The organism is Streptomyces sp. NPDC019531, assembly GCF_044903305.1.
GTDB lineage: Bacteria > Actinomycetota > Actinomycetes > Streptomycetales > Streptomycetaceae > Streptomyces.
On sequence record NZ_JBJDQL010000007.1, the window covers coordinates 168,287 to 225,957 of the forward strand.

At 70.2% G+C, this 57,671-nt stretch carries 48 protein-coding genes, 1 tRNA gene and 2 pseudogenes (2 of these 51 running past the window's edge); 20 read left to right on the forward strand and 31 right to left on the reverse strand.

Annotation, left to right across the window (positions count from 1 at the left end; translation table 11 throughout):
• The 6 genes from ACI2L1_RS11795 to ACI2L1_RS11820 form a co-directional block, all read left to right on the forward strand.
• A protein-coding gene (locus tag ACI2L1_RS11795) for a condensation domain-containing protein (RefSeq protein ID WP_404739156.1) crosses the window boundary here: on the forward strand, positions 1–102 show its 3' end. The gene continues 1,308 nt to the left of window position 1, outside the view; 102 of the gene's 1,410 nt are visible here — the last part of the coding sequence; its start codon lies beyond the left edge, outside the window; the stop codon is at positions 100–102.
• Between the two features lie 26 nt (positions 103–128).
• Positions 129–914 carry a sugar phosphate isomerase/epimerase family protein gene (locus tag ACI2L1_RS11800; protein ID WP_404739157.1) on the forward strand — a complete coding sequence of 262 codons (786 nt, stop codon included), beginning with the start codon at positions 129–131 and terminating at the stop codon, positions 912–914.
• Between the two features lie 144 nt (positions 915–1,058).
• Positions 1,059–2,306, forward strand: a complete 1,248-nt coding sequence (locus tag ACI2L1_RS11805) for an aspartate aminotransferase family protein (protein WP_404739158.1) — start codon at positions 1,059–1,061, stop codon at positions 2,304–2,306.
• Positions 2,299–3,717: a beta-ketoacyl synthase N-terminal-like domain-containing protein gene (locus ACI2L1_RS11810; protein WP_404739159.1), complete on the forward strand. Its 1,419-nt coding sequence runs from the start codon at positions 2,299–2,301 to the stop codon at positions 3,715–3,717. Before ACI2L1_RS11805 ends, ACI2L1_RS11810 begins: the two co-directional genes overlap by 8 nt.
• Positions 3,714–4,475, forward strand: coding sequence for a hypothetical protein (locus ACI2L1_RS11815; RefSeq protein ID WP_404739160.1), 762 nt, complete (start codon positions 3,714–3,716; stop codon positions 4,473–4,475). Before ACI2L1_RS11810 ends, ACI2L1_RS11815 begins: the two co-directional genes overlap by 4 nt.
• Complete coding sequence (locus ACI2L1_RS11820; RefSeq protein WP_404739161.1) at positions 4,472–5,794, forward strand: class I adenylate-forming enzyme family protein; 1,323 nt, start codon at positions 4,472–4,474, stop codon at positions 5,792–5,794. The genes ACI2L1_RS11815 and ACI2L1_RS11820 overlap by 4 nt, the downstream gene beginning before the upstream one ends.
• A 64-nt stretch (positions 5,795–5,858) precedes the next feature.
• On the opposite strand, the gene ACI2L1_RS11825 is transcribed toward ACI2L1_RS11820, so the two are convergent.
• From ACI2L1_RS11825 to ACI2L1_RS11840, 4 genes are read right to left on the reverse strand one after another with little or no spacing between them, the layout of a single operon-like run.
• Positions 5,859–7,124 carry a glycosyltransferase gene (locus ACI2L1_RS11825; RefSeq protein ID WP_404739162.1) on the reverse strand — a complete coding sequence of 422 codons (1,266 nt, stop codon included), beginning with the start codon at positions 7,122–7,124 and terminating at the stop codon, positions 5,859–5,861.
• 58 nt (positions 7,125–7,182) lie between these two features.
• Entirely contained in the window at positions 7,183–8,334 is a 1,152-nt protein-coding gene (locus ACI2L1_RS11830) for a hypothetical protein (protein ID WP_404739163.1), read from the reverse strand.
• A 2-nt stretch (positions 8,335–8,336) separates the two neighbouring features.
• Positions 8,337–9,134, reverse strand: coding sequence for an HAD family hydrolase (locus ACI2L1_RS11835; protein WP_404739164.1), 798 nt, complete (start codon positions 9,132–9,134; stop codon positions 8,337–8,339).
• Positions 9,131–10,099 carry an NAD-dependent epimerase/dehydratase family protein gene (locus ACI2L1_RS11840; protein ID WP_404739165.1) on the reverse strand — a complete coding sequence of 323 codons (969 nt, stop codon included), beginning with the start codon at positions 10,097–10,099 and terminating at the stop codon, positions 9,131–9,133. The genes ACI2L1_RS11835 and ACI2L1_RS11840 overlap by 4 nt, the downstream gene beginning before the upstream one ends.
• 328 nt (positions 10,100–10,427) lie before the next feature.
• Here ACI2L1_RS11840 and ACI2L1_RS11845 point away from each other — a divergent pair, with 328 nt between their 5' ends.
• Positions 10,428–11,252, forward strand: a complete 825-nt coding sequence (locus ACI2L1_RS11845) for a thioesterase II family protein (RefSeq protein ID WP_404739166.1) — start codon at positions 10,428–10,430, stop codon at positions 11,250–11,252.
• A 416-nt stretch (positions 11,253–11,668) separates the two neighbouring features.
• Here ACI2L1_RS11845 and ACI2L1_RS11850 read toward each other — a convergent pair whose 3' ends face one another.
• The 7 genes from ACI2L1_RS11850 to ACI2L1_RS11880 form a co-directional block, all read right to left on the reverse strand.
• Positions 11,669–13,483, reverse strand: a complete 1,815-nt coding sequence (locus ACI2L1_RS11850; RefSeq protein WP_404739167.1) for a DUF2272 domain-containing protein — start codon at positions 13,481–13,483, stop codon at positions 11,669–11,671.
• A gap of 34 nt (positions 13,484–13,517) precedes the next feature.
• Positions 13,518–14,414, reverse strand: a complete 897-nt coding sequence (locus ACI2L1_RS11855) for a hypothetical protein (RefSeq protein ID WP_404739168.1) — start codon at positions 14,412–14,414, stop codon at positions 13,518–13,520.
• 65 nt (positions 14,415–14,479) lie between these two features.
• Complete coding sequence (locus ACI2L1_RS11860) at positions 14,480–14,791, reverse strand: hypothetical protein (RefSeq protein WP_404739169.1); 312 nt, start codon at positions 14,789–14,791, stop codon at positions 14,480–14,482.
• A 10-nt stretch (positions 14,792–14,801) separates the two neighbouring features.
• A complete protein-coding gene (locus ACI2L1_RS11865; RefSeq protein ID WP_404739170.1) occupies positions 14,802–15,086 on the reverse strand; it encodes a hypothetical protein in 285 nt (94 codons plus the stop codon).
• Between the two features lie 377 nt (positions 15,087–15,463).
• The gene (locus ACI2L1_RS11870; protein ID WP_404739171.1) at positions 15,464–16,723 is read right to left on the reverse strand and encodes a hypothetical protein; all 1,260 of its coding nucleotides are present in this window, start codon (positions 16,721–16,723) and stop codon (positions 15,464–15,466) included.
• A complete protein-coding gene (locus tag ACI2L1_RS11875; protein WP_404739172.1) occupies positions 16,716–19,037 on the reverse strand; it encodes a hypothetical protein in 2,322 nt (773 codons plus the stop codon). Before ACI2L1_RS11875 ends, ACI2L1_RS11870 begins: the two co-directional genes overlap by 8 nt.
• A 68-nt stretch (positions 19,038–19,105) precedes the next feature.
• Positions 19,106–19,315, reverse strand: coding sequence for a hypothetical protein (locus tag ACI2L1_RS11880; protein WP_404739173.1), 210 nt, complete (start codon positions 19,313–19,315; stop codon positions 19,106–19,108).
• Positions 19,316–19,479: 164 nt separating this feature from the next.
• Between ACI2L1_RS11880 and ACI2L1_RS11885 the strand changes: the two genes are divergently transcribed.
• A complete protein-coding gene (locus ACI2L1_RS11885; protein WP_404739174.1) occupies positions 19,480–20,220 on the forward strand; it encodes a BTAD domain-containing putative transcriptional regulator in 741 nt (246 codons plus the stop codon).
• 193 nt (positions 20,221–20,413) lie between these two features.
• Positions 20,414–22,816, forward strand: coding sequence for a hypothetical protein (locus ACI2L1_RS11890; protein WP_404739175.1), 2,403 nt, complete (start codon positions 20,414–20,416; stop codon positions 22,814–22,816).
• Positions 22,817–23,017: 201 nt separating this feature from the next.
• On the opposite strand, the gene ACI2L1_RS11895 is transcribed toward ACI2L1_RS11890, so the two are convergent.
• The 13 genes from ACI2L1_RS11895 to bldG all read right to left on the reverse strand — a co-directional run bounded on the left by ACI2L1_RS11895 (position 23,018) and on the right by bldG (position 44,087).
• Entirely contained in the window at positions 23,018–24,469 is a 1,452-nt protein-coding gene (locus ACI2L1_RS11895; RefSeq protein ID WP_404739272.1) for an ATP-binding protein, read from the reverse strand.
• 654 nt (positions 24,470–25,123) lie between these two features.
• Positions 25,124–25,197 (reverse strand) — tRNA-Thr (locus tag ACI2L1_RS11900).
• Between the two features lie 107 nt (positions 25,198–25,304).
• Positions 25,305–26,918 carry an alpha/beta hydrolase gene (locus ACI2L1_RS11905; protein ID WP_404739176.1) on the reverse strand — a complete coding sequence of 538 codons (1,614 nt, stop codon included), beginning with the start codon at positions 26,916–26,918 and terminating at the stop codon, positions 25,305–25,307.
• A gap of 97 nt (positions 26,919–27,015) precedes the next feature.
• A complete protein-coding gene (locus tag ACI2L1_RS11910; protein ID WP_404739177.1) occupies positions 27,016–28,221 on the reverse strand; it encodes a DNA polymerase III subunit delta' in 1,206 nt (401 codons plus the stop codon).
• A gap of 197 nt (positions 28,222–28,418) precedes the next feature.
• Positions 28,419–31,610 (reverse strand): dTMP kinase, encoded by a 3,192-nt coding sequence (tmk, locus tag ACI2L1_RS11915; protein ID WP_404739178.1) that lies wholly within the window; start codon positions 31,608–31,610, stop codon positions 28,419–28,421.
• Positions 31,611–31,733: 123 nt separating this feature from the next.
• Entirely contained in the window at positions 31,734–34,592 is a 2,859-nt protein-coding gene (gene topA, locus ACI2L1_RS11920; RefSeq protein WP_404739179.1) for a type I DNA topoisomerase, read from the reverse strand.
• 260 nt (positions 34,593–34,852) lie between these two features.
• The gene (locus ACI2L1_RS11925) at positions 34,853–35,050 is read right to left on the reverse strand and encodes a hypothetical protein (RefSeq protein WP_404739180.1); all 198 of its coding nucleotides are present in this window, start codon (positions 35,048–35,050) and stop codon (positions 34,853–34,855) included.
• Positions 35,051–35,320: 270 nt separating this feature from the next.
• Positions 35,321–37,714 (reverse strand): protein kinase, encoded by a 2,394-nt coding sequence (locus tag ACI2L1_RS11930; RefSeq protein ID WP_404739181.1) that lies wholly within the window; start codon positions 37,712–37,714, stop codon positions 35,321–35,323.
• Between the two features lie 184 nt (positions 37,715–37,898).
• Complete coding sequence (locus tag ACI2L1_RS11935) at positions 37,899–39,425, reverse strand: methyltransferase (RefSeq protein WP_404739182.1); 1,527 nt, start codon at positions 39,423–39,425, stop codon at positions 37,899–37,901.
• Positions 39,426–39,679: 254 nt separating this feature from the next.
• Positions 39,680–40,285, reverse strand: a complete 606-nt coding sequence (locus ACI2L1_RS11940) for a small secreted protein (protein WP_404739183.1) — start codon at positions 40,283–40,285, stop codon at positions 39,680–39,682.
• Between the two features lie 208 nt (positions 40,286–40,493).
• Complete coding sequence (locus ACI2L1_RS11945; protein WP_404739184.1) at positions 40,494–42,902, reverse strand: sodium-translocating pyrophosphatase; 2,409 nt, start codon at positions 42,900–42,902, stop codon at positions 40,494–40,496.
• 287 nt (positions 42,903–43,189) lie between these two features.
• The gene (locus tag ACI2L1_RS11950) at positions 43,190–43,627 is read right to left on the reverse strand and encodes an ATP-binding protein (RefSeq protein WP_404739185.1); all 438 of its coding nucleotides are present in this window, start codon (positions 43,625–43,627) and stop codon (positions 43,190–43,192) included.
• Positions 43,628–43,745: 118 nt separating this feature from the next.
• Positions 43,746–44,087 carry an anti-sigma factor antagonist BldG gene (bldG, locus tag ACI2L1_RS11955; protein ID WP_404739186.1) on the reverse strand — a complete coding sequence of 114 codons (342 nt, stop codon included), beginning with the start codon at positions 44,085–44,087 and terminating at the stop codon, positions 43,746–43,748.
• Positions 44,088–44,167: 80 nt separating this feature from the next.
• Between bldG and ACI2L1_RS11960 the strand changes: the two genes are divergently transcribed.
• Entirely contained in the window at positions 44,168–46,747 is a 2,580-nt protein-coding gene (locus ACI2L1_RS11960; RefSeq protein WP_404739187.1) for a DEAD/DEAH box helicase, read from the forward strand.
• Between the two features lie 40 nt (positions 46,748–46,787).
• Here ACI2L1_RS11960 and ACI2L1_RS11965 read toward each other — a convergent pair.
• The 6 genes and pseudogenes from ACI2L1_RS11965 to ACI2L1_RS11990 form a co-directional block, all read right to left on the reverse strand.
• Positions 46,788–47,279 (reverse strand): annotated as a pseudogene (locus ACI2L1_RS11965) (Rv3654c family TadE-like protein); the annotation flags it as partial.
• Positions 47,276–47,641, reverse strand: a complete 366-nt coding sequence (locus ACI2L1_RS11970) for a TadE family type IV pilus minor pilin (RefSeq protein ID WP_404739188.1) — start codon at positions 47,639–47,641, stop codon at positions 47,276–47,278. The pseudogene ACI2L1_RS11965 and the gene ACI2L1_RS11970, both read right to left, overlap by 4 nt.
• A complete protein-coding gene (locus ACI2L1_RS11975; protein WP_404739189.1) occupies positions 47,628–47,849 on the reverse strand; it encodes a DUF4244 domain-containing protein in 222 nt (73 codons plus the stop codon). The genes ACI2L1_RS11970 and ACI2L1_RS11975 overlap by 14 nt, the downstream gene beginning before the upstream one ends.
• 86 nt (positions 47,850–47,935) lie before the next feature.
• Positions 47,936–48,724 (reverse strand): type II secretion system F family protein, encoded by a 789-nt coding sequence (locus ACI2L1_RS11980; protein WP_404739190.1) that lies wholly within the window; start codon positions 48,722–48,724, stop codon positions 47,936–47,938.
• Positions 48,721–49,713, reverse strand: a complete 993-nt coding sequence (locus ACI2L1_RS11985; protein ID WP_404739191.1) for a type II secretion system F family protein — start codon at positions 49,711–49,713, stop codon at positions 48,721–48,723. Before ACI2L1_RS11985 ends, ACI2L1_RS11980 begins: the two co-directional genes overlap by 4 nt.
• A 94-nt stretch (positions 49,714–49,807) precedes the next feature.
• Positions 49,808–50,413 (reverse strand): annotated as a pseudogene (locus ACI2L1_RS11990) (ATPase, T2SS/T4P/T4SS family); the annotation flags it as partial.
• 103 nt (positions 50,414–50,516) lie between these two features.
• Here ACI2L1_RS11990 and ACI2L1_RS11995 point away from each other — a divergent pair.
• Positions 50,517–51,977, forward strand: coding sequence for a recombinase family protein (locus tag ACI2L1_RS11995; protein ID WP_404739192.1), 1,461 nt, complete (start codon positions 50,517–50,519; stop codon positions 51,975–51,977).
• Here ACI2L1_RS11995 and ACI2L1_RS12000 read toward each other — a convergent pair.
• On the reverse strand, positions 51,974–52,696 hold the full coding sequence (locus ACI2L1_RS12000) for a hypothetical protein (RefSeq protein WP_404739193.1): 723 nt from the start codon (positions 52,694–52,696) through the stop codon (positions 51,974–51,976). The two genes, ACI2L1_RS11995 and ACI2L1_RS12000, sit on opposite strands and share 4 nt — an antisense overlap.
• 101 nt (positions 52,697–52,797) lie before the next feature.
• Here ACI2L1_RS12000 and ACI2L1_RS12005 point away from each other — a divergent pair, with 101 nt between their 5' ends.
• The 9 genes from ACI2L1_RS12005 to ACI2L1_RS12045 all read left to right on the forward strand — a co-directional run.
• Complete coding sequence (locus tag ACI2L1_RS12005; protein WP_404739194.1) at positions 52,798–53,139, forward strand: helix-turn-helix domain-containing protein; 342 nt, start codon at positions 52,798–52,800, stop codon at positions 53,137–53,139.
• A gap of 17 nt (positions 53,140–53,156) precedes the next feature.
• Positions 53,157–53,384, forward strand: a complete 228-nt coding sequence (locus ACI2L1_RS12010) for a hypothetical protein (RefSeq protein WP_404739195.1) — start codon at positions 53,157–53,159, stop codon at positions 53,382–53,384.
• Complete coding sequence (locus tag ACI2L1_RS12015) at positions 53,381–53,575, forward strand: hypothetical protein (RefSeq protein WP_404739196.1); 195 nt, start codon at positions 53,381–53,383, stop codon at positions 53,573–53,575. The genes ACI2L1_RS12010 and ACI2L1_RS12015 overlap by 4 nt, the downstream gene beginning before the upstream one ends.
• On the forward strand, positions 53,572–53,802 hold the full coding sequence (locus tag ACI2L1_RS12020) for a hypothetical protein (RefSeq protein WP_404739197.1): 231 nt from the start codon (positions 53,572–53,574) through the stop codon (positions 53,800–53,802). The genes ACI2L1_RS12015 and ACI2L1_RS12020 overlap by 4 nt, the downstream gene beginning before the upstream one ends.
• Positions 53,799–54,221 carry a hypothetical protein gene (locus ACI2L1_RS12025; protein ID WP_404739198.1) on the forward strand — a complete coding sequence of 141 codons (423 nt, stop codon included), beginning with the start codon at positions 53,799–53,801 and terminating at the stop codon, positions 54,219–54,221. The genes ACI2L1_RS12020 and ACI2L1_RS12025 overlap by 4 nt, the downstream gene beginning before the upstream one ends.
• Positions 54,218–54,556: a hypothetical protein gene (locus tag ACI2L1_RS12030; protein ID WP_404739199.1), complete on the forward strand. Its 339-nt coding sequence runs from the start codon at positions 54,218–54,220 to the stop codon at positions 54,554–54,556. Before ACI2L1_RS12025 ends, ACI2L1_RS12030 begins: the two co-directional genes overlap by 4 nt.
• Positions 54,553–54,996, forward strand: coding sequence for a hypothetical protein (locus ACI2L1_RS12035; protein ID WP_404739200.1), 444 nt, complete (start codon positions 54,553–54,555; stop codon positions 54,994–54,996). Before ACI2L1_RS12030 ends, ACI2L1_RS12035 begins: the two co-directional genes overlap by 4 nt.
• Before the next feature lie 94 nt (positions 54,997–55,090).
• Entirely contained in the window at positions 55,091–55,393 is a 303-nt protein-coding gene (locus ACI2L1_RS12040; RefSeq protein ID WP_404739201.1) for a hypothetical protein, read from the forward strand.
• Positions 55,390–57,671, forward strand: the 5' portion of a protein-coding gene (locus ACI2L1_RS12045) for a DUF3987 domain-containing protein (protein WP_404739202.1). The gene runs 289 nt beyond the window's last position; only the first 2,282 of its 2,571 coding nucleotides appear in the window; it begins with the start codon at positions 55,390–55,392; its stop codon lies beyond the right edge, outside the window. The genes ACI2L1_RS12040 and ACI2L1_RS12045 overlap by 4 nt, the downstream gene beginning before the upstream one ends.

Below are 57,671 nucleotides of genomic sequence, written 5' to 3' on the forward strand. Positions count from 1 at the left end.
ATGCTCCGCGGCATGGAATCGCTCCTGATCTGCGGAAGCCGACGCGAACTCGCACCCGCCGACATCGCCAAAATCGTTATGAATGCCGAGGCGGCAGGGTGAGGGAAACCTCGACCGTACTCAGTGCCATGACCCTCCGTGCCGCCGACTTCAAGGACCGGATCCGGGCCGCGGCCGACTCCGGTTTCGACGGCATAGGTCTGCGTATCAACGACTACCGCACGGCCAGGGCTCAGGGCTGGTCCGATGCGGGGATGAGAAGCCTTGTAGCCGACCACGGAATCCGGGTCATGGAAGTGGAGCTGCTTCGTTCCTGGTGGACAAAGCAGAGCACCGAATCGGCCGAGGAGGAGAATGAGGCATTCCACATCGCCCGCGTCTTCGGCACCCGGTGCGTCAACGCCGGATTGCCGGACGGCACAGCGCAGACCGACCTCATCAGGGAATATGCACGGATCTGCCGACGAGCCGAAGACTCCGGTCTGCTGGTGCCGCTCGAATTCATGCCGTACGGCGCGATCACCTCGCTCTCGCAGGCGAACCGCATTGTCGAAGAGGCCGGTCGGCCCAATGGCGGATTGCTGATCGACACCTGGCACTGTCACCGCACGGGTGTCGGTGCCCTTGAACTGGCGCAGTTGCCGCCCGACCGGGTCATCTCCGTGCAGATCTGTGACGCGCAGCCCGTCGCGCACTCCGATCTGCGCCATGAGGCCCGCCATCTGCGGCGTGTCCCCGGTGAAGGGGTGGCCGGCATCGTCGAGGCGCTCAGGGCGCTCAGGGGGCAGACCCGGCTATCGGGAGCCGCCGTGGAGGTAATGTCCGATGCTTTGGACCGCGCATCACCCGGCGCTGCCGCTCGGCTGACATATGACGCCACGCAGAGAGTTCTGAAAGAAAGCGAATGGGACTGACTCTCGCCTTTCAGACACTGGCAACAAACTGTCAGGACCACGCGGCTCTCGGTGTGCCCGCCCGAAGCTGGTGCTCCACTGAATCACCGGAAAACTCTGGGGATCCCCGCCTTCTGAGCCATGACCATCAATGGAGATCAGCCGATGAAATACATTCCGCATCCGCCGCTCCAACTGAGCGGTTCCAGGGAACTGCTGGGCCGTGCGGCCCAGGTGGACGCCACCCTGGCGTACTCCGGATACGTCCTGCAGCGGGACCGGCTCGTCGACGGCGAGTACCCGATGTTCGCGGAGCGCGCTTCCGGAGCCCATGTGTGGGACGTCGACGGCAACAAATACCTCGACTTCATCCTCGCCTACGGCACCATCATTCTCGGCCATGCCGACCCAGTGGTCTCCGAGGCGGTCACCAAGGAGATACGGGACGGCTTCGCGATCACCCTGCGCAAGCGCGTACAGGTGGAGCTGGCCGAGCTGCTGACCTCGGTCATCCCGGGCGGCGAGCGGGTGTTCCTCCTCAAGAGCGGTTCCGACGCGACCAGCGCGGCGGTACGAGTGAGCCGGGCGCACACCGGCCGGGAGCGGGTCATCCGCTGGGGCTACAACGGCTGGCACGACTGGTGCGCCAACCGCCCCGGCGGTGTTCCCGCGGCGGCGCAGGAGGTCGTCAGCACTTTCCGGTACAACGATCTGGCCAGTCTGGAAGCAGAGTTTGCCCGGTATCCGGGCCAGGTCGCCTGTCTGCTGATGATGCCGTTCGAGGTGGATCCGCCGGCGCCCGGGTTCCTCCAGGCTGCCGCCGAACTCGCGCACCGGAACGGGGCGTTGTTCGTGCTCGACGAGATGCGCTCCGGTTTCCGCATGTGCCTGGGCGGCGCCCAGGAAAAGTACGGTGTCTCAGCCGACCTGGTCACCTTCAGCAAGGCGATGGCGAACGGCTACCCGATCTCTGCCCTTGTAGGCACCGAGCGGATGATGCGTTCCGTTGGCGAGGTCCACATCGGCTCCACCTTCCATGTGAACGGCGCCGAGATGGCCGCCGCCATCGCCACCATCACCCAGCTGCGCGATTCCGCACTCCTCAAGCGCATCGAGTCGCTGGGCGAGCAGTTCCAGCAGGGGCTGCGTGCCCAGGTCGCGGGTTCGACGCTGGACGCGGAGGTCGCGGGAGTGCCGCAGATGCCGTTCCTGCGCTTCACCGAGGGCGACGAGGAGGTGCGACAGCGTATCCAAGACCTGTTCTACACCGAGACGGTACGGCGCGGAGTGCTGCTGCACCCCAACCACCACTGGTACATCTGCGGCGCGATGACCCAGCAGGACATAGAGACTGCCCTTGAGGCCACCGCGGCCGGGTTCCGGGCGGCAGAGGCCGCCGTCAACCATGACTGAGCCGAAAGCGCTGGTTCGGGCAGCGCTCGCCACCCGCACCGGACCGGAACCCGTCGAGCGGCTTGCCGACGACGAGCCGCTGCGCAGCTTGGGACTCGACTCGGTCGCCTTGATCGCGATCACCGCCGAACTCCAGCAGAGCACGGGCGTGGTGATCGACGACGAGGTGCTGTTCGCCCCTGACGTCTCGATCACCACGCTGGCCGAGGTGATCGGCACCGCATCGGCCCTGGACCCGGACTCGTCCGCCGTCGGCGCCACCACCAGGGCCGTGGAGGTCGCCGGCCTGGGCGTCGTAGCCCCTACCGGCCACGGCGTCGGCGAGCTGTGGGAGTCACTGCTCAACGAGCGGGCCCATCGGGTGCCCGCGCCCTATCAGCCGCAACGCGGTCACCTGGTGGGAGCCATCCCCGGCGCCGGTGACAAGGAGATCAGCGATCCCGACCGGCTGTTCGCCCTGCTGTACGCGGCAGCCGAAGAAGCCCTTGGCGAAGCGCGGTTGCACAACCGCGACCGCGTCCACCTGGTGGTGGGCACCACCGACACCGGCGGCAACGCCCTGTCCCATGCCCTGGACGCGGCCCGGGACGAAGACGTCGGCCCCCCGTCCGGCTCGCCCTTCGTCGGTACCATCGCCCGGCGCGCCGCCGCCTCGCTCGGTCTGGGTGGCACCGCCACGGTCATCGGCAGCGCGTCCGCGGCAGGGGCCGTGGCACTGGGCCATGCCCTGGATCTGCTGCGTGCCGAAGAGGCGGACGAGGTCCTGGTCGTCGGGGTTGACACGGTCTCCAAAACCGCCTTCCACGGCCTGGCAGCGCTGCGCACCCTGAGCCCACGCGGCTGCCGCCCCTTCAGCTCCGCCCGGGGCGGCATCGCCGTGTCCGAGGCCGCCGCCGCCATTCTGCTGCGGCGCCCCGGCACGGGACCAGTCGGCCGGCCCCTCGGCCGGCTCATCGGATACGGAGCCAGCAGCCATACGACACACCTGGCCGCTCCGGAGGCAGCGGGCATCGAACTGGCGGTGCTGCGCGCCGTCGCGGACTCGGGTATCGCGCTGTCGGACATCTCCTTCGTCAACGCCCATGGACCGGGCACCAGGCGCGGAGACATCGCGGAGACCGAGGCACTGCGAGCCGTCTTCGGCCCCGGGCTGCCGGGACTGGCGCTCAACAGCTCCAAGGGCCTGCTGTGGCACTGCCAGGGCGCCGCCGGCGTGATCGAGTCACAGGTGTGCCTACTGTCGCTGGCGCACGGGATGCTCACTCCCACGACGGGGATGGAGCCGGCCGACCAGCTGTTCGCGGACCTCGACATCGTACGTGAGCCACGGCAGCTCCAGGCCCGGTACGCGTTGTCGATCTCCTGCGGACTGGGCGGCATCAACACGGCACTCGTATGGGAGCGAGCATGATCGTCACCCAAGTGGGCTCCGCCGCCGCGGAGTTCGACCTCACCCCGCACTGGAACGTACGGCAGCTCGGCAGGGAGGGCTGGGGGCAGGCCTCCGCCCTCACGCGGGAACTCGTCGACTGCTTCGTCTCGACCGTGGGCCAGGCTTTGGGGCAGGCGGGCTGCCATCTGGTCGCCGAGGAGAGCGAGTTCATCACCGCGACCTGGTACGGAACCTGCCATGTCGGGGAGTTGATGCACGAACAGCTGCGCGAGGCGGGCCCGCGGTGGCTCGACCCCGAGCAGTTTCTCTACTACTCGCCGCATTCCCTCCTGTCGGCCGCCGCGCTGGCTCTCGGTGTCGGAGGTGCGGGCTCCACTCTGCTGGGACCGGACGCGGAGCTTCAGGCCCTCGCCCACGCCGTCCGCCGCATCCGCTCCGGGCGCGTGGCCTCCGTGGTGGTCGCCGAGTACGAGGCACTGACCCCGTTCGCAGCGTTCGCCCGCTCGGACGGCCCCGGCCTGCCGGACGATGGCGCACTTCCGACCGGCCGTGCCGCAGCGCTGGTACTGACCGCAGGTCAGGAGGGCGAGGATGCCCCCGCCATCACGGTGCGTCGCGGCATCGACGACGCTGGGGCGCAGCGGCTGGCCGAGCAGCACGGTGCCCCTGTGGTCCAGGCAGGCCCGGGACTGCTGCGTACGCTGACCGAGGCGCGAACTCCTCTGGTGGTGCTGTCCGGCGATCCGGGCCGGCGCGACGCGGTGGTGCTCTCATGACGGACTTCAGCGAGGTCACCGAGATCACTGATCTGCCCGCCCGCGTGGCGTCGTTCGCGTCGTCCGCGCCCCGGCGCCCGGCAGTTGTCTCGCCCGACGCCGCCATCAATTACGGTGATCTGGCGCTGCGCGCGCAGCGGAGAGCCGACCAGTGGCGCGGCGAGGGCGGCCCCGGGCGGCGCCACCTGGTCGCGGGCTGCCCCGTCGAGGTGGCCGTCTCGGTGGTGGCCGCGGCTGCCGCCGGGGTCGGTCTGCTGCTGCTGGACGCCGAAGGCCGGCTGCCGGAGCACGTGCGGGCGCAGGACATCTTCCGTGCGGCGCCGGACACCGCGACCCCGGGCCTCGGCCTCACCACCTCCGGCGTCAGCGGCCCGCCCAAGTGTGTCGAACGTCCGTGGTCCGCAGTGGCGGGCAACGCCGCCGCGTTCGCCTACGCCCTCTCCCTCGCGCCAGGTGAAGTGATGCTGTGCACCACACCGCCGCATCACAGCTACGCCGTCTGCGGCGGCATCATCACCGCGCTGATGGCGGGCGCCACCTACGCCGGGACGGCTCGGCGTACCGGCCCCAAGGCGCTCGCCGCCACGCTGGATGAGCAGCGGGTGGATCTGCTGCTCTCCGTACCGCTGCTCTACCAGTGGTACGCGACCGGGCTCGCCGCCCGCCGCGTCCCCCGGTTGTGCGTATCGGCGGGTTCTCCGCTCACTCCTGAGCACCGGGCCGCCTGGGAACGCGGCGTGGGCTGGCCCCTGGTCGAGCACTTCGGCACCTCCGAGTACGGCATGCTCACCCACGACACCGAGGGGCTGTCCGGCTCTGTGGGCCGCGCGGTACCCGGCATCGCCCTCTCCCTCGCACCGGGGCCGGCCGGCGACGAAGTCGTGGTACACGCCGCTGGCGCACCGGCCCGACTGCTCGACGAGGGCGGCCGAGCGGAACTGCTCGGCGTTCCCGGCCGAACCGGTGACCTGGGCGCTTTCGACGACGCGGGGCGGCTGACGCTGCTCGGCCGGGTCGGCAGTGTCATCAATGTCGCGGGCAACAAGGTGTCCTCGACAGAGGTCGAGGCGGCGGTACGCCGCTACGCGCCTGTCAAGGACTGCGCGCTGGTGGGCGACACCTCAACGCCGGGCGCCACCCGGTTGTGCCTGTTCGTGGAGGCCGGGGATGCCTTCGACCGACAGGAACTGATGAACCATCTCGTGTCCTCGCTGGCCCCGTACAAAGTCCCGCAGGTTGTCCACCGAACGGACGGCCTGCCGCGCAGCGCGGCGGGCAAGGTCCTGCGCTCTGAGCTGCTGCGCATCCTGCACGGCTGATCCAGGGACGCGGCAAGCGGGTGGCCCCACCGGAGGCCACCCGCTTCTCTCATGGGTCCTGCCGTCAGCACACCACAGAGGCGAATATCTCCGACAGGTCGCCGCGAGCACGGTCCCGCGCCAGCACCTTTTGTGCGTATCCGGCCCGTTCTGCGAACGCACCGTCGGCGAAGATCTCGTCGACCGTCCGGGCGATGTCCACCGCCGGGACGACCGGGTCGTCCGTGACTCCGCCGTGTCGGTTGACGTAGGTGATCGTGCCGTCCACCGGGTCGACCTCCGTGGTCCGGGCCACCAGGCCGGCGCCGTGCTCCGCCACGAAGTACCGTCCGTTGGCCTCCTGCTCGGACATGAACGGAAGGACGACCTGCGGCTTGCCCTGCTCCAGCGAGGCGAGCACGGTGGAGTACCCGCCGTGGCTGAGAACCAGATCCGCCCAGCCGATCGGCCCGGTGATGCCCGTGAACCCGCCGAGCTGCACATTGCGGTGCTCGCGTACCCAGTCCGCCACGGCGAACCCGGCGGAGAGGAACACGGTGAAGTCCGGCCGGTCCAGCGCGGCCAGCACCTCGCGCAACGCCCGCTCGGTGACCATGCCGCCGCTACCGATGGTCACGTAGACGTGGCGGGTTCCCTCGCGGCGCACCGGCTCGTACGGCGGGCCCGGCGGGTCCCAGTACATCGGTCCCACGTAAGCGGCCTCCTGGCGCCCGGCGGGAGCCGACGCCTCCGGTTCCACCTCCGGTGAGCTGGGCACTACGGTCCGTTCCCCCCACAGCAGCTCCCTGGCGTGGTCCACAGGAGCGAGCCCGTGGACGACGGCCAGCTCGTTGAGCACACAGAGTGCGTCGGGATGCGGCAACAGCTTCGTGGGTGCTGCGGTGTTCCACGGCATCCACGGGTGCGGACTCGACAGCAGAAAGTCGGTGTCCGCGAGCGACACCACAGGCAGCCCGCGCAGCCGGGCAGCCAGCACGGCCGTCGGCTGCATGTCGGTGACCACGATGTGCGGCCGGTACGCGTCGATGGCGGCGAGGTCCCGTCGCAGATCGGCCTCGGCCACCTTCCGGCGGTAGTAGCCTCCAGCGACCGACCAGACCCGCTCGACATCGGTGAATGGCAGAAAGGCCGGTACCCGCCCGGGCGGGCCGCCAGGGGACGGTACTCCTACTAGCGGACGGCCCGCCTCCGCGACAATCCTGGCCACCGCAGAGGGGCCGAAGGCGCACTCGAAACGGCCGTCGAGCCGGTCGGCCGCGGCCAGACCGCGCCCGGTGTACCCCGCGCCGCCGCCTGCGGACCAGGGAAAGAACAGCGTTCGAATCGTCATGGCAGAAGAACTCCGAGCCTTGGGAGAGCGTGATCGCGCGGCGGGTCGCAGGGCGTGGTCACCGGGCGAGACCGGCAGAGCCGTCGAGCACGGTCAGCCACTGGCGCATCAGATGGGCCATCTGGTGGATGAATCCCCGCAGTTCCTGCGTCCAGACCGGCCCGGTCATCGCTTCGACAGCGTCTTGGAGCTGGTGCGACAGCGAACGGTAGGTCTCGCTGTAGGTGCTTCCGTCGAGCTTGGCGCCCTGGAGCCAGACCAGCAGGTCGTCCAGTATCGCGATGGCGGGCAGCTCCTGCTGGAGGTCCCGCAGCAGCCAGTGGTCATTGCGTCCGTGCACCGCCAGTGGCGTGCCGAAGCGCACCGCGTGGCCCAGGTGCTTGGCACACGCCTGGACGAAGTAGCCACTGAAGATGTCCGCGTACCGGTCCATGGCCTGGCCTGTGTGACGGTACCCCATGCGCGGGAAGTAGTACGCGGCCACGGCCTCCCGGTGGATTGCGGTGTTCTGGGAGTTGACAGGGGCCCAGGTACCGGGCGCCAGGACGGCTTCGGGACGGTTCAGCGCGTGTACCTGAGGGCTGATCGCGATCCGCGTGATCGCGTCGACATCCGGGTCACCCAGCCAGAGACCAGCGTTGACACGGACATCGGCGAGGCCGGGCGCGTCCGTGGCCGCCGCTGCCGGGGCTCGGTGAGCGTAGGGAAAGCCACGCGGGTATACCCGCATCGGGCTCACATCGAGCATTTCGCACGGGTTCCACCAGCCCGACTCGGACTCGACCGTATGGTATTCGCGCTCCCCTGCGATCACGGTCAGGTGCTCCCGGAAGAAGTCATCGCCCTGCGGGAAGTTGTCGTCGTCGACCGAGACCAGCAGATCGGCCCCGGCCATCCAGGAGAGCAGATAGCCGATGTTGCGGCGGTTGTCCGAGTTGTGCGGGACGAGGGTTGGCGCACCGAGCCCGGCCAGCAGTTCGTCCTGTTCCTCGACCGTCGGGCTCAACACCTCCAGACCGTCGGCGCGCGCCTCCTCGCAGACCTGGAAGAAGCGCTGCGGAGTCTTGCGGTCCGCGATGACGACCAACCGGATGCGATTCTCGCCGCTCTGCCGCGCGATGAGCTTGCGGTACGAGTCGAAGAAGGCCGCGCTGTCACCGATCGTGGTCATCACGATGTCGATGTGGCGGGCGGACGTAGGGGTGGTCATGGTCAGCTCTCTCCACTCGCTTGGTTCACGGCTTCCGACAGGGGGCGGTGCCGTGCGCTCTGCCCGGCAAGCCGGATCAGTGACTCGAGGGCCGGGCCGCCTGCCAGTCCGGCTACTACCTCGTCGGCGCCGGCGGCTCTCAGTTCCTCAGCCGTGGCCGCGCCGGTGGTGACAGCGAGACAGCTCAGGCCCGCCGCATGGGCGGCGGTGACGTCGCGCACCGTGTCACCCACGAGCACTCCGGCCTGGGCGGCACCGGCCGGGGCGCACGCGATCACACCGGCCCTCGTCACGTCCTCGCGCTCGGTGGTCCCGTCGCCGAATCCACCGTCGTACAGCAGGTCGGCCAGACCGGCTGCCCGCATCTTCCACAGCGCGACCCGGCGGGCGTTGCCAGTGCTCATGCCCAGTGCGAACCCGGCCTGGCGCAGGGCCTCGAGTGCCGTACGCGCCCCGGGCAGCAGGTCACCGGAGCCATACCAGCCCTTGGGCGGCACCGCCCCCTCAAGCCGCTCCGCCATGTCGTCAACGACTTCCCGCATCCGTTCGGCCACCTCGTCCTCCGTGGCTCCCGCCAGGACCAGGGCGGCGCGAATGGTGCCGGCGTCGGTGAAACCCGCGAGGTTGACCCCGTGGTGAAACAGCTCGCCGCCCCGGTACTCGAACGGCGCCGCGCTCCCGGTTGCCGTCACCAGGGCTGCGGCCATGGCGTCCATGTGCATCCGCTGGAGTACCGAGCCGGGCCTGACCAGCGTGCCGTCTAGGTCGAACAGGGCCAGTCGGCCCGTCACCACCGTCACGACGCACTCGCTGCGGTGAGTTTGCCGCTGATCCACTGATATGTCTCCAGCAGACCCTTTTCAAGGGGGATCTTCGGCTCCCAGCCCAGCGTCTCTCGCAACAGGGTGTTGTCGGAATTGCGTCCCCGGACACCCTGCGGGCCCTCGATGTGCTCAATGTCAAGATCGTCACGGCTGGCCGCGTCGAACACCAGCCGGGCCAGCTCGTCGATGGTCACCAGCCGGTCCGACCCGATGTTGAGCGGCACCCTGCAGTCGCTGCGCATCAGCCGGTAGGTGCCCTCGACACAGTCGTCGACATAACAGAAGGAGCGGGTCTGGCTGCCATCGCCCCACACTTCGATCGAACCGTTCTCCCCGGCGAGCGCGACCTTGCGGCACATCGCCGCAGGCGCCTTCTCCCGCCCGCCGTCATACGTGCCGTTGGGCCCATAGATATTGTGATAACGGGCGATGCGTATCTCCATGCCATGCTGCTCGCGGTAGTAGCGGCAGAGGAGTTCGGCCATCAGCTTCTCCCAGCCGTACGAGTCCTGGGGATTCGCCGGGAAGGCGTCGACCTCGCGCAGCGCCGTCGCGTCCGGGGTGGACTGGATGTGCTCGGGGTAGATGCACGCGGAGGAGGCCAGGAAGTAACGGCTCACTCCGGCAAGCTGGGCCGCCCGGATCGTATTGATGTTGATCAGGGCGTTGTTGTGCAGGATGGTCGCGGGGTCACGGGAGATGAAGCCCATACCCCCCATGTCGGCCGCGAGGGCATAGATCTCGTCGATGCCCTCGCACGCGGCCCGGGCCACCTCGGCGTCGCGCAGATCGCCGACGATGAACTCATCGGCGTCCGAGTCCGCGAACTCGGGCCGCTTCTGATCAACACCGCAGACCCACCAGCCCTGTTGGCGCAGATAGGACACAAGGTGGCTGCCGATGAAGCCTCCTGCGCCCGTGACAAGAGCTCGCTGGGACATGTCAGTCATTCCTTAGCCTAGGGTGTGGATCAGGAGATCGGGGACGGAACCGCCACCCCGAACCGGCTCAACGGCCCGACTGCCGCCGACAACTGCGTTGGCCCTCACATCGCGGCAACAGAGCACTGATTCGCCGGTAGCGGCACGGTAGGCAGCCACCGCCCGGGCCGAACGGCCCCTGACCACTTCATGCCAACGGCCCTCGGTCGCGAGCCCGGCGCTCTGCTTCAGCCCAGGCAGGTTCCTGCCAGGCTGCTCCGTCCCAGACGTACCGCCCATTACGGTGCGGAGTCGTCGTCCACCGGCAGGGACCACTCAGGAAGCTCCTATGACCAAGCCCCTCCATACGCCTACGGCACCCGCGAAGCCCTTGCCCCCTGTCGCGTTCCGTCCGCGGCCGGTCTCCCTCCCCCGTTTGCGGATCTTCCTCTTCCATCACGCCGGCGGTTCCCACCGTTTCTTCCGTGGCTGGAGCCCGTACTTCCCGGCCGACTGGGATGTCGTCCTGATGGAGGTCCCCGGCCGCAGCGTCTCCCCGGGCCAACGCCCCTGCGCCAACCTCGACGAGGTGGCCGACCTCTTCCTCCGCCACATTCAGCCCTGGACCAACCGCCCCTACGCCTTCTTCGGCCACAGCATGGGCGCCCTCGTCTCCAACGAACTGACCCGCCGCCTACGCGCCGACGGACACCCCGGCCCCATATGGCTCGGCCTCTCCGCCTGGTCCCCCGACCACACCCGCCTCGCGGACCGCGAGTCCGGCCGCCACCTCCTCCCCGACAGCGAACTCCGCGCCTTCCTCCGCCATGTCGGCGGCACCCCGCCGGAAATCCTGGAGAGCGAAACCCTTTGGCGTCTGTTCTCCCCCGCGATCCGCAACGACTTCCGCCTCATCGACACGTGCGCCCCCACGGCGTACTCCACCGTGGAAGACGTCCCTCAATCGGTCTTCGGCGGCAAGGACGACACCCTCCTGCCCGTTGAATCCCTCATCACATGGGCAGACCAGCACCCCCGGCTCACCGGCGTGCACCTCTACCGCGGAGATCACTTCTACCTGCACCCGCACCGCCAGGAGATCGTCCGGCAGATCACCACGGATATCCTGGCCACGCTGCGAGAGACTCCGGATTCAGCCACCACTCCCGACTGAATCCGGAACTCAGACGCCATCCGCTTATCTCTCCCGCCAGGATTGACACCGCCAACAGGTCCTTGACTTCGTGGCTCAGCGGCCGGACGGCCTGCCACTCCGCCTCCGTCAGGTCGGATCCGTAGCACGGGACGCGGGTCCGGCCCGTCCGCTGCGTTGCCGAATCTGTCCGCGAGGCAGTCACACGACGGGGACGGCGAGTTGGACTCCGCGGACGCGGGCACGAAAGACTGCGGCAACAGTGCCTCCCGGGGCTGCTCGCCGCTTCGACTACCGCGCATACCGTGACTGTGGCCTGTCGTGATCTACGCCCGCAGGCGGTTCATCCGTCTTCCACCACCACCGTGAGCGCGGCCTGTGCTCAACCGGCCAAGGGAGCCACGGCCTCGCCGCGCGAGGGATACGTCCGGCCGCTGTCAGCAGTTGATCACCTTCACCATTTCGATCCAGGAGTCAGGTCCGATGGCCCCGTCGGGTGTCAGTCCTCGGCCTCGCTGCCATTGCGCCACGGCATGGGCGAATGTGACGTCGGCCGGGGTCGATCCGGGTGATGCGATCAGCCGAGTGATGGCGTCGAGGTGCTCGCCCCAGCGCAGAGCCGTGGCGTAGGAGGTGTTCAGGCGAACTGCCCGGGCTACGGCGTCGAGGTCGAGCACAGCAGCCTGTGCGGCCGGTCCCGACTCCTGCTGGGGCGCGAAGGGGTTGCCGTCCCGGACCTTGAGAATGGCGAAGTACCGGCAGGCCTGCCCTGACTGCTGGGGTGCTACGAAGCCCTGCGCGTCGATCGCGATCGTCTTGGCCTTCACCGATTGGCTGACGTTGCCGCCGACTGCGGTGAGTTTGCGCCCGGTCCGGTCCACGGCTGTGACGACATCGCAGTGCGTCGACCACGCCGTGCCGTTGTCGATCGTCGCGTAGGTGACGCCGCCGCACCCGGCGCCACCGCCCCGGTCGGCGCAGACCAGGTCGCCGACCTCGGGGACGATCTTCTCGACCGGGTAGGCCCAGAACGGGTTGGCGGTGTTGCCCGTCTCGGCGTTGCGTTTGGCGGCGCTGACGTACTCGCGATGTGCCGTGCTGTAGGCGAAGGCACTGCCCGCGCCGGCTTGGCGCATCACCCAGCTGATGAAGACCGCGCTCCATGGATGGCCGCTCTGCCACGAACTGCTCTGCAGGTCCGAGGCGGCCACAGGGCTTCCGACACCCGTGCGGTAGTAGTCCTGAAGCGTCGCGGTCATCGTCGGCTCGGTTTCGACACGGGCCCCGTTTCTCCACCTGGTCCGCTCTTGTTCGGCGAGTTGCGCGATCCGGGCCCGCAACGGGCCGACGCTCGGGACCCCGCCGGCAGGTACGCCGCCGGGGGCAGGGACGTAGGGCGAGCCGGCCGTCGGGTGCGGGGTGGTGCCCAGCCCGCTGCGGTGAGCGTCGATCGCGGCGATGTCGCGTTTCGCCGCGTCCCCCGAGGCGTAGGACCAGCGGGCCCAGCCACCCCGGACGTCTACGTGGGCGTACATGGCGCCGATCCCGACCGCGATGTCCCGGCCACACGCGTCCAGCGCGGCCCTGGCGAGGTCGAGTCCGGACATGCCCGCGACGCTGATGTCAGCGGCCTGTCCGCTGCAGTGGCGGCTGAGGGTCGGGGTGGCGCCCCTGGCGCGGTACACGGCCGCGTTACGCGCCCAGGACCGGTACCCGGAGCTGATGGTGACGGGCTTGGCCAGCCTGTCGCGCAGCGCCTGCAAGCAGCGCACCAGCGCGGGGGAGATCCTGGCGATGTCGGCGGCCGTTCCGCCGCTGCTCACGAGTTCACCGACGGTGAAGTTCGGGGAGAGCTTCTGCGGCCGGACGGTGGGGCCGGTGGCGTAGAGCGGAAGTCCGGTCGCGTAGGGATCCCAGTGTTCCGCTTCCTTGGCGGTGGCGCCCGTGGTCGGCATCAGGGTCAGCCCGGACGGGAACGCCTCGTCCTGGACCGGGTTTCTGGCGAGTTCCCACTCGGCCAGTTCCACTTCCCCGGACTCGGCCTCGTCGGAGACCTCCGGGGCGAAGGACTCGTCGTGCGCTTCGGCGGCGAACTCGGCCAGGGACATCTCGGGACCCGACTCCCCATTGACGGTCCCCTGTTCGGCCGGCCGGAACACTTCCTGTGCGACCCAGTTCGGGGGCTGCTGTGTGACGGACGGTGGATCGGCGGTGAGGGACTCGGTCCAGTCCCAGGTCTGCGGACGGGTCATCGTCGCCTCCCGGTCTCAAGGGGTGTCGGTCGGCTCAGAGCCGCCCGGGTGCGGAGCCGTTCGTGCTGCTCTTGGCGGGGTCGGGTGCCGCGGGCAGATGCGCGCTCGGCAGCCGGACGGGCTGCGAGGACGACGAGGGCGGGCCGTTGACCACTCGGACGCCCGTTTCCTTGATCGGATCCCCGGTGGCGGACTGCCAGAGATCGATGACGCGGTTCATCGTGTCGCGCACCACCGGTTGCGGGGAGCCACTGCGGAACAGCAACTCGGCATCGCTGGGCTCGTTGAACCGGCCGGCTTCGATGAACATGAGCACCGGCGAGACCAGGTCGGCGAGTTCGAACAGCTCACGCGCGCGGCGCGGGGGTGTGATGCCCACGCGTTGCGCGATCCGGGCGAGCCGGTCCGCGGCGTTTCCGGCGCTCCCCGCGCCTGCCTGAAGGTCCCCCACCACGTTGTTCTCGGTCTCCAGCAGCAGGTGGAACCAGCTCATGGTGACAACGTGGCCGAACTCCTCACGGGCGAGCATCCCGGCCCGCCGGCGCATCCCCATCATCTCCGAGAGCGTCTGGCACAGGTAGGCGATGTACGAGGAGTCGGTGGGATTGGCGCCGACCGCGTTGCTGTCGTTCACGAACGCGAGCCACACCTGGCGCAGCAGCTCGATCCACACCTCGCCGAACCGCAGGTTCGCGGACGCCCCCACGTCGGACTTCCACGGCTGGCCCGGGATCCCGGGCGGCGCGTGCGGCAGGTCCATCCCGAACATCCGCCAGTAGGCATTGCGACGGTTGACGAGTGGGTCCGGTCGTAGCGCGCTGGTGGTGCCCGTGATGGAGAACAGCGGGGGATCGCGGAAGAACAGCTCCTCGGTGGCCCGGACCCAGCTGTAGGTCGTGTCGTTGGCGGCCTCGAGTGTCTCGCCGACCACATACCGGCGGACGACTTCCCGCAGGATCTCCGCGACACCGGTGCACTCGACCAGGAAGGCGTAGATCAGGTGGTCCCACGGCAGGCCGCGCCGGAGTCGAGTCCCGCGGCAGGCGCCGGCGAGAACTGACCGGGGATCGCGATTCCCGAACGCAGGTCGTCGAGCAGCCCGCCGTTCACCTCTCCGGGCAGTTGGAGGCGGGCCACGACTTCCGGGGTGACACCCGCCGGCGAGGTCTCGAACCCGGGCCAGTCGGCCTGGCCGCCCTCGGCCCATGCCTGCTCCACCCAGCGGCTGAGCTGAAGCGGATGGATCCTGAAGAACTCGTTGGTGTCGAATCCCGAGTCGGCCAGCAGGCGCGCGAGCGTGCGGAACATAGTGGTCTCCTCAGGAGGTGGGCCGGGACGGGGTGTTGGGGGTTCTCGGGACACCCGTCAGAATCCGCCGCTCGCTCTGGTCGAACACGCGCAGCCGTACGACACGGTCGACCACGATGTCTTTGTGGCGAAGGTGGGTCGGATCACCGGGGTTCTTGGTGGCCTCGGCCACCTTCACGCGCCAGACCTCGCCGATCCTGGTGCCGATGTGATTGAAGCCGCCGATGCTGACGGCTTCGTCGGGGAGCGGCGCACCGAGTTCCAGGATTCCGTCCGACAGCACAGGGCGCACCATCCGGCCGGGCGTATCCGAACTGCGGCGCCCGAGCCCGGCCAGCAGGTCTCGAAAGTCGCGCTCGATATTCAGTTGCCGGGGGCTGAATGCCCGCGGGGCACGTGTTTGGGAGCCGTTGCGCAGGAACGTCGTCAACGCCGTGATCGCGTTGACGATCTCGGGGGACGAGAACTCCGGCGGGCCCGGTGGCAGTGTCGAATCCGAGGCCGTCGTCGAGCCCGCGCCCGAGTCGGGCCCCGTGTCGGGCCCGGTGGGGGGTGTCGAATCCGATGGCGATGTCGAGCCCGCGCCGCCCGTGTCGGGCCCCGTGTCGGGTCCGGTGGGGGGCGTCGAATCCGATGGCGATGTCGGGGATGGTGCCATGGCTGTCTCCCTGGTCAGGCTGCGGCGGTCGCATGGTCCGCGCCGAGGCGGCGCAGCCACGTCTCCAGGTCACGGTCGGCGTTGTCATCGGGGCGCTGCGACCGGACTACGGTCCAGGCCAGGATCCGCATGGGTTCGAGCCGTTGCAGATAGCTCGAGGTGTACAGCGCCGCCCCGGCCCCGTCGGCGAGCCTGCGCAGTTCGTCGGGCGCCACCCGTCGCGGATCGGCCAGGGCTGAGAGAGGCCGGCCGCCGAAGGCCCGCATCGGCCGCTCCGTACACACCCGGACGATCTCCGGGAGGAGAGGCAGCGTCGCCCGCGCGACGAGCGCGGACTCCGCCGGCGCGGCATCCACGGGATGGCGGTACAACCAGGTGCGCACGAGGTCGTCCCACGCCCCGGCGCCATACCAGTACCGGCAGAGCGCGGCGTTGAACACGACCCGCAGCAGGCCCATCGGGTGCGGATCCCCTGGCGGCATCCGGTACACGGCGGCGGTGGTGCCGTCCACGACGTCGGCCAGCGCCGGTACGGGCGCGTAGCCGGTCAGGACGAACGCGACGACGTCGGCGGCGACTTCGCTCGCCCAGCCGTGCCAGGCCTCCGCGGCGATCGGCGACGCGGGCGCGAGCACCTCGTGCAGGGCGGTGGCGAGTTCATCGGTCCACTTCGTCAGGTGCGCGACCTGATGGCCGCCTTCGTGGATCAGGGACGTCGGCCGGAGCAGGTTGTGCCGGGTGATCTTGATCGCGGCGGCTGGGGAGAGCGACGCGTCCCACAGCCGTATCCCGGCGCGCAGAATCGATGCTCCGAGGCCCTTGTCGAGGTAGACCAGCACGGGAGGGACCGGGATTCCGAGTGGCCCGAGGATGCGGTCCATGGCGTCGACGGCCAGCAGGTCCAGGCCGCGCAGGAGCTGTGCCAGGCGTGGGCTGGTACGCGTGCCGACGGCGTCTCCGAAGAAGTCGATCACTGTTTCGGCGCGGACATAGGCCTGGCGCAGGGCAAGCACTCGCTCCCGGAGCCGGGCCAGGTCGTCCTGCCCCGTGATGCCGGGTAGTTGGGCCGTGAGCTGGTCTGCGCGGGTGGCCACCGCCTCGGCCGATCTGGTCAGCCCGGCGCGGACGCCCGTGCCGAGGTAGGACTCAAGACCGGCCCAGGCCTGTGGTGCGGCGACCATGTCGAGGTCGGTCAGTTCGTGGGCGGCCCGTCGCCAGTGCCGTAACTCAGCCGCGAGCTGGGCGGCCAGGACGTCGACTCCCGGCTCAGCCACCGGAGCGCCAGCCGGGAGTTACCGTCACGGTCGGCTCGGGCGGCGTGCCCCGCAGGCTCTCCCGTGTGACGCCTTCGAACACCAAGTTGATCGTGAGGCCCTGGGCCGGGTCGCGGACCGCTTCGGTGAGCTGTGCCGTCTGGCCCTGCAGCATCGTGGAGAGCCCGGTGTCGACGGCCGTCGCCAGCTGCTCCGCGGCCGCCCTCGCGGCTGCGGCGTCCGGCAGCAGGGACCGCTTCACCAGTTGGTCGGTCAGCCGGGGCACGAGAGAACGCTGGTGCACCTGCTGAACCTTGCGCAGGGCGCCGGGCAGGTCCGGGCCCTCGGCCCTGGTCAGCAGGTCCAGCATCTCCTGGGCCTGCCGTTCACTCAGCCGCAGGGCGATCCTGAGCCGCGGCGGAGTGGCTGCGGAGTCCACGTGCACACCGACCCGTGCACGTGGCCCGGCAGCACTCCCTGCCATACGGCTTGCCGTGTGTCCCTTGGGCCGCAGCCGGACGAACCGGCGGCCGGGAGCGGCGCCCGGCCGGGCCGTCGGCCCGCCGCGCCCGGACACGGGCGTGGAGCGGCCCAGTCCCGGCTCGCCGAGCAGCAGTCCGGCGATCTCCGGTGTGAGCGGGGCCATTTCCTCGGCGATTGTCTCTGCTTCCCCGGCGCCCCCGCGGAGGGTGTCGTCGTGGCGGAGGTGTCCGAGGTGGCCTCCGGGGAGCATCTCGTAGAGGTGGGCCTCAGCGGTGGTGGGCCAGTGCCGTACTCCGCGGTCGAGCAGGTGCGACTCCAGCGTCCCGCCGTCGGACCACGGCACCGCGCGCGCGACCTGCCTGCTGACCTGGATCTCGAACGGCTGCGTGTACTTGAGGAAGCGGTAGCGGGGGGCGGCCGCCCGCGGCATCAGCACCCACACCCCGCTCTCGTGTTCCGACTCCCGCTCGGGCAGGTCGGCGCGCAGCAGCCGACCGGGGAGGTGGGCGGCGGCGGCTTCGGCGAAGAACTGCTGCACGGCAGCGTCGAGCAGGAGCCGGTCGTCCTGCACTGCGGCGGGAAGCGCGAGTGCTCGGCGTGCCGTCGTCTCCACGGTGGCGGCCAGCGCCTCCCCGGCAACGTCGGTCTCGGCCTCCGGCGGGACTTCCAGGCCGATGAGCTTCATGCCGACGTCGACGATCGGACGGGCGATCTGCTTGGCGGGGCCGGGTCCGACCATGGTGCGCAGCAGGTCGGCGATGCGCTCGGCGATGAAGTCGACCACCCGCTGCCGACCAATGATCTTGAGGCCGAGCTTGATCAACGGCAGTGCCGCCATCACGACGGGGAGGAACTGCTGGATCTCCGGCTTCGGGTAGGAGCCCGCAGAGAGTTCGGTGAGCCGTCGGCCCAGTTCGCGCCGGGCCGCGTCGAGTTCGCCGATCGGGTCGGGCGTGTCGGCTTCAGCGCCGGCCGCCGCCTCCGCCAGCACTCCGTCCGCCGCGATCTCGTCGGGGGCCAGCAGCAGACCGACCACACCGCGGTCGAACTCGCCGACGAGTTGGGAGGCTGCCGAAGGCTCCGCATCACCGCTACCAGTCGCACCGGCGGGGGCGTTGACCGCGCCCGTCCCGCCGGCGACACCCAGCTTCTTCGCTATCTGTTCCGCGATGGGCCGCACGGAGGCGGGCAATCGGTTCATCGCCGACTTGACGACTCGCGCGAGCAGCGGCCGGACGACACCGCCGAGCTTCTTGAGCAGTATCCCGATCGGCAGGATCTTCGAGACTACGCTGATCCCCTTCTTCGCGATCTTGACGACGCCCTTCACCAGGCTGCCCGCCTTCTTCAGCAGACCCCCCAGGAACTGCTCGAACACGACCTCACGCGACCCGACCGGTTCCGGGGCCATCGACTCCAGCAAGGCATCGAGATCGCGCGCCGACATGGCGGTGAGGTCCTCGTGCTCCAAGCGGGCGGTGATGCCGTCGAGCAGTCGATCGGAGTGCTCGGCCAGCGACTCGGCCCAGCTCTGCAAGCCGGCCTGGGAGCCCTCCCCGGCCGACCACGCGGTCTCACTCTGCAGATGCGCTGCAGCGGCGTCATCCACGAGCTGAGCCACGGCGTCTTCGAACTCGTCGTCGGCAAGCTCGCCGACGAACTCGGCAAGCACGTCTTCGCCCGCGCCGCCCTCCTCGCTGTGCAGTCCCGAGCCGAACGGCGAGTCGAGCACCACCCCGGTCGTCGGCTGCGGACGTTCGCCCGCATCGACGGGGTCCACCGACAAACCGGCGAAACCCGCGAACGGGGACTGCAGCTCGGGTGCGGTCGGGCTCGTGGCCAACACGTCCATCGCCCTGCCTCCTTGCCCTCCGGTGCGGAGGTGGGCAACAGCGTGCGGGACGTCCGTAGCGCACTGGGTCAATCGGTCGTCTCCGGATCCGTAGAATCCACCGTCAATCCTCCGAGAACGGCTGCGAGGACGGCACAGGCCTCCTCCGCCGAGCCTGCCGCGATACGCCGCACAGGCACAGCCGAACCCGGCTCGGCACCCACCAGCAGTACGGCGACCACCTGGCCGTCGTGCAGCCAGGACCGTACGACAACGACGCGCCATGGCTGAGATTCCATGGCTGCGAGTATCCGGACGGCCCGTCTCGCTTCCATCAACGCGTAGGGCGTGACGATGGATTGACGCCCCCGTACACGGTGCGAGGATAGAGTCCGCGAACTACGCGGAGGAGGTGCACATGCCGCACCCTCCCTGGCCCGATTCCGCAACATGCTCCGCTCCCGTGCTGGTGCGCCTCCTCAACGGGTTCCGTCTCGACATCGGGCAGCACGAAGTCGTATTACCGGCCCACGCCCAGCGGGTGGTGGCGTTCCTGGCGCTCTCACGCCCCTCCGGCATGACGCAGCACCGCACGGCGTTGGCCGAACAGCTCTGGTGCGACGGTCCCCGCCCGCGCGCCCAGGCGAGTCTGCGCACAGCGATCTGGCGGATCCGACAAGCCGATGACCGGCTCGTGCACGCCGACCGCGCGCACGTGTACCTCGGCGCACTCGTCGAAGTCGACGTCGAGCGCAGCCTGGGCCAGGCCGGAAGGCTGCTCAGCGAGGACGGCCACCTCGCACCGGACGACGCGGCTACGACAGGCCTGGTCGCGGACCTCCTGCCGGGTTGGGAGGAGGAATGGCTGATCGTGGAGCGAGAGCGCATCCGTCAAGTGCGGATTCACGCTCTCGTCGCGCTGTCGCACCGGCTGCGCCGGCTCGGTCGGTTCGTACCAGCACTCAACGCCGCCTACACGGCAATCACCGCGGAACCCCTGCAGGAATCCGCCCGTGCCGCGTTGGTCGAAGTCCACCTGGCTGAAGGCAACGTCGTGGAGGCCCGCAGACAGGTCGACCAGTACGCACGGCTCCTCTGGGACGAGATGCGACTGACCCCCTCAAGCGAACTGGTAGGCCGGGTGGCGTGGCCAGCGGGCGGGCCTGAAGTCGCGAAGCGGCTGGATGGCGTGCCGTTGGACTGAGATTCCGCCAGCAGGCCCAATTCCGCATGTCCCACACGGATGAACCGGCCAGTTGTGTCGAGGTGAGTAGTCACCTCAGATGGGCACCTCTTCTCAGTCGTCGGCGTGCGACATTCCTTGACACGGGTTGCGGCGACTGCTCTGGTGGACGCACCGGTGCCAGCCAGGCGCCCGTTCATTCCTGGGGGAAGGAATGAACAGCATCATTTTCGGACAGTTCAGCGTCACCCTCGTGGACCGGCACGGCGCTCGCCTCGCCCACCTGCCCTTGCGCGCCCCCGCATTGTCATCGCCGCGGCGTGCCCACGGCACCACCGCCCCCGCGCCACCCACCCTGTGGGGCCGTGAGGACGAACTCGCCCTGGTCTGCGTCGCGGCGCGCGATCAGTCGGCGGTGGAATTCACCGGCACCTGCGGAGCCGGGAAGACCGCCCTCCTCAAGAACGCGGCCGCCGCCCATGCCGACGGGACCTACCTGCGGGTGGGCGGCACCGCGCTCTCGGACCTGCTCCAGGACCTGATGCGGTACTTCTACGTCTACCCGGGCCCGGACGGCACGCGGCTGAGCGCTCAGCAGTGCGCTCAGCAGTGCGCTCAGGCGCTGGCGGGCTCCAGGGCGGGTGCTGCGGGAGTCGTCGCACTCGACGACGTGTCCTTCAGCCCGGAGCAACTCGACTATTTGCGGCGCGCGTTACACCGCTGCACCCTCGTGATCGGCGCGCCCACCCCGGTGCTCGGCGCGCTGGGAACCTCCACGGCGCTGCCGCCCCTGCCAGAAGCGGCCGCGGTGGACCTGCTCCGGCGGGAGGCGGGCCGCGTCATCCCCGACGCCGAACTGGCGGCTGTACGACGACTGGTGGCCGCCGTCGACGGGCAGCCACTGTATCTGCGGCAGGCGGCCGCGCTGGTGCGGCTGGACGGCCGCACCTTCGACGATCTCGCTCGCCGCGCCGAGTCCGACCCGGGCGTCCTGGACGAGCTGTCCATCTCGGCCATCGGCCCCCAGGCCAAGCGCGCTCTGGCAGTGCTCACGCTGGTCGGCGGTGCGCTGCTGCCCGGCGCCGTGCTGTCGCAGATGGCCGACATCGCGTACGTCAGCGAGACCTGGGAGTCGCTGTCCGCGCGTGGCCTGGCCGAACAGGGCGAGGACCGCTTCGGGTTGCCGGTCTGCAAGGCCGAGCCCTACCGGCAAATCCTGTACCGCTACATCGGGCTCGCCTCGGCGATGCGCTCGCTGGGCGACTGGCTCGCGTCCGGCGACCCGACCGGCGAGGAAGCTCGCGGGGCCCTCGACGCGGCACTGAGCCTGCTCGGCATCGCGGCCCAGCAGCGCCAGTGGCAGGCAGTCGTCCGGTTGGCAGCCGTCGTCGAGAGAGTGCTCTTCGTCCAGGGGCACTGGCAAGCCTGGCAGCACACCCTCGCGCAGGGCATCACTGCCGCCCAGGCGGCCGGGGACACAGTCTCCGAGGCGTACTACACCCACCAGCAGGGCGTCCAGCACTTCCTCCACGACCGCACGGACCACGCCCGACGTCTCCTGCACCGGGCGCTCGACCTGCGCACCCGTATGGGAGACCTGGCGGGAGCGGCGGTCACCCAGGCCAACTTGGCCCTGTTGGAACCAGCAGCACTCCCGACCCCGCCTTCGTCCCGGTCGCCGGATGCCCGGAGGCGTGTGATCACCGCGGTTGCCGCGGTGATCGCGGTGATCGCGATCGGCTCAGCACTCGTCCAGGCCTTCGGCGACGATCAGGTCGTCACTGATCCCCCATGGCCACCCGTGACTTCGAGTTCCGGCGCGACGACTGGCCGCCCTCCGACCAGCAGCCCTCCGACCAGCTCGTCCGGCGTTACGCCCATCACGGATGACGCACCCGACATCACGCCGACCACGCAGGGCTTCGGGGAGGTCGACATCAACCCGGGCTCGAAGGCCCAAGTATTGGACTTCACCGTCACCAACCCCAACGGCCAGACCATAGGCCTCGACTCCACGGACATACCCGGCGACACCGGCTTCTCGCGTGCGGGCGGCACCTGTGAAGACCAGCTGGCGGCCCATGCCTTCTGCACGGTGTCCGTCGCATTCTCACCGAGCCGGATAGGCCCGGCGAGCACTGAGCTCACCATCACGTCGGGGACGAGCACCGCCACGGCCAAGCTCTCCGGCACTGGATTCGCCTATCTCACGATCACCTTTGCCGGCCAGGACGATCAGACGGTCACAGTTGTTGACGGCGAGGGCGAAAAGGTCTGTGAGAAATCCAAGGAAGCAGCCGAATCTGATCCATGCGAAATGATCCCCGTCCTGGCGAACGGGCGTGAGCTGACCGCCTCCATCGACAACACCAAGTACGTCTTCAGCGGGTGGTCGGGTGACTGCACCAGTGACGCCCAGGGCGACACCCCCACCCCCACCCCCAGTAGCACCTCTCCCCCTTGCCGACTGCCCTCCGATCAGGAGGCCAAGGTGACCGCAACCTTCGCCCCCGTGACCGATCCTGATGGGATTGACGCCGGCTTATCAGTGCCATCACCCCATGCCACCGTCCCGCCGGCCTCGTTCTCAGTCGGCCCGACAACTGCGGGCACGTGAGTCCGCCGGACGGAAGGAACGAAGCAAGCGAATCTCAGCGGGTGGTGAGCCGCAAGCGCCGTGGCTTGAACCGCAGGGTGAGGTGGAGACTCGATTCCGTGTACGGATCCGAGTCATGGCACGACCCTCGATGTACCCGCCCGAGCTGCGCAAGCGCGCGATCCGCATGGTCACGGAGATCCGGTCCATCCAGATCGGGATTCACTCTCCGTGATAGAGGCGAGGCAAATCGATCAGTTGAATCGTGCGGTCACTCTTCGCGAGGTGATTCAGTTCATCGGTGAAGCCGGTGCCGCTGAAGCAGTACAGCCGCGTCGTCTCGGTGGCCGTGCCACTCCTGGTCAGGAGGGAACGGATGTGCCGGAGGCGTTCCAGGTGGCCGACCCCCATCACGTCGCTCCACTTCGCTTCTCCGATGGCGAGCAGCGACTGGCGGCCCTCGTGGGACTCGCCGTGGACGGCGACGTCGACTTCATGGCTGGTCCTGGCCGCAGGGTCGTTGACGGTTCCGCCTGCGACACGTGAGGCGTGTCCGCCGTGGGTGTCGGGCGCCGCGTGCCACCGGGCCCATTCCCGGCAGACCTGTTCGAAGTGCGGTCCGACGACCTTGCTGCGGAAGGTGGACTGGGTTCGGCGCCATACGTCGGGTGCCCGTCCGGGGCGTTCCAGGTCGCCCCAGGCCGGGCGCATGACCGCGTGGTAGAAGGTGACGAGCGGCTCGGCGATGCGATAGGCGGAGCGGTTGCGGCGAAAGGCATCGGCTTCGTGGGTGATCATGCCGACGTCCTGGAGAACGCTCAGCGGGTGGGCGAGGTCGGTGGACTTGCGCCCCAGGTAGTCGGCGATGCCACCACGAGCGGCGTTACCGGCAGCGATGGCCGCCAGCACCGAGTGATACAGCGCGGTGTCGTGGAGTTCGGGCTCCTCGGCGAGCAGGTAGCGGGCCTCACGGAAGAGCGGGCGCGCCGGGTTGAGCACGGCGCGGATGACCCAGTCGTCGAAGTCGTCCGGCCCGGCAGGGGTATCCCCTTGGGTGAACTCACGGCGGTAGGCGGGCGTACCCCCGACGACGGCATTGGTCAGCAACGCGGTGCGCGGATCGTCGATCTGCCAGAACTCGGCCGCGAGGCGGAAGTCCAGGGTGGGAACCACGAGTTCGAGGCCGGCTCGGCCACGCAGCGGAGCGCTACCGGACAGCAGCCTGCCCATGAAGGACAGCGCCGAGCCGCACAACAACAGACGCACGGGAGTGCTGGTGTGCTGGGCAGCAGGGTCCAGAGCGCGCTGGATGATCGAAGGCAGGGAGGGAGATGCCTTGGCGAGGAAAGGGAACTCGTCGATGACCGCCACGGTGGGGCCGCCCGCGTCGGCGATGCGCATGAGTTCCGTGACCGCCTCGTCCCAGTGCGCGAACCGGAACGGGGTGGGCTGCCCGCGATAACGGGCCAGTGCCTCTCCGAACTGACGCAGGGCGTCGGCCTCGGTGGTCTCGGTGGCGGTGAACATGAAGCCGCCGCTGGCACGAGTGACGGCATCGAGCAGGAAGGTCTTACCCTGCCGGCGACGACCGGAGACCACGCCCAGCGTGGCCCGCGGGCCCGGCAAGGTGGCGAACCGGGTCAGCTCGGCCCATTCGAAGGCACGGTCGAACATCTCGGCGGGCTTGTCCACAACACCAGCTCCCACATATAGATGCAGTTATTATATCTGCACTTATACGCCGTGCTGATCGACCATACCGACTCCTGATCACGCGAGGCGAACACCTGTCGGAGGACTCGGCGAGAGTGAGCCGAGCGGTGGGGCACACGGTAGTCGGAGTTCACGGCCGTGAGGATGTCCGCATCGTCGACCTCCAACTCGCGCCTACCGGGCGGCTCCGGGAGTACGACGGTGCACCGCGCGCGTACGGCATTCAAACCCCCGCCCTCACCCCGGACGGCATCACCGGGCCGACGGAACCGACCGAGCCAACCTTCCTGCGCAGGGTTGTGCGCCATCGACAACCTGGCCATGGCCGGCGCTTCCCACTCGAACGCTCGCCATCAATGCCGACTGCTGCACTACAGGCGCACCAATGCACCCCCTCCCGCACTCCATTGCCAACCAGAATCGATCAGGCAGAGGCGAGCCCTCGAAACCACAAGGCCAGAAGGGCACTCGCACGCACGCCCCCGAGGACCACGCCACACGAACCTCCGACCTACGCGTTGCGGCTGCGCAGGTCAACAGCCCCCCTCACGCCCGGACCAGACAGCACAACAACGAAAAACCCCAGGTCAGAAGCCTGACCTGGGGTTCAAAATGAGCCGCCTTCGGGATTCGAACCCGAGACCTACGCATTACGAGTGCGTTGCTCTGGCCATCTGAGCTAAGGCGGCACGCTGTCCGCACTATGGTGCGATCAGCAACGTCGGTAAGTCTACACAGTTTCCGGGGGTGCTCCGCACCAGCCCTGGGCACCCCCGGGACGCCCCGTACGGCAGGGCTACGAGCAGCGTTTTCCGTCCGCGGGAGGGGTTCCGCGCAGCAGGTACGCGTCGATCGCGGAGTCGATGCAGGAGCTGCCGCGGCCGTACGCGGTGTGGCCGTCACCCTCGTAGGTGAGGAGGCGGCCCGAGGAGAGTTGGGCGGCCAGGGCGCGGGCCCAGCGGTAGGGAGTGGCCGGGTCGCGGGTGGTGCCGACCACGACGATCGGGGCGGCGCCCGGCGCCTCGATACGGTGCGGCCTGCCCGTTGCCCTGACCGGCCAGTACGCGCAGTTGAGAGAGGCCCAGGCGAGGCCTTCGCCGAAGACGGGGGACGCCTTCCCGAAGGAGGGAAGGGCCTTCTCGACTTCCTCCGGACCGTCGAAGGCGGGCGGGAGGTCGAGGCAGTTCACGGCGGCGTTGGCGGACATCAGGTTGCTGTAGCGGCCGTCGCCGTCCCGCTCGTAGTAGCTGTCGGAGAGGACGAGCAGACCCGCGCCGTCGTTCTCCCTCATCGCCGAGGTCAGCGCCTCACGCAGCTGCGCCCAGGAGCTCTCGTCGTACATCGCCGCGATCACACCGGTGGTGGCCAGGGCCTCGCCGAGCCTGCGGCCGTCCGCATCGCCGGTGGGGATCGGGTGTGCGTCCAGCTTCCCGAAGAAGGCCTTGAGGTTCCGGCCGACCACGGCGGGCGTCGTGCCCCTCGCACCGAGCGGGCAGTCCGGCTGTTGCACACAGTCCTTCGCGAACGCCTGGAACGCCGTCTCGAAGCCCGCCGTCTGGTCGAGGTTCATCCGGCGCGCGGACAGCGAGGGGTCCATCGCGCCGTCCAGCACCAGCCGCCCCGCGCGGCCGGGGAACAGCCCCGCATACGTCGCCCCCAGGAACGTCCCGTACGACGCCCCCACGTAGTTCAGCCTCGCGTCACCCAGTACCGCCCGCACCATGTCCATGTCCCGCGCCGTCTCGACCGTCGACACGTGCCGCAGCAGCTCGGACGAGTGCACGCCGCAGCTCTCCGCGAACTCCTTGTAGGCGTCGACGAGTTCGCTGGTCTCGCGCGCGTCGTCGGGGGTGCTGTCCGTCTGGGTGTACGTGTCCATGTCCCGCCCGTCGAGACATTCGACCGGCTCACTGCGGGCGACTCCCCGCGGGTCCACCGCGACCATGTCGTACCGGGCCCGGACCTCGGCGGGGTAGCCGATGCCGGCGTACGCCTGCAGATAGCCGATCGCCGAGCCGCCCGGCCCGCCCGGGTTCACGAACAGCGACCCGAGGCGCTCACCCGGCCCGGTGGCCTTCTTGCGGGCGACGGCGAGCCGGACGTCCCCGTCGGCCGGCTTGTCGTAGTCGAGCGGCGCCTTCAGCGTGGCGCACTCGAAGCCCGGGACCCCGCAGCTGCGCCAATGCGCCCGCTGTCCGTAGTACGGCGCCAGTGCCGCAGGAGTCGACCGCGGCAGCGCGGCCAACGCCACGTCGGCGGCCGAGCTGTCCGCACTCCTCCAGGCGCCCCCGGAGCAGGCGGAGACCAGCAGCGCGGCGACCACGAGGAGGGCGCCGCCGGTATGAGTCGTGCGCGCCCTGCGAGCGGCAAGCTTCCGGCTGGTGCGGAGGGGGTTTCGCCTGATGTACATCGAGCGAGCGTAACTCTCCGAGTTGGATCACATGCCCTGAGTGAACAATCTGGCCCGTACGAGTGAAACCGGTCATCAGGTGATCGTCTGCCGGCTCTCAGCCCGCTCTCAGCGCCATCGTCATCGCCTCCACCGCGAGCAGCGGGGCCACATTGCGGTCGAGGGCCTCGCGGCAGGCGCCGATCGCCTCGATACGGCGCAGCGTGGTCTCCGGGGAGCTGCCGCGGGCGAGCCGCTCCAGGGCGTCCTCGGCGTCCGCGTTGGCGATCGCCACCCGGGAGCCGAGCTGGAGGGCGAGGACGTCGCGGTAGAAGGCGGTGAGGTCGGTCAGGGCGAGGTCGAGGCTGTCGCGCTGCGTACGCGTCCTGCGCCGCTTCTGCCTGTCCTCCAGGTCCTTCATCACGCCCGCCGTGCCGCGCGGCATGCGGCCGCCCTGGGAGGCGCCCATCGCCGCCTTCAGCTCCTCGGTCTCCTTGCCGTCCATCGCCTCGGCGAGCTGCTTGGCGTCGTCGGCCGCCGCGTCGACGAGTTCCTGCGCCGCCCTGAGGCAGCCGCCGACGTCCTCGACGCGCAGGGGCAGCTTCAGTACGGCGGCGCGGCGCTCGCGCGCGGCCGGGTCGGTGGCGAGGCGGCGGGCCCGGTCGACATGGCCCTGGGTGGCGCGGGCGGCGGCCATCGCGGCGGCCGGCTCGATGCCCTCCCGGCGCACGAGCATGTCAGCGACGGCGTCGACGGAGGGCGTGCTGAGGTTCAGGTGGCGACAGCGGGAGCGGATCGTCGGCAGGACGTCCTCGATGGAGGGGGCGCACAGCAGCCACACCGTCCGCGGGGCGGGCTCCTCCACGGCCTTGAGGACCGCGTTGGCCGACTTCTCGTTGAGTCGCTCGGCGTCCTCGACGAGGATGACCTGCCAGCGGCCGTTCGCCGGCGAGGTGAACGACTTCCTGACGGTGTCCCGCATGTCGTCGGCGAGGATCTGGGTGCCGACGGCGGCGACGGAGGTGACGTCGGCGTGGGTGCCGACGAGGGCGGTGTGACAGCCGTCGCAGAACCCGCAGCCGGGCACTCCCCCGAGGGCCCGGTCCGGACTGACGCACTGCAGCGCGGCGGCGAAGGCCCGCGCGGCCTGGTTCCGTCCCGCCCCGGGCGGTCCCGTGAACAACCATGCATGCGTCATCTTCGACGCCTCGGGCCGCGGAGCGGCGGTCGCGACGGCGGTGACCAGGGCATCGGCGTCCCGAGCGGCAGCGCTGAGCTGCTCGCTCACCCTCTCCTGGCCGACCAGGTCGTCCCATACGGTCATGGGTCACGCCGCCCTTTCGTCATGCTTCGTGCGTTGGGTCCATTGTGCGGGCGACCACTGACAACGGGGCGACGGCCGTTTGTCAGTTGCGGGCCGGTGGGTGCAGCTGGGCGTGCTTCCACCGCACCCACTCTGGGGCGCGGGGAACTGCGCGACCAGCCACGACGCACCCGCACCCGCACCCGCGAAGCAACCCGCTACCGCCCCCGACGCCGGCCCCGATCGTCCCCGTACTCGTCGTCATGCGGCCCCAGCAACTCATCCGCCAGCGAAGGCAGATCGTCCAACGGCGTCTCCTCGGCCCAGTCCGACCGGGCCCTCCGCCGAGGCGTCCCCGTCTCGTCGACCTGCGGCAGCTCCCGCGTCCGCTCCTCGTCCCGGAAGTACCCCGGCGGCACCCGGTCCGCGGGCCCGTCCCCCGACACCGGAGGCAGAACGGCCGTCTCGTCAGCGGAACCCGAAGGCACCGGCGGCAACACCGCGGTCTCATCCGCCGCACCCGAAGGCACCGGCGGCAGCACAGCCGTCTCATCAGCGGAGCCCGGCGGCACCGGCGGCTGCGGCAGCTCGGCCGTCACCTCGGAGTCGGCAGCACCGGAACCGGAGTCCGACTCACCGCCGTCCCCGTCCCCCTCCCCCTTGTCCATCCGAACCCGGGGAAGCACAGCCGTCTCGTCCACCGGCCCGCCCGACGCGTTCGTCGGCGTCACCACCGGCGTGGGAACAGTCGCCGCATCCAACCCGGCCGAAGGACTCGCGGCCTGCTTCGGCCCCGCCTCCGCCGCCGCGGCCGCGGACTCGGCGAGCCGTCGCGCCTCCTCCGCCCGCAGCAACGCCTCCTCGGCCTTGCGCTGCTTCTCCAGCCGCCGCGCCTCGGCCTCGGCACGCAGGCGTGCCTCTTCCTCCGCCTGCTTGCGGGCAACCTCTTCCTGGGCCTTGCGCCGTGCCTCTTCCTCGGCGCGCGTATTCTCCTCGGCGAGCAACCGAGCCCGCTCCTCCTCGGCCCGCTTGCGCGCTTCCTCGGCCCGTCGCCTGGCCTCCTCCGCCTGACGCTCGGCCTCGCGCCGCTGGGCCTCCTCCAGCTCGCGCCGCTTGCGCTCCTCCTCCTCGGCCTTCAGCCGGGCGAGCTGCTCCTGGCGCTCACGCTCCAGGCGCTCCTCCTCGGCCTTGCGCGCGGCCTCTTCCTCGGCCTTGCGCCGGGCTTCCGCCTCGGCCTTGCGGCGGGCCTCCTCCTGCTCCCGGATCTCCTGCTCCGACAGCGGCAGCATCTGGTCGAGCCGATGCCGTACGACGGTGGTGACGGCCTCGGGCTCCTGCCCGGCGTCCACGACCAGGTACCGCCCGAGGTCGGCCGCCGCCAGTGTGAGGAACCCGGACCGTACGCGCGCGTGGAACTCCGCAGGCTCCGACTCCAGCCGGTCCGGCGCCTCGGTGAAGCGCTCGCGGGCGATCTCCGGCGGGACGTCCAGAAGGACGGTGAGATGCGGCACCAGTCCGTCCGTCGCCCAGCGGTTGATGCGGGCGATCTCGGTCGGGGACAGGTCGCGTCCGGCGCCCTGGTACGCCACCGAGGAGTCGATGTACCGGTCGGAGATCACCACCGCACCGCGCTCCAGCGCGGGCCGGACCACGGTGTCCACGTGCTCCGCGCGGTCCGCCGCGTACAGCAGCGCCTCCGCGCGGTGCGAGAGCCCGGTGCTCGACACGTCCAGCAGGATCGACCGCAGCCGCTTGCCCACCGGGGTCGCCCCCGGCTCACGCGTCACCACGACCTCGTGCCCCTTGGCCCGGATCCACTCGGCGAGCGCCTCGGCCTGGGTGGACTTCCCGGCCCCGTCGCCGCCCTCCAGGGCGATGAAGAAGCCCGAGGAGGCGGGCACCGTCACCGGGTCGTCGCCGCCGAGCAGCGCGTCCCGCAGGTCATGTCGCAGGGGTACGCCGGAACGGTCGTCCACCTTGGCGAGGACCAACGCGGCCACCGGCAGCAGCAGCGCGCCGACCAGCATCAGGACGAACGCGGCACCGCCGTGCGCGAACACGAACTTGCCGTTCTCCAGCCGGTGCGGCCCGATCGCCGCGGCCACCACGGGCGCGACCAGCGCGCCGAGCGCCACACTGACCCGTACGACCGCGTGCAGGTGCTCGGTGGTCCGCGCCCGCCGGTATTCCTCGGTCTCCTGGTCGAGCAGGGTGTGCCCGGTGTTGGCGGCGACACCGGCGCCGACACCGGCCAGCACCTCGATCAGCAGCACGGTGGTGAGGTCCGGGACGAGCCCCGCGGCCAGCAGGGCGATACCGGTGAAGGCGATCGCCAGCGCGAGCAGCCGGCGCCGCGACAGCGAGACCAGCACCTTGGGCGCCGTACGGACACCGACCACGACTCCGCCGGTCAGCGCGCACACCATCAAGCCGTACGTCACGGGCCCGCCGCCCAGGTCCTTGGCGTGCAGCACGGCGACGGCCACGGCGGTCGCGATCGCCCCGGCGACGGCGGCGCAGGCCGGCACGAGCAGCGGGATCGCGCCGGTACGGCCCTTGTCGACGCCGGTGGCCGTCTTGGGCCGGCGCAGCCCCTCCAGCGGCGAACGCGCGCGCGGGGTGCGGGTGTCGGGCAGTTCGAGGAAGGTCAGCACCGACAGGGACGCGGCGAACAGGCCGGCCGCGACGTACGAGGCGAGGGCCGCCTGGTGCTGACCGAACCAGTCGATGCCGGAGCCCAGGAGGTTGTTGAGCAGCCCCGCGGCGACGAGCGCGGCGCCGGCCAGCGGGATCACCACGAAGGTGGTGCGCAGCGACAGGCGGCGCAGGGCGTCCAGGTGGTCCGGCAGCGGTCGTACCGTGGCCCCCTCCGGAGGAGGAGCTGGGAGCAGGGCGGGCGCCGCGCTCTCGCGGCACACGGTCCAGAAGCGCTCGGCGACACCGGTCACGAAGGCGGTCACCAGGAGCACCGCCAGGGCGTTGTCCGGTGTCCAGTCGATCCACAGTGGGGCGACGATGAGCAGCGCGACCCTCAGTCCGTCGGCGCCGACCATGGTCCAGCGGCGGTCGAGCGGGCCCTCCTGCGAAGTGAGCGAGGTCAGCGGGCCGAGCAGGACTGCGCCGAACAGCAGCGTCGCCAGGATGCGCGTACCGAAGACGGTCGCCACCGCGAACGCCACGCCCCGGTAGCCGCCGCCGAACGAGCCCTCGGCGATCGCCGCCTGGAGGGCCAGCAGCACCAGCACCAGAAGCGCGAGGGTGTCGCCGATCCCACCCACGAGCTGGGCGCTCCACAGGCGTTTGAGCTGGGGCCTGCGCAGCAGTGCGCGGACCGCACGCTCGCGGGAGTCCGCGACCAGGGCGTCGTCGGGGGCCGGGTCAACGGCCGTTGGCTGCTCGGCACGGGTCATGCTTTCAGCCTATCGGCAGCCACCGACAGCCCGGACGCCCGTCCTGACGTGCGCACGTCCCGACACCAAAGTGATGCCGGGACGTTCGCTTTGCGAAGCCTCAGTGGACGAACAGCGCCGAACTCAGTCCTCGGCCGCCGTGTTCGAGGCCGCCGCCGTCTTCGCGGTGGCGGTGGTCTTCTTCGCCGTCGTCTTCTTGGCCGTCGTCTTCTTGGCGGCCGTGGTCGTCTTCTTCGCCGCGGTCTTCTTGGCGGCCGTCGCCTTCTTGGCCGGGGCCTTCTTCGCGGGCGCCTTCTTCGCCGTCTTCTTCGCGGGGGTCTTCGCCCGCTTCTCGGCGAGCAGTTCGTAGCCGCGCTCCGGGGTGATCTCCTCGACGCTGTCGCCGGAGCGCAGGGTCGCGTTGGTCTCCCCGTCGGTGACGTACGGCCCGAAGCGGCCGTCCTTCACCACGACCGGCTTCTCGCTGACCGGGTCGGTGCCCAGCTCCTTCAGCGGCGGCTTGGCGGCCGCGCGACCGCGCTGCTTGGGCTGCGAGTAGATCTCCAGCGCCTCTTCGAGGGTGATCGTGAAGAGCTGGTCCTCGGTCTGGAGGGACCGCGAGTCGGTGCCCTTCTTCAGATACGGCCCGTAGCGGCCGTTCTGCGCGGTGATCTCCTGGCCCTCGGCGTCGGCGCCGACGACCCGCGGCAGCGACATCAGCTTGAGCGCGTCCGCGAGGGTCACGGTGTCCAGGGACATCGACTTGAACAGCGAGGCCGTACGCGGCTTCACGGCGTTCTTGCCGGTCTTCGGGGTGCCCTCGGGGAGCACCTCGGTGACGTAGGGGCCGTAACGGCCGTCGCGGGCGATGATCTGACGGCCCGTCTCCGGGTCGGCGCCGAGCTCGAAGTCACCGCTCGGCTTGGCGAGCAGCTCCTCGGCGAACTCGACGGACAACTCGTCCGGGGCCAGGTCCTCTGGCACGTCGGCCCGCTGGTGGTTCTCGGAGTCCTTCTCGCCGCGCTCGATGTAGGGGCCGTAGCGGCCGACCCTGAGCACGATGTCGTTGCCGACCGGGAACGAGGAGACCTCGCGCGCGTCGATCGCGCCCAGGTCGGTCACGAGCTCCTTGAGGCCGCCGAGGTGGTCCCCGTCGCCGTTGCCGGCGTCGGCCGCGCCGCCCGCGGCGGAGCCGCTGTCGGACGCTGTCTCACCGAAGTAGAAGCGCTTCAGCCACGGCACGGACTGCGCCTGACCGGCGGCGATGCGGTCGAGGTCGTCCTCCATCCGGGCGGTGAAGTCGTAGTCGACGAGCCGCCCGAAGTGCTTCTCCAGGAGGTTGACCACGGCGAAGGACAGGAAGGACGGGACGAGTGCCGTGCCCTTCTTGAAGACATAGCCGCGGTCGAGGATGGTGCCGATGATCGAGGCGTACGTCGACGGGCGGCCGATCTCGCGCTCTTCGAGCTCCTTGACCAGGCTGGCCTCGGTGTAGCGGGCCGGGGGCTTGGTGGCGTGCCCGTCGACCGTGATCTCCTCGGCGCTCAGGGCGTCGCCCTCGGCGACCTGGGGCAGTCGGCGCTCGCGGTCGTCCAGCTCGGCGTTCGGGTCGTCGGCGCCCTCGACGTACGCCTTCAGGAAGCCGTGGAAGGTGATCGTCTTGCCGGAGGCGCTGAACTCGACGTCACGGCCGTCGGCCGCGGTGCCACCGATCTTCACGGTGACGCTGTTGCCGGTCGCGTCCTTCATCTGGGAGGCGACGGTGCGCTTCCAGATGAGCTCGTAGAGCCGGAACTGGTCGCCGGTCAGACCGGTCTCGGCCGGGGTGCGGAAACGATCACCCGAGGGACGGATGGCCTCGTGCGCCTCCTGGGCGTTCTTGACCTTCCCGGCGTACGTCCGCGGGGCCGACGGCAGGTAGTCGGCGCCGTAGAGCTGGGTGACCTGGGCGCGGGCGGCGGTGATCGCCGTGTCGCTCAGGGTCGTGGAGTCCGTACGCATGTAGGTGATGAAGCCGTTCTCGTACAGCTTCTGGGCCACCTGCATGGTCGCCTTCGCGCCGAAGCCGAGCTTGCGCGAGGCCTCCTGCTGGAGGGTCGTCGTACGGAACGGGGCGTACGGCGAGCGGCGGTACGGCTTCGACTCGACCGAGCGGACCGCGAACCGCGTCTGCTCCAGGGCGGCGGCCAGGGCGCGGGCGTTCGCCTCGTCGAGGTGGAGGGTGTTGGCGCTCTTGAGCTGTCCCAGGGAGTCGAAGTCACGGCCCTGTGCGACCCGCCTGCCGTCGACGCTCTGGAGGCGGGCGACCAGCGACGACGGGTCCGAGGGGTCTCCCGCGCGGCCGGTCGCGAAGGTGCCCGTCAGGTCCCAGTACTCGGCGGAACGGAACGCGATGCGCTCGCGTTCCCGCTCCACCACGAGCCGGGTGGCGACCGACTGGACACGGCCCGCCGACAGGCGCGGCATGACCTTCTTCCACAGGACCGGCGAGACCTCGTAGCCGTAGAGGCGGTCGAGGATGCGGCGGGTCTCCTGGGCGTCGACCAGCTTCTGGTTCAGCTCGCGGGGGTTGGCGACGGCGGCCTGGATCGCGGCCTTGGTGATCTCATGGAAGACCATCCGCTTGACCGGGACCTTGGGCTTCAGGACCTCCTGGAGGTGCCACGCGATGGCCTCGCCCTCGCGGTCCTCATCGGTGGCGAGGAAGAGTTCGTCGGAGTCCTTGAGCAGGTCCTTGAGCTTCTTGACCTGGGCCCGCTTGTCGGCGTTGACGACATAGATGGGCTCGAAGTCGTGCTCGACGTCCACGCCGAGCCGACGGACCTCGCCGGTGTACTTCTCCGGCACTTCCGCGGCGCCGTTGGGGAGGTCGCGGATGTGCCCGACGCTCGCCTCGACGACGTATCCGGGGCCGAGATAGCCCTTGATCGTCTTCGCCTTGGCAGGCGACTCGACGATGACGAGTCGGCGGCCGCCCTGTGCGGTCTCGCTGGTCGGGGACAACTTCGCTCTTCTCTCCGGTCGACGCTGGGATCACTCCCCAGGCCTTGGTTCCCGGGGTCGGGTCATGCTGACGCTGCGGAGTGTGACGGTACATCCCGCCCCCGTGTCAAACGGGAAAAGCCCGCAACGGCCACTCGAACGGTAACCCGACTACCGCCATTCCTGCCGCCCGGAGTGCCCACCGGCCTTTTCGAGGCCATCCGGAGGGTGATCTCCCAATTGCCGGCCGACCCACTTGGCGAGGCGTCCCAGCAGGCGTTCTAGAGGCGGGTGAAGCACCATGCGGCGAGGGCCAGCGTGATGAGCGCGGCGAGGGTCGCGACGGTCGCGGATGCGACGGGACTCACACCATGGGCGACGGGTTGGCGTTGGCGCACACGGGCCGCGGTCCACATCAGCAGGCCTCCCCCGAACAGGGCGAACACCACTCCCGCGAAGATCGCCGGTCCGCTGTCCATGGTTCCCCGTGCCCCTTTTCTCCCGTCCGCGCGTGCTGCTGCCATGGAGAGTGACACGCGCGGGCGGCGCACAGACGAACCCCGGGTGAACGCCGCGCCGACGCGGCTGTGGACTCCTCCCGGAACCGGGCCCCGGCCGACCGCCCCAACCCCGCAGAGGTCGCCCAGGTCGCCCGACGGATGCCGTCCGATTCTCGCCCGGGTTCTCACCCGGATCCCGTGCATCCCCGATCGGGCGCGCACCGGATTCGGTACGGAAACCGACCGGATTCAGACCGCGCCGGGCGGGGGTATCTTCCCGCTCGACTGCTTGTTGTCGGTCAGGCTCACCGTGCACACGATCTTGTTGAATCCCTTCTTCCAGTCGTCCTCGTCGGCCACCCAGCCGTACACGAGACGCTGCTGACTGGGCGCCCAGGTGGACTCGAATTTGTTGCCGCACAACTTGGTCGCGTTGTCGGTGCCCTTCTTGTAGCTCATTTCGGCGGGGGCCTGAACAGTGCCGATCACCTGGTCGGTGTGGGGTTTCGCGCAGTCGGTGAGCGGTGCCTTGTAGCCGTCGTCGAGCTGCTGGTAGACCCAGCAGTCGCCGACGCTCATCTGACCGACCCACAGGTCGGTGCCCAGATCGCGGAAGCTGCCCACCTCACCGCCTATCGCGGCATGGCGGCCGAGTACCAGACATGCCGTACCACTGCCCGCCGCGCCGAAGCCCTCCTCGGTCGGCAGTACGGCGTACCCGGCCGCGTCCGGCAGCGCGTCCACGACGGGCCGGCTCAGGTTCGCGCAGCGTTTCGCGCCCTGGGCCCTGGCGTCGGCGAAGTCGGTGGCCATGTCGACCGCCACGACCTGGCCGTCCGGCCAGTCGTCCGCGCAGTCCACGACACCGAGGTTCGGCGCCGACCTGAACGGCGTCCCCGACCACACCGCCTGCACACAGTCACCGGTCTCCAGGGGCTCGTCGAGCCCGACCAGATCGCCGTACGGCAGCACGGGCCCGGTCGGCGACGGGGTCCCCGGTGAGCCGCTCGCGCCGGCCGAGGGCGACGACTTGGTCGCGGTGTCCTTCTTGCCGTCGTCCCCGGCCAGCGACACGACTCCCCACGCGCCGCCCGCGATGACGAGAAGCCCCCCGACGACGAGCGCGACGAGCGCGAGGCGCTTCCTAGCGGGGCGCCGGGCGGGCGTCGGGGGCGCATGGCCCCCGGGCCCGCCCGGTCCGCCGAATCCGCCCGCACCGTGATTGCCGAAGACGGTTGGCGTGCCCGCGGCGGTGGGCATGCCAGGGGCGGTCGGCCCGCCCGCGCCGCCGTATCCACCGGGTGGGCCGCCCGGACCGCCGTATCCACCGAGTGGGCCGCTTCCGTACGGCTGCGAGGCGCCGTCGCCCGAGTACAGCGCCGAGCCCGAAGGGGACGCCGGAGCACTCCCGCCGTAGGGCTGCGCGCCGGCGTACGGGGTCGCTTGGCCACTGCCGGCATACGGCGGTTGGGGAGCCGCACTGCCGTACGGACCGGCCGAACCCTCACCACCTCCCAACGGTGAACGCCCGCCCTGCGCATAGGGATTGCCCGGTTCCGGCGACTGTCCGGCAGGTGGCGGCCACGCGCTGTACGGCGGCGTGGCCGAGCCGCCGCCCCCACTCGCCCCCACTGGAGTGTTCGGCGTCGGCGGCGCACCCGGTGTCTGCGGAGTACCCGGTGTCTGTGGAGTACCGGGCCCGGGACCCCAGCCTCCGGCCGGCGGGCCGAACGCACCCACGGCCCCACCGCCGACCGCGCCCCAGGCTCCCGCAGAGCCCAGCACAACCCCCTCCAGCCCCCGCTTGACCGCTTCCGGCGAGAACCTGCGCACGGGGTCCTTGACCAGCAGTCCCAACAGCACCGGCGTCAGTTCGTCGGCCCGGACGGGCGGGGTGGGGTCCTCGCCCAGCAGGGCCGTCAGCGTGGCGTACTCACCGTGGCGGTCGAAGGGGCCATGGCCTTCGACGGTGGCGTAGAGCGTGGCGCCCAGGGAGAACAGGTCGGCGGCCGGGGTGGGCGGTTCGCCCCGCGCGCGCTCCGGGGCGAGATAGCCCGGTGTGCCGAGGATGCCGGCGGTCGCGGTGAGCCGGGGCTCACCGGACTCGGGCTGGAGGGCGATGCCGTAGTCGGTGAGCAGCACGCGTGCGTACGGGTCGCCCGAGGCGTCGGGCGCCAGAAGGATGTTGGCCGGTTTCACATCCCTGTGCAGGATGCCGATGCGGTGTCCCGCGGTGAGGGCGTCGAGGACGGCGAGACCGATGCGGGCCACCTGCGCGGGCGGCAGGGGCCCGGAACGCCGTACGACCGCCTGGAGGTCCACCGCGTCCGGTACGTACTCCATGACGATCCACGGCAGTCCCTCGTACATCACCACGTCGTGCACCGTCGCCACATGCGGATGGCCGCGCAGCCGGGCCGCGTGCCGGGCCTCGCTGCGGGCCCGGGCAATGCGCTGGGCCGTCTCGGTCGCGTCCATCGGCACGTCCGGAAGCGCGATCTCCTTGATCGCGACCTCGCAGGCCAGTTCCTCGTCGTACGCGAGCCAGACACGGCCCATGCCGCCCGCGCCGAGCGTCCGCAGCAGCCGGTACCGGCCGTTGATGATCCTGCCCTCGCCGTGATCCGGCGTCTCCCCCGCCATCACGCCTCCCCCCGAGACCTGAGCCCGAGACAGCGCGCCTCCCCCGAGAACGCGTCAGCTCTGTCTCTCGAAGGTAGCTTCGCACCTACCACTGACAGGAGGCCTTTTCGGGGCCAATCCCGCCAGACCGGGCGCAGAAGCCCCAGGGGTGCGGGGGCGCCTCAGCGGGCACGCCCCGCCGGATTCACGCCGGCTCCAGAAACCCCTGCTCCACCAGCAGCCGGATCTGCGCGGGCGTACGGTCGCGCAGCACGACCGGGTCCTCGCCCATGAGCTGGGCGATCGCGTCCAGGATGCGGCCCGCGCTCAGCGAGCCGTCGCACACGCCGGCGAAGCCCGCGCCGACCGTGTCCACCTGGGTGGCCCGGCGCATCCCGCGGTGCTGGCGCAGCACGACGTGCTCCGGGTCCTCCGCGCCGGGCAGCCCGACCTGTTCCTGGACGATCTCGGGCACGAGTTTGAAGTGGGCCTCCAGCAGGGCCGCGTCATCGTGGGCGCGCAGGTAGTCGAGGCGCTCGAAGTGCGCCTGGACCGCGTCGCCGAGCGGCTGCTCGACCGGGTGCGGCCACTCCTCCACGGTGATCGCGGGCACGGCGGAGCCCGTCCTGCGCAGGGTGATCCAGCCGAAGCCCACGGCCTTCACCTTGCGCGCCTCGAACTCGTCCAGCCAGGCGTCGTAGAGCGCCTGGTACTCGGCCTGGTCACCGCGGTGGTCGCCGGCGTCCCTGAGCCACAGCTCGGCGTACTGGGTGACGTCCTGCACCTCGCGCTGCACGATCCACGCGTCGCAGCCGCGCGGCACCCATGACCTGAGCCTGTCCTGCCAGTCCTCCCCCTCCACGTGCTGCCAGTTGGCGAGGAACTGCGCGAACCCGCCCTGGTTCAGCAGCTCCCCCGCCCCCTGAACGACCGAGCGGCACAGATCGTCCCCGCCCATCCCGCCGTCGCGGTACGTCAGCCGGGCGCCGGGCGAGATCACGAACGGCGGGTTCGACACGATCAGGTCGTACGTCTCCCCCTGCTTGAGCGGCTCGAACAGCGAGCCCTCCCGCAGATCGGCCGCGGGGGCGCCGGACAGCGCCAGCGTGAGCGCGGTGATGTGCAGCGCGCGCGGGTTGACATCGGTCGCGCACACGCGTGTGGCGTGCTGCGCGGCATGCAGGGCCTGGATTCCGGACCCGGTCCCGAGGTCGAGGGCCGACGACACGGCCGTACGGACCGTGATGGCCGCGAGGGTCGTGGAAGCACCACCGACTCCGAGGACGACGCCCTCCTCACGGCTTCCGATGCCCCCGGCTCCGCCGACAGCGCACCCCAGGTCCGACACGATGAACCAGTCCTCGCCGCCGGACCCGCCGTACGGCCGTACGTCCACCGTCGCGGCCACCTCATCGGTACCGACACGGATCAGCCAGCCGCTCTCCAGACACGCGTCCACGGGCAGGACGTCCGCCACGCGCGCATGGGGCACCGGTTGCTGGAGGAGGAACAGACGTACGAGCACCTCCAGCGGGGTGTCCCCGCGGGTCGCCCGGAGCGCGGGGACCGTCTCGCTGCGCGCGAGCGCCGCGTACGCGGGCGCACCGAGCAGTTCGAGCAGCCCGTCAGCGGTGAAGGAGGCCCCGAGCAGGGCCTCCCGCAACCGGGTGGTGACGTCGTGACGGCCAGAGGCGGGGGCGGCGGGCAGTGCCGGCAGACTCGAGGTACTCACGCCACCATTGTGGCCCGCACCCGCCCACGGCACGCCCCCTCTGAGAACTCAGGGGGCCACTCAGCCGCCGCAGGCGAGGGCCGACGCCGAGTCACGAGCGGCGAGCGGCTTCAGACCGACGAGGACGCTGATCCGAAGGTCATCGAGACCGACATACGCCAGACCCAGGTCGTCAACGCCGACAGGTGCGCCAAGCCTCACGCCGCCGAAGGCCACCGAGGCCCGCGCCGACCCGCCTCCTCGAACCCGGCCACTCAGCTGTCGGTCGCCGACGCCGACGCCGAGACCTGCTTGCAGCCCGACTGCTCGGCCAGCGCCTGCTTGGTGTCGCCGGACTCCAGCTTCTTCAGCGCGGCGAGGGCGGTCTGGCGCTGCGTCTCGACCTTCTTCATCTCGGCCGAGACGTCCTTGAGGCCGCTCGCGAACTTCGCCTGGTCCTTGGTGTCGAGCCCGTCCACCTGGGTCTTCATGTCGGCGTAGGCCGTCGAGAGGGCCGTGAGCTGCTTGACGGCGTCCTGGAGGTTCTTCTCGCCCTCCTCGGCACCGGGAGGCGCCCCGGCGTTCCGGATGACCGTGGCGCGCGCCTTGTAGCCGTCGGACAGGTCCTGGAAGGCCTGGGAGTCGGCCTTCTGGAGCTCCGCCGGAGTGCTCTCGGTGTCCTCGGCCGCCTTGGTGATCGCGTCGTAGGCCGCCGTGATCTTCTTGTTCTGGGCCGGCACCAGGTCGCAGACCTTCTTGGCCCAGGCGTCGAGTTCCTTGTTGTCCTCGCTGCCACCGCATCCCGTCAGTGCCAGTACCAGTACCGCACCGCCGGACAGTGCGGCCGCGAGCTTCTTGTTCACCGGATTGGTCCCTTCCATGGCCTCTCGGCCACCGGACGTTACACGGCACAGACACCACACCCACACACCGAATGACGCAGATGGCACCATTTGCAACTGTTTGCACCAAGCGAGAGAAGCCTCACGGCCGAGGGGCGCGCACGCACAAGGAGGGCGGGCGGCGCATGAACACGCGCCGCCCGCCCACCCCTTGAGCTGGGGCCTCACCGAACGGCCGTCGAGGGGCCTACGAAACCACCGCGGGATCCGCCGACTTGGCCACCTTCTCCTCGTTGTCTTCGTCACCCACGGCGATGCCACGCCGCTTGGAGACGTAGACCGCGCCGGCGATCACGAGGAACGCGAGGACGGCGATGAAGATCCGTACGCCGATGCTCTTGTCGTCGCCGTAACTGAACTTGATCACCGCCGGGGCGATCAGCAGCGCCACCAGGTTCATGACCTTCAGCAGCGGGTTGATCGCGGGGCCCGCGGTGTCCTTGAAGGGGTCGCCGACGGTGTCACCGATCACCGTGGCGGCATGGGCCTCGCTGCCCTTGCCACCGTGGTGACCGTCCTCGACGAGCTTCTTGGCGTTGTCCCAGGCACCGCCGGAGTTCGCCAGGAACACCGCCATCAGGGTGCCCGCGCCGATCGCGCCCGCGAGGAACGCGCCGAGCGCGCCGACCCCGAGGGTGAACCCGATGAAGATCGGCGCCAGCACGGCGAGCAGACCGGGCGTGGTGAGTTCGCGCAGGGCGTCCTTGGTGCAGATGTCGACGACCTTGCCGTATTCCGGCTCCTCGCTGTAGTCCATGATCCCGGGATGGTCGCGGAACTGCCGCCGCACCTCGTACACCACGGAACCCGCCGACCTCGACACCGCGTTGATCGCCAGCCCCGAGAAGAGGAAGACGACCGCCGCGCCGGCGATCAGGCCGACGAGGTTGTTGGGCTGCGAGATGTCCATCATCAGGCTCATCGGCGCGCCGTCCCCGCTGAGCTTCTCGCCGACGTCCTGCGCGCCGGTCGTGATCGCGTCGCGGTACGACCCGAAGAGCGCCGAGGCCGCGAGGACCGCGGTGGCGATGGCGATGCCCTTGGTGATGGCCTTGGTGGTGTTGCCGACGGCGTCCAGGTCGGTGAGCACCTGTGCGCCCGCGCCCTCGACGTCGCCGGACATCTCGGCGATGCCCTGCGCGTTGTCGGAGACCGGCCCGAAGGTGTCCATGGCGACGATCACACCGACCGTGGTGAGCAGACCGGTGCCGGCCAGCGCCACCGCGAACAGCGCCAGCATGATCGAGGTGCCGCCGAGCAGGAACGCCCCGTAGACGCCGAGGCCGATCAGCAGGGCGGTGTAGACGGCCGACTCGAGACCGATCGAGATACCCGCGAGGACGACGGTGGCGGGCCCTGTGAGCGAGCTCTTGCCGATGTCCTGGACCGGGCGCCGGTTGGTCTCGGTGAAGTAGCCGGTCAGCTGCTGGATGACGGCGGCGAGCAGGATGCCGATCGCCACCGCGACCAGGGCGAGGATCCGCGGATCGCCGTCCCTGCCGCTGATCGCCGTGTCGGTGACCCCGTCGAGGTCGGCGTACGTCCCCGGCAGGTAGACGAAGACGGCGATCGCCACCAGCACGAGCGAGATCACCGCGGAGATGAAGAACCCGCGGTTGATCGCGGACATGCCGCTGCGGTCGGACCGGCGCGGCGCGACCGCGAAGATGCCGATCATCGCGGTGATCACACCGATCGCCGGGACGAGCAGCGGGAAGGCGAGTCCGAAGTCGCCGAAGGCCGCCTTGCCCAGGATCAGCGCGGCGACCAGGGTCACGGCGTACGACTCGAAGAGGTCGGCCGCCATGCCCGCGCAGTCGCCCACGTTGTCGCCCACGTTGTCGGCGATGGTCGCGGCGTTGCGCGGGTCGTCCTCCGGGATGCCCTGCTCGACCTTGCCGACCAGGTCGGCGCCGACGTCGGCGGCCTTGGTGAAGATGCCGCCGCCGACCCTCATGAACATCGCGATGAGCGCCGCGCCGAGACCGAAACCCTCCAGGACCTTCGGCGCGTCGGCCGCGTACACCAGCACCACACAGGAGGCGCCCAGCAGACCGAGCCCCACCGTGAACATGCCGACCACGCCGCCCGTACGGAAAGCGATCTTCATGGCTTTGTGGGAGACGGCGGTGAGATCCTTTTCCGGCTCGCCTTCCGCCGGAGTGGCTTCTCGCGCCGCCGCGGCCACACGCACATTGCTGCGCACGGCGAGCCACATGCCGATATAGCCGGTGGCCGCCGAGAACGCGGCGCCGATCAAGAAGAACACGGATCGGCCTGCGCGCTGACTCCAGTCGTCCGCGGGCAGCAGCATGAGCAGGAAGAACACGACGACGGCGAATACGCCGAGCGTGCGCAACTGGCGTGCCAGATAGGCGTTCGCGCCTTCCTGGATGGCCTTCGCGATCTTTTTCATGCTGTCGGTGCCCTCGCCGGCCGCGAGCACCTGGCGTACCAGGACCCCCGCCACCACGAGCGCCGCCAGGGCGACGACCGCGATGACCGCGATCAGCACCCGGTTGTCGTCGGTGAGCACCGCGGCTGCGAGGGTTGTTGTGGGCTGGTCCAACTGATCAGGGGTAGAAAGCCCCGCCATTCGTCCTCCTTGACGCTTGGGCTGAGCTCAAGATGTGGACGGATTGTAGGTACCCAGTCCTGATCAAAACAGGGCGCGGGTAAACGGAATTCGCCTTTACAGAACCTGAAAGCAGTAATGCCCCGGGGGCATTCTCGACCGATATCTAGATCGTGAACCAATTCACGATATGCATCGCGCCAGACCACTGTAGGCACAGAAAGCCCACGCCGACATGCGGGAGGGCCCCACCGGCTGGTGGGGCCCTCCCGCATGTCGAACAGAAATCTGATTCAGGCGAGGCAGATTCAGGGGAGCACCGCGGCCGGCGGCGTGGTCGGCCAGGTCATACGGATCTGTCCGCCATGTTCCCCTGCGGTGACCTCGACGTCGTCGACGAGGCCGCTGATGACCGCGAGGCCCATCTCGTCCTCTTCGGTCTCCGCGTCGAAGTCCTCGCCCGCAGCGCCCGGAGCCCGGTCACCCGGGGCCGAACGCGGCGCCTCGTCGCCGACCTCGATGGAGAACTGCTTCTCCTCCTCGATCAACAGCACCTTGACCGGCGAGGTGATGCCGCCGCTCTGGTGCAGTCCGACGGCACGGGTACAGGCCTCGCCGACGGCGAGTCTGACCTCGTCGAGGACGGCCTCGTCCACCCCGGACCTGCGCGCCACCGCCGCCGCCACCAAACGGGCGGTCCTGACGTGCTCGGGCAGCGCGCTGAAACGGAGTTCAACGGTGGCCATGCGTCCCCCTCGGAACTACGGGCGTGCTGTCGGGGGACCGGGCCGCCGAAAGCCCGGACCCCCTCCTGGTACTTCTGCCGACGTCCTTCGCCGATCCGGGCACGGGCCCGGAAACGGGTCAGTCGGTCGCCGCCACCGCTTCGTCGACCGAGGTGTGGATCGGGAACACCTTGGTGAGACCGGTGATACGGAAGATCTTGAGAATGCGCTCCTGGTTGCAGACCAGGCGCAGCGAGCCCTCATGGGCACGCACACGCTTCAGGCCGCCGACCAGCACGCCGAGACCGGTGGAGTCGAGGAAGTCCACGCCCTCCATGTCGACGACAAGGTGGAAACTGCCGTCATTCACCAGCTCGACCAGCTGCTCGCGCAGCTTGGGCGCGGTATATACGTCGATTTCGCCACCGACCCTGACGATCGTGCGATCGCCGATGGTCTCGGTCGACAGGGACAGGTCCACGGATCCTCCAGCACCTTGCTATCGAGCGGTCGCCCCTCGGGACACCTCGGCAGAGCCCCCGGGACGGTTCGCCAGCCGCGATGGCATTCAATCACTTACCGGCAGGCGTGCACGACGCCTTGGTCCCATTGTCCGTCACGCCAGTGACACACTCGGTGCCGATGGCCAAGAATCTCCGATCCGATCGAGCCACGACGGACGCCGGTCCCCGCCCCACGCCGAGCACGGTCCTGGACCGGCTCGCCGCCGGGCCGAGCCGGGCTGCGCGCATCACTCATACGGAGCACTTGCCCCCGCGCGAGGGTCGCCATGCCGTCTGGCCCGACCGGATCCGCTCGGAGGTCGTCGCCGCCGTCCAGGCCTGCGGCATCGAGCATCCCTGGGCCCACCAGGCACGCGCGGCCGAACACGCCCTGGACGGCGAGTCGGTCGTCGTCGCCACCGGCACCGCCTCCGGCAAGTCCCTGGCGTACCTCGTGCCGGTCCTCTCCACCCTCCTGGAGGGCTCGGAGGCCCCGAACGGCCGCGGCGCCACCACGCTCTACCTGGCCCCCACGAAGGCCCTGGCAGCGGACCAGTGCCGCTCCGTGAAGGAACTTTCACAACCGCTTGCCAATTCCGTACGCCCCGCGGTCTACGACGGCGACACGCCGTTCGAGGAACGCGAGTGGATCCGCCAGTACGCCAACTACGTCCTCACCAACCCGGACATGCTGCACCGCGGGATACTCCCGTCCCACGCCCGCTGGTCCTCCTTCCTGAAGGCGCTCAAGTACGTCGTCATCGACGAGTGCCACACCTACCGGGGTGTCTTCGGCTCCCACGTGGCCCAGGTCCTGCGCCGCCTGCGCCGCCTCTGCGCCCGCTACGGCGCCTCCCCCGTCTTCCTGCTGGCCTCCGCCACCGCAGCCGAGCCCTCGGCGGCCGCCCGCCGCCTGACCGGCCTCCCGGTGGTCGAGGTCGCCGACGACGCCTCCCCGCGCGGCGAACTGGTCTTCGCGCTCTGGGAGCCCCCGCTCACCGAGATGCAGGGCGAGAAGGGCGCCCCCGTCCGTCGAACGGCCACCGCGGAGACGGCCGACCTCCTCACCGACCTCGCCGTGCAGGGCGTGCGCTCGGTGGCCTTCGTCCGCTCCCGGCGCGGCGCCGAGCTGATCTCCGTGATCGCCCAGGAGCGGCTGGCCGAGGTCGACCGCACCCTGGCCCGCCGTGTGGCGGCGTACCGCGGCGGCTACCTCCCCGAGGAGCGCCGAGCCCTGGAACAGGCCCTCCATTCCGGAGAGTTGCTCGGCCTCGCCGCCACGACCGCCCTGGAACTCGGCATCGACGTCTCCGGACTGGACGCCGTGCTGATCTCCGGCTACCCCGGCACGCGCGCGTCCCTGTGGCAGCAGGCGGGCCGGGCCGGCCGCGCGGGCCAGGGCGCCCTGGCCGTCCTGGTCGCCCGCGACGACCCCCTGGACACCTTTCTCGTCCACCATCCCGAGGCCCTCTTCGACCAACCCGTGGAGTCCACCGTCCTTGACCCGGACAACCCGTACGTCCTCGCTCCCCACCTGTGCGCGGCGGCGGCGGAACTGCCGCTGACGGACGAGGACATGGAGCTGTTCGGCCCTGCGACGGAGGATCTGCTGCCGCAGCTGGAGTCCGCGAAGCTCCTGCGCCGCCGCACCAAGGCCTGGCACTGGACCCGCCGGGAACGGGCCGCCGACCTCACCGACATCCGCGGCCAGGGCGGCACCCCGATCCAGATCGTCGAGTCCGGCACGGGCCGCCTCCTCGGCACGGTCGACGCGGGCGCCGCCCACACCACCGTCCACGAGGGCGCGGTCCACCTCCACCAGGGCCGTACGTACCTGGTCCGGTCGTTGGACCTGGAGGACTCGGTGGCACTGGTCGAGGAGGCGAGCCCGTCGTATTCGACGGTCGCCCGAGACACGACGTCCATCGCCGTCCTGGAGACCGACGTCGAAGTCCCCTGGGGCGAGGGCAGGTTGTGCTACGGCTCCGTCGAGGTCACCAACCAGGTGGTCTCCTTCCTCCGCAGACGTCTGATCACCGGTGAAGTGCTCGGCGAGACGAAACTCGACCTCCCTCCTCGTACGCTCCGCACGCGCGCGGTGTGGTGGACGGTCACCGAGGACCAGCTCGACGAGGCCCGGATCAACCCGGAGATCCTCGGCGGCACCCTGCATGCCGCCGAGCACGCCTCGATCGGCCTGCTGCCCCTCTTCGCGACCTGCGACCGCTGGGACATCGGCGGGGTGTCGATCCCGCTGCACCCCGACACACTGCTCCCCACGGTCTTCGTCTACGACGGTCACCCGGGCGGCGCGGGCTTCGCGGAGCGCGCCTTCCACACCGCCCACGCCTGGCTCACCGCCACCCGCCAGGCCATCGCCTCCTGCGAGTGCGACGCCGGCTGCCCGTCCTGCATCCAGTCCCCCAAGTGCGGCAACGGCAACGACCCACTGCACAAGAGGGGGGCCGTACGGCTGCTCACGGTGCTGTTGCGGGGGGCACCGGAGGAGGGTGCTCCTGGGGTGCCGGGGCTCTCCGAGGCACCGATGCCGGATCACCAGGGCGCGGCGCCCCCTCGGAGCCCGGTGGCAGCGGAGTCTCCGCCGGAACCGGCCCCGCAGGCCCCGCCCTTGCCCTGACCTCCGCCGTGAACGGCCCCGTTCCCGAGGCCGCCGTCACGTCCGAGATCTCACCGACCATCGCGCACCGCACGAGCCGCGCACCCTGGGCCCGCGCCACGCCCTCCGCCCGGGCGCAGGCCCCCACGGGACCGTCAGCCCAGTGGTCCGCCGCCGCAAGCGCCGCGAGATCCGCCCCACCAGCCGCACGATGCCGTACGACGACGGCCTGCCCGAGCGCGAGCACGCCCCCGAAGACCACGCACAGCACCGCGATGGCACCGACACTCCAGACAGTGGCGGAGCCACGGTCGGACCGAGCAGCGGCGACGTGCGCACCGGTGAAGCGGACAACGACCCGACGGACGTTGGCGAAGCACGCGGCGGCGCGGGACAGAGTGACGAGCCGAACGGCGGCGCGGCGCAAGGTGGCGAAGCAGGCGGCGGCAGGGCGCAGGGGGGCGAGCCGAACGGCGGCGCGGCGCAGAGTGGCGAGCCGAACGGTGTCGCCCCCTTGCTCCGACGCCCCGCCCTTCGCCGAACCGCCGCTCATCCCCCTCCCCCCATCGTCTCCTCCACCAATGCCACGGCCTCCTCCCGTACTTCGAAGGGCAGGCCGTCCAGTGCGGGTGGCCTCGCCACGACCACCACGCGGACCCGGTCGCCCTCCCGGGCGACCGTCACCTCCGCGTCGTGCGGTGCCGTGTCCCGGGCCGCCCTGACGACCGCGTCGGCGGGGTCCTGGCGGGCCGCCGCGCGGGCGCCCGTCCTGGCCGCGTCCACACACTGGATCTGCGCGGCCACCACGAGCAGCCCCCACACCAGCGCCATCGCGAACATCACCAGCACGGGCAGCACCATCGCCGACTCCGCCGTCACGAACCCCTGGTCCGCCGCCCGTTCACGCCTTCGCATCGAGCGCCCGCTTCACGATGGCCTGGAGCTCCGCGCTGACGGCCCCACTCGTCACCACCTTGTAGAGCACGACCGCGAACGCCACCGCAGCGACGATCCCCATCGCGTACTCGGAGGTGACCATCCCCGCGTCCTCACGCATCGACCGCGCCCTGCCCACCGCTCCGCACACCAGGCCACGCATCCGCGCCCATACCGTCTTGTACATCTCAACCCCCGTAAGGATCAGTCCCGTTGACTACCTGTGACTACCTGTCCGTACCGCTCGTCCGTCGGCTCACCGACCGCCGTCCGTCATCGCCCACCTCCTCCCAGCACTCCACCCGCGAGCCCGATCACGATCGGCAGTACGCCGACGGCGATGAACGCGGGCAGGAAACACAGCCCCACCGGTGCGGTGACCAGCACGGCGGCCCGCCTGGCCCGTTCCGTCGCGGCACGCCCCCAATCGGCGCGGGCGTCCGCCGCGAGCCCGGCGACCGGTCCGGCCGCCGGCAGTCCGGTCACATCGGCCCGTTCCAGCAGCCGCGCCAGTGCCCCGGCGCCCGGTGTCGAGGCGAGCCTGCGCCAGGCCTCGCCCGGTTCCCCGCCGAGCCGCACCTCCGCCGCCCCACGCGCGAGGCCCTCTCCCACGGGACCGCCCAACGCCTCGCCGACCGCATGCGCCGCGATCACGGGACCGGCACCATCCGCGATACAGGCGGCCAGCAGATCGGCGGCGAGCGGCAGTTGCCGGGCCGCCTCGCGTGCGTCGGCCTCCTGGGCGCCCACCCCGGCCATCTGTCGAAGCCGCCACCGCCACAGCCCCGCCGCGACGACCAGCCCGACCACGACACCGGTGACTCCGCCGACCAGAACCCACCCGGCGCAGCCCACGCCGACCACGGGCAGCCACCGCCGCACGAGCTCCCGCTTCTCGTCCCACGGGCGCCCGGCCGTGGCCTCCGCAGCGGCCAGTAACTCACCCAAGCGCCGCCGTAGCCTCCGCTCGCGCCGCGTCGCCGCGACCGATCGGGCGAGCCAGGCGACAGCCAACGCCGCCCCCACGACCACCCCCAGGCTGTGGACAACTTCCGCGTTCACGCCGCCTCAGCTCCCCGTACGATCCGCATCGCCCACCACATCCCGACGCCCTCCAGCACTCCGCCGACCAGCAGACACCCCAGTCCGGAACCGGTGTGCAGGAGGACGCGCAGGGGGTCGGCGCCGAGGGCGGCACCCAGGCCCAGCCCCAGGGCCGGCAGCGCGGCGAGCATCCACGCCGTGGACCGCGCTCCCGCCAACTGAGCGCGCAGATCGGCCCGTTGGTCCCGCTCGGCCCGCAACGCCCCTTCGAGCCGATCGAGTCCGGCCGCGAGCCCCGCGCCCTGGTCCACCGCCACCCGCCAGCACGCGGCGAGCCCCGAAAGACCTTCGGCTCCCGGCCGCCGCGCCGCCACCGCAAGCGCCCCGGGAACATCCCCGCCGAACCGAGCCGCCGCCAGCACAGCCGCCTGCGCCTCCCCGAACCCGCCGGACACCGGCAAGACCTCCGCCCCCAGCCTCGGGAAGGCGTGCCGGCCGACCCCGGGGGCTCCCGAACCGGAGGCGCCGGACCCGAGCCCACCCGAGCCCCCTCCACCGACCCCCGCCCCCTCGAAGTCCCGCACAGCCAGCACCAGCGCCTCTCCCGGCTGCCGTCCCGCCCGCACCTCCCCGGCGACCGACGCGCACAGCGCGATCACCGCGTCCGCCCGACGCCCGCGCACCCGCCGCGCCTCCCGGGCCAGCCGCACCCGTCGCAGCAACGGCACCCCGGCCGCCCCCGCGACGACCGGCAGCACCGAAGCCCCCAGTACGGCGAGCACCAGTCCGGCGACTGCCGCCCACCACTCGAACCCGAGCCGTCCGCGGACCCGCAGCACCTCCGCCACGAGCCGCCGCCACAGCGGAGGCCCGGCCCCCATCACCCCGACGCCCGCCAGCAGCGCCTGCGCCCGGCGTGCCCCGGCACGCTGCCCGCCCACCAGCCACAGGGCCACCCCGAGGCACCCCACAGCCACGCCCATCGCCCCCACCGACGCCTCACTCATCCCGATCCCCCATTCCGACCACCAAGTCCCTTCCGGCATCCGAGCCGTCCGCCGTCATCCCCGTCGCCGCCTCCGTCGCCCCGTCGCTCCGAAGTCACCCCGCCTCCCCCACGAGCCCCCGCAACGCACCCTCAGAACCGCTCAGCAGCCCCCGCAGCCGCTCCCACCCCCGCTCGTACGCGAACGCCTCCGCACCCCACCGCAACGCCGGCACCGTCCGCACCAGGCCCGAGGAGTCCCGCTCCAGCACCCGCACCTCGGCGATCCGCCGCCGCCCGGCCCGGTCGCGCACGAGATGCAGTACGACCGACAGCGCGGCCGCCAACTGGCTGTGCAGAGCGGCCCGGTCGAGCCCGGCAGCCGTTCCCAGCGCCTCAAGGCGGGCCGGTACATCGGCCGCCGCGTTCGCGTGCACGGTCCCGCAGCCGCCTTCGTGGCCCGTGTTCAACGCGGCCAGCAGATGCACCACTTCGGGCCCCCGCACCTCACCCACGACCAGCCGGTCCGGCCGCATCCGCAGCGCCTGCCGCACCAGGTCCTCCAACGTGACGAGCCCGGCGCCCTCCTGGTTGGCGGGTCTGGTCTCCAGCCGTACGACGTGCGGATGGTCCGGCCTGAGCTCCGCCGAGTCCTCCGCGAGCACGATCCGCTCGCCCGGCCCGACGAGCCCCAGCAACGCGCTCAACAACGTGGTCTTCCCGAACCTGGGACAGTGACACCGCTAGCCTGCGATGCTGATGGGCATGAGCCCAAGTCTCCGCAGCGCAGTCGACGTTGCAGCAGGTACAGCCCGGACGCGCGCGGTGATCTATTGCCGCATCTCTCAGGACAGGACGGGCGCCGGCCTCGGCGTCGACCGGCAGCGCGAGGACTGCGAGGCCCTCGCAGAACGTAACGGCTGGGACGTCGTCGAGGTGTACGTCGACAACGACGTGTCCGCGTTCTCCGGGAAACTCCGCAAGGACTACCGGCGCATGCTCGCCGACCTCGACGAGGGCAAGGCCACCGTCGTCATCGTCTGGCACACCGACCGGCTCACCCGCTCCATCGTCGAGCTGGAGGAGTACATCGAGCTGTCCGACCGGCGTGGGATCTCCACGCACACCGTGCAGGCCGGAACGATCGACCTCGCCACGCCGTCCGGCCGGATGACCGCGCGCATCCTCGGCGCCGTCGCCCGCCAGGAGTCCGAGCACAAGGGGCACCGCGTCGCCCGGGCCCGGCAGCAGAAGGCCATGGCCGGCGAGTGGGCGGGCGGCATCCGGCCGTTCGGCTGGGGTGTGCCCACGGGCGAGGTGCGCACGAAGGTCGACCGGAAGACCGGCGAGGAGGTCGAGGTCCCCGAGCTGGACATGCTGAAGGCGGTGCCCGAGGAGGCCGAGGCACTGCGGACGTGGACGGACATGATGCTGTCGGGCGGGTCGATCCGGTCGCTGGTGCAGTGGTGCGCCGCTAAGGGCATGACCACGACGCGCGGGAACGCGGTCACGCACACCGACATGCGGGACATGCTGATGCGTCCCAGGAACGCCGGGATCGCCGTCTACAAGGGCCAGGAGGTCGGCCGGGGGAAGTGGGAGGCGATCGTCGACGAGGCGAAGTTCAGGGCCGTCGTGGCGATCCTGTCGGACCCGTCACGCCGGACGAGCCGCGGCACGCAGCCGAAGTGGCTGGGCTCGATGCTCTACCGGTGCGGCCGCGGGGACTGCCCGGAGTTCGTGTACGTCACCCAGTCCGGCGGCCGCCGGTTCCCCAGCTACCGGTGCCGGAGTGCACACGGCGGCGGCCGCCGTGCGGAGATCGTCGACCAGTACGTCGAGGACACCCTCGTGGAACGGCTGTCACGCGATGACGCCCACGAGTTGCTGTTGCCCACCCCGGACGATGTGGACGTGGCCGCGCTCCAGGCGGAGACCGAGGAGATCCGCGGCCGGATGCGGAATCTGGCCGGCATGTACGGGGCCGGGCAGATCGACGAGGTGCAGTTCGCGGAGGGCACGGACACGGCTCGTGGGCAGATGGAGGGGATCACGCAGCAGCTGGCGCGTGCGGCTTTGGTGGATCCGCTGGTGGAGCTGGTGGGTGCGAAGGATCCGCGGAAGGTGTGGCGGGCGCTGCCGTTGGACCGGAAGCGGACGGTGCTGCGGTCGCTGGTCGAGGTGACGCTGAAGACGCCGCGCCAGGGGCGGATGCCGGATGGCGGGTACTTCGACTACGACGCAGTCCACTTCGAGTGGAAGCGACGCACAAGCGCCTCTCGTTAAAAGGGCGGATCCTCTGCCGCAAAACTCTCTTCGGATACAGGCGTATCCAAAGCGTCAGCCATAAGACGGAGCAGCCTCGGCGCAGGAATTTTCTCTTGCAGGGTGACGAAGTCCACGATTGTTTTCCAGTCATCGAGGGAGACTGGTGGCCCTTCTCCAGTCTCGTTGAGGGATCTCCATGTGTCGTAGTCGTCTCGCTCAGTCTCGTGATCCCAGGCCACTTCCGCATACGGCTGCCAGACGATTCCCTTGGGCGAAAGGAGCCTGTTCACGGTGTCGATCACGGCTGCCGGATAGCGCAGTGGGATGACCGAGTAGAGCAGATCACTCATGTCCAGAAGCGGTTCACTCTGGTGGCCGTCCGCTTCACCGGGGCGCGCGAGGAAGTAGTGGAAGTTTTCCGGCCTCGTCCCCTTCTTGTCATCCGGCTCGATCGGCAGAAGAAAGTAAACGACGGGGTACTCGAAGACGCGGGCAAAAGTGATCAGTTCGTTCGCGTCAAAAATCCGGGGACGACTCGTGGCCACCGCCCGCTCTGACGCGCTCAGGGTAGCCGCCGTCCACTTCTTTCCGCTTGCAGCCTCCAAGCGACGGGCTGCCTCCTCCTGGGTCCACCCCCTACTGCGGCGAGCTTTCCCCAGGTTATGAGAGACGACCTGGTTGATGGTCAGCGCGTACTCCTGCGAGGCGCCCGTGGGGGGCTTCTGCGACTTAGGCATGCCTTGACTGTAGACCATGAGTCAACACCATCGAAGGATTCATGCACACAGATGTTGAGTCACGCTTGCATCTGAGGCAACAGCACGCCTACTCTCCACCCATGCGCACTGATTCAACACCGATGCGCAGTCCTTCCCCGCTACGTGCTGTTCGCACGGCCCGGGGCCTCGGACTGCGAACGGTCGCTGCTCGCGCGGGAATCGACCCCGGACACCTCTCAAAGGTCGAACGCGGCGAGAAGCAGCTCTCTCTGGAATCCCTGTACCGCCTCGCCACGGTGCTTGACCTGCGCGAGCTCGCGGGATTCCTGAGGCCGTACATCCCGGACCGGGACGTCGCGGCCGCTCCCGTGTACCAGCCGGGAGCGTCCGCCGGAAACGACGAAGCGGCCGGGTACCAGCCGGCCGCCTCTGTCGAGCAAGCCCACGAACCCACGCAATGAGAACGGGAACAGCTCTGATGAACCATGACACGGCAACGACGCCGTTGACCAGCCAGCCCCTCAGTCCTGCCGACCAGATGGTCGACCGCATCCGCATCGCGAGCCTCGACAACCTCATCGCCGCGCTGCCCGAGGTCGTCGACGAGGCCATGCAGAAGGTCATCCCCCACTGGTACACGCCCGAGCTGGCCGCTTCCCTGGCCGAGGGCATCGCCGCCCAGCTGCGCGCGGGGGTGACGGCATGACGGACACCGTCCAGCAGGCGATCAACGAAGTCGAGACGCTCCGCACGACCATCCGCAGCCGCAAGTCCTCCTCGGCCGCCTTCGAGAAGTTCTGCGACGACGTCATCGTCTTCGCCGTCGCCTCCGGCTCCCCGAAGACCGCCGTCGAGATGGCCATCGCGGGCATCGAGCAGACGGGAGCGGCGGCATGACCACCCAGATCACGCACGCGGACCCCGAGGCCCTGGCAACCGCCCGCGGACTTGCCTTCGAGGAGTGGAACATCGCCCTCCTCGGCGAGGAGTACCGCGACAAGTTCGCTGCCATCTACCTTGAGACGGACGACAGGAAGGCCATCGTCGTCCCCTCCGGCCAGGACCCCGCCGAGCGGCTCCATGCCGTCCGTCAGCTCCTCGCCCACCCGGCGGTGACGGCATGACGACCCTCACCACCAAGGCCGGGTTCAACGCCTTCCGTGACCGCATGTGCGAATACTTCGCCACGCTGCCCGAGCCTTCCCAGAAGAAGCCCCTCCACATCGAACAGGCCGACCTCGGACCGGACGCCTTCTTCACCCACCGCCTCGACGACGACGGGCACCACATCGTCTACGACCCCCGGCAGACCAGCGGGCTCATGGTGCGCCAGTTCCTCGGGATCTACGCCGACTTCAGCGAGCACCCGATCCTCGAAGCCGTCCGGGAGAAGTACTACGACGCGGAGGACGACAACGTCCGCGCCATGTGGGGGCAGATCCACTACGAGATCGACCGCGCTCAGGACCCGCAGGGGGTCATGGACCAGATCGTGGGCCTGATCTCCCGGAAGTGTGCGGAGAAGACCGGGGTGTCCGCGTGAGCGCGGCGACCGCCACCGTGACGGCCGGGGGTGCGCAGCTCGTGGGCGCCCCCGGCCGCCCGGCCCGCCCCGAGGAATCCGGGCAGGGGGAACACGTCGCGGAATCCGTGCTGTCCTTGACCTCAGGCGCGGGGCCTGAACTGTCCACGGAGGGCAAGTTGGTCTCTCGACGTCCCCCGGCCCGGCCTGTCCGCTTCGACGACCCGGCACGGAACGCCGCCTACTGGGCGCGCATCGACGCGATCGTCGACTCCGCCCCGCCGCTGACCGACGAGCAGCGAGCCGTGATCAGGACCGCGTTCCACCAGCCCGAGGCACGGAGGGCAGCAGCATGACCGAACACCGCCCTGGCCAGTGGCCCGCCGGCCTCGGCCCCGTTCCCCTCGCGGCCGTCGCTGAAGGTGGGGAGCAGCCGCCGCAGGGGCCGCCCCCTGCCGAGGTGCCCGTACCGGAGGTGCGGCTCGTCGCCGTTGTCGACCTCACCGGTCGGTACGACACCAGTACCGAGGTGTTGGACGACCTGCACCAACAGACGAAGCGGTCCACTGACTGCCACACCGCGATCGTCCGGCTCGGCGAACCTGCACTGCAAAGAGCCTCCAGCTTCCTCGGCCACGCGATCGCGTCGACGTTCTTCCTCGCGGCACGGCAGATCGAGGTGCACGTCCCGACCGGCACCCGGTGGGCGTTCGTGGCGAGCGAGGCGCAGCGACACCTTCGCCACTTCGCAGCGGATCACCAGCAGACCATCGCCCGTCTCCGAAATCCCGGCTGATCCCGGGAGCGCTCGGCCCCGGGCCATCCCAGGCCCGGGGCCGCTCGCGCACTCACGAACACCACTGGCCCCGCTCGTAGAAGAGAGCACGTTCGTGAACAGCAGCACCAGCGTCCTCCCGCTCCTCGGGGAGGACGCCGAGCAGGACGAGGCGGAGATCCAGCCGCCACCGTCCCGCATGGGCATGGCCGCCGCCGCGGCCCGCCTCGTCGCATACCGCGACACGCAGCACGAAGACGGCGAGCCGCGCGCACTGCTCGTCGTCGACTGTCCGTTCTGCGACAACCAGCACGTCCACCCCGCCGGCCTGGCTTCGGCATCCCGCGTCTGCCCGCGCAGATCACGGTGCGTCGGGCGCCCGACCGGCACGTACTACTTCCCGGTGGTGACACGGTGACCAACGAGACGGAGCCGATCGCCGACCCGTCCACCCCGGTGGCCGGTGGCGTGTGGCTCGCAGAGCGCCAGTTCGCCGCGTTCCCCGTCGACCACCCAGAGTTGATCCAGTGCTCCGGGATCGGTCGCGGCCACGACCCGGCGACTTGCGACCAACGGGGCAAGCACCCATCCGTGCCGTTCACCCGCGAGCACACAATCGACCCCGAGAAGATCCGTCGCCTCCTCGCCGAGCGCCCTCAGAATGTCGGCGTCGCCGTCGGCGCCTGCCGCGGGCCGGAGGGCGAGCAGCTACTCGTCGTGGACAGCGACCGGCCCGGGGCGATCGAGGACGTCGCCAAGGCCCTGGGCGAGACGTGGCCCGCCACGATGCGGGTGCGCACCGCCAAGGGCTACCACGATTACCTCTGGGCCCCGGCCGGGCTGAAGCTCGGCAACGGGCTCGGCGTGCTGAAGGGCAAGTTCGACGGCGACGTCCGCGCCGGGAACGCCTACGTCATCGGGCCCGGGTCGCTCCACCAATCCGGCGTCATCTACACGCTGGAGGATGCCGAGCAGCCGCCGGAGCAGGCGCCCGAGTGGCTGCTCATCGCCCTCACCTCACGGCCCGCGGCCCCCGCCGGGCCGGTCACCGGGATCACGATCCCCATGGACCGGCTCGACGCCTACACCCGCAAGGTCGTGCAGGAAGAGTGCGACGCGATCACCGGCGCGCCGGACGGCGACCAGAACAACACGATCAACGCGGCCGCGTTCAACATCGGCACGCTGGTCGGAGCCGGGGCGCTGAGCGAGGGCGAGGCGCGCGAGCACCTGCTCGCCGCGGCCCGGGGCGGGAACCACCCCGAGGGCCGCGCGCTCCCGACGATCGAGTCCGGACTGCGCGCTGGCATGACTCAGCCACGGCACCCGTGGCCCCCGACCGGGCGCGACCACATGCCACCACGGGGGCTACCAGGGCACAGCGCGAACGGGACTTCTGTCATTTCTGTCAGGCAGTCCCTAGGGGTAGAGGACGGCTGGGAGGAGCCTCTCTCCATCGACCGACCCACCCTGGCCGCGTTCCCCGTCGAGCTGCTGGGGCCGAACCTGGCGGCTGTGGTCAAAGCCGTCACTGCGCAGGTGCAAGTCGCCCCGGACATCCCAGCGATGATCGCCCTACCAGCTATCTCCGTGGCCGTCGGCGGGCGCGTGCAGGTCCGCATCCGCCCCGGCTGGTCCGAGGCCCTCTCGCTGTGGACAGCCACTGTCGCCGGAGCCGGTGAGCGCAAGAGCGCCGCCGAGGCCCCGTTCAGCGACACGCTCCGCGGCCTCGAACGGGAGCTGCAGGCGAACGCGATCCCCGAGATCGAAGACGCCGAGCAGGAGTTGAAGATTGCGCAAGCCCGCCTCGACGACGCCGAGAAGGCAGCCATCAAGGCCAAGCCGGACCTGCGGGCGCTCCGCATGGATGAGGCCAAGCTCGCCAAGAAGGAGCTGCGGGAAATGGGCCCCGTGCCCGCGGTGCCCCGGCTCCTGTTCGGCGACATCACCCCGGCCGCCATGCCGGTCAAGGCGGCGCAGCAGGCCGGGCGGATGGGCGTCATCCACTCCGAGGGCACTCTCATCAAGCAGATGGGCGGCCTCTACAACAGCGGTGCCTCGGACACCGGTTTCGCCCTCGATGCCTACGACGGCAAGGCCATGCCCGTCGACCGCGTCGGCCGGGACTCCATCGAGATGGAGAGCGCCCACCTGACCATCGGCCTGCTCGTCCAGCCCATCATCCTGGAGCAGCTCGGCCGCAAGAAGGACGACGAGATGCTGCACAACGGGTTCGTGCAGCGTTTCCTGTACGGCTTCCCGGCATCCCGCCTCGGCCACCAGGACCCGCGCGGCTCCGTCCCCATCCCGGCTGAGGTGATGGATGACCTGCGGTATCGGCTCGGCCGCCTCGTCCACGGCCTGTGGAAGAACTCCATGGTCCGCGCGGTGACCTTCACCGACGAGGCCAGCGAGGTGATGTACCTCTTCCAGGAGCAGATGCAAGAGCGGCTGCGCCGGGGCGGGGACCTACACCCGATGGCTTCGTGGGCAAGCAAGCTGCCCGGCAAGCTCGCCCGGATCGCCGCGCTCATCACCCTCTACGACGACCCGGACGCTACCCGGGTGGAGGCGGCGCAGCTCAAGGCAGCGCTCGCCATGGCCCCGTACTTCGTGACGCACGCCCGGCTGTGCCTCGATCTGATGGGTGCCAACCGGGACGCCAAGCTCATGCCGGCCCGGGACGTACTGGAGTG

Coding starts and splice junctions, on each gene's coding strand:
- ACI2L1_RS11800 (WP_404739157.1), top strand. CDS start 129: ATGACCCTCCGTGCCGCCGACTTCAAGGACCGGATCCGGGCCGCGGCC.
- ACI2L1_RS11805 (WP_404739158.1), top strand. CDS start 1,059: ATGAAATACATTCCGCATCCGCCGCTCCAACTGAGCGGTTCCAGGGAA.
- ACI2L1_RS11810 (WP_404739159.1), top strand. CDS start 2,299: ATGACTGAGCCGAAAGCGCTGGTTCGGGCAGCGCTCGCCACCCGCACC.
- ACI2L1_RS11815 (WP_404739160.1), top strand. CDS start 3,714: ATGATCGTCACCCAAGTGGGCTCCGCCGCCGCGGAGTTCGACCTCACC.
- ACI2L1_RS11820 (WP_404739161.1), top strand. CDS start 4,472: ATGACGGACTTCAGCGAGGTCACCGAGATCACTGATCTGCCCGCCCGC.
- ACI2L1_RS11825 (WP_404739162.1), bottom strand. CDS start 7,124: ATGACGATTCGAACGCTGTTCTTTCCCTGGTCCGCAGGCGGCGGCGCG.
- ACI2L1_RS11830 (WP_404739163.1), bottom strand. CDS start 8,334: ATGACCACCCCTACGTCCGCCCGCCACATCGACATCGTGATGACCACG.
- ACI2L1_RS11840 (WP_404739165.1), bottom strand. CDS start 10,099: ATGTCCCAGCGAGCTCTTGTCACGGGCGCAGGAGGCTTCATCGGCAGC.
- ACI2L1_RS11845 (WP_404739166.1), top strand. CDS start 10,428: ATGACCAAGCCCCTCCATACGCCTACGGCACCCGCGAAGCCCTTGCCC.
- ACI2L1_RS11850 (WP_404739167.1), bottom strand. CDS start 13,483: ATGACCCGTCCGCAGACCTGGGACTGGACCGAGTCCCTCACCGCCGAT.
- ACI2L1_RS11860 (WP_404739169.1), bottom strand. CDS start 14,791: ATGTTCCGCACGCTCGCGCGCCTGCTGGCCGACTCGGGATTCGACACC.
- ACI2L1_RS11865 (WP_404739170.1), bottom strand. CDS start 15,086: ATGGTGCGCCCTGTGCTGTCGGACGGAATCCTGGAACTCGGTGCGCCG.
- ACI2L1_RS11875 (WP_404739172.1), bottom strand. CDS start 19,037: ATGGACGTGTTGGCCACGAGCCCGACCGCACCCGAGCTGCAGTCCCCG.
- ACI2L1_RS11880 (WP_404739173.1), bottom strand. CDS start 19,315: ATGGAATCTCAGCCATGGCGCGTCGTTGTCGTACGGTCCTGGCTGCAC.
- ACI2L1_RS11890 (WP_404739175.1), top strand. CDS start 20,414: ATGAACAGCATCATTTTCGGACAGTTCAGCGTCACCCTCGTGGACCGG.
- ACI2L1_RS11895 (WP_404739272.1), bottom strand. CDS start 24,469: ATGTTCGACCGTGCCTTCGAATGGGCCGAGCTGACCCGGTTCGCCACC.
- ACI2L1_RS11905 (WP_404739176.1), bottom strand. CDS start 26,918: ATGTACATCAGGCGAAACCCCCTCCGCACCAGCCGGAAGCTTGCCGCT.
- ACI2L1_RS11910 (WP_404739177.1), bottom strand. CDS start 28,221: ATGACCGTATGGGACGACCTGGTCGGCCAGGAGAGGGTGAGCGAGCAG.
- tmk (WP_404739178.1), bottom strand. CDS start 31,610: ATGACCCGTGCCGAGCAGCCAACGGCCGTTGACCCGGCCCCCGACGAC.
- ACI2L1_RS11925 (WP_404739180.1), bottom strand. CDS start 35,050: ATGGACAGCGGACCGGCGATCTTCGCGGGAGTGGTGTTCGCCCTGTTC.
- ACI2L1_RS11930 (WP_404739181.1), bottom strand. CDS start 37,714: ATGGCGGGGGAGACGCCGGATCACGGCGAGGGCAGGATCATCAACGGC.
- ACI2L1_RS11940 (WP_404739183.1), bottom strand. CDS start 40,285: ATGGAAGGGACCAATCCGGTGAACAAGAAGCTCGCGGCCGCACTGTCC.
- ACI2L1_RS11945 (WP_404739184.1), bottom strand. CDS start 42,902: ATGGCGGGGCTTTCTACCCCTGATCAGTTGGACCAGCCCACAACAACC.
- ACI2L1_RS11950 (WP_404739185.1), bottom strand. CDS start 43,627: ATGGCCACCGTTGAACTCCGTTTCAGCGCGCTGCCCGAGCACGTCAGG.
- ACI2L1_RS11960 (WP_404739187.1), top strand. CDS start 44,168: ATGGCATTCAATCACTTACCGGCAGGCGTGCACGACGCCTTGGTCCCA.
- ACI2L1_RS11970 (WP_404739188.1), bottom strand. CDS start 47,641: ATGCGAAGGCGTGAACGGGCGGCGGACCAGGGGTTCGTGACGGCGGAG.
- ACI2L1_RS11975 (WP_404739189.1), bottom strand. CDS start 47,849: ATGTACAAGACGGTATGGGCGCGGATGCGTGGCCTGGTGTGCGGAGCG.
- ACI2L1_RS11985 (WP_404739191.1), bottom strand. CDS start 49,713: ATGAGTGAGGCGTCGGTGGGGGCGATGGGCGTGGCTGTGGGGTGCCTC.
- ACI2L1_RS12000 (WP_404739193.1), bottom strand. CDS start 52,696: ATGCCTAAGTCGCAGAAGCCCCCCACGGGCGCCTCGCAGGAGTACGCG.
- ACI2L1_RS12005 (WP_404739194.1), top strand. CDS start 52,798: ATGCGCACTGATTCAACACCGATGCGCAGTCCTTCCCCGCTACGTGCT.
- ACI2L1_RS12010 (WP_404739195.1), top strand. CDS start 53,157: ATGAACCATGACACGGCAACGACGCCGTTGACCAGCCAGCCCCTCAGT.
- ACI2L1_RS12015 (WP_404739196.1), top strand. CDS start 53,381: ATGACGGACACCGTCCAGCAGGCGATCAACGAAGTCGAGACGCTCCGC.
- ACI2L1_RS12020 (WP_404739197.1), top strand. CDS start 53,572: ATGACCACCCAGATCACGCACGCGGACCCCGAGGCCCTGGCAACCGCC.
- ACI2L1_RS12025 (WP_404739198.1), top strand. CDS start 53,799: ATGACGACCCTCACCACCAAGGCCGGGTTCAACGCCTTCCGTGACCGC.
- ACI2L1_RS12035 (WP_404739200.1), top strand. CDS start 54,553: ATGACCGAACACCGCCCTGGCCAGTGGCCCGCCGGCCTCGGCCCCGTT.